Here is a 57671-nt window from a genome sequence, read left to right as displayed (position 1 = left end):
TACAGCCACTTTCTTCGGATTTTATCAACTATCACTCGCATTTGGCTTTATCATCGGTAATTATACCGGTACATCTTTTACAGCCAACTTAAGCGGAATGTATACACCATGGCTTATTTTCGGTGGAATAGGACTTATTGGTTTTATTTCATTACATATTTTAAATATGAAAAAGGATTTCCTAAAGAAGATATATGCCTACTGTAAAAATACTAATTTACGGCAATAAGTAAACTTTCATTCTCCCTTAAATTGGATATACATCCTGTTTCATTTTACATATTATGGTGCAATTAAGAGGGTACTAACTAAACATTTACGCTCCACACTAGTAATCTAGCAATACCAAAATCAAAAATCACATGGAATTGAGGGATGTTATGAAACAGAAATTAGCTGTTCTTCTATTCACTGGAATCATATTATCAGGATGTTCAACTATAACAGAGAATTCTTTAGAAAGCGGGAAAGGCAGTATGGAATTATTAACACCAACGATTACAGCAAAAGATAATGAATTAGAAATTAAAACTAAAGGCATTGATGAAAATAAAGTAACTTTTATTTATGTTGCTAATAAAAAAGTGTTGGAACAAAAACTAAAAAATGGTGAATCCTACAAACTTAACATTAAAGATATCGAACACGCTCATAGGACGGACTACAAACCAAAAGTTCAACTTTTACAAACGAAAGACGATGATGATGATGGAGAAATAGTAACCTTCAAACAAGTTAGATATACAGTTAAAAACTGATTTTAAAGTTGTTTCATTATAAATGTAACAAAAGAAAATATACTTTTAACAGTAGATAAATGTAGGGGGTGCTAACATGAAAAAACGATGGATTTCTTGGTGGATTGGTAACATATTTTGGATTATCGTTTTTGGAATATGGGCCGCTATTATTTGGCTACGAAATGTTGATGGTGCTGGTGTTATTCAAACACCTGAAATTAAATCAATATCACTTATCGTTTTATTAATCACGTTTATCATACCGGTATTTTTTCAAATTATATGGCTAATCATTAATTTGAGAATGAGTAAAAAACATAATTATACGATTTAGTTTTTTTGAATTAACAGATGAATATTTTTCATAAAAAAAGAGAGGAATCTACATCAAAATAGATTCCTCTCTTTTACATTTAGACTTATACTGCGCTTTTAATGCAGCACTACTCCTCTTTTTTTACGATGCATGTTCATCTTTCTTCTTCATTAACGCTCTTTTCTTCATCGCCTTCGTTAAATATCCACCTTTAAACGAGCGAATTTCATACGAAGACATAAACGCTTTCGGTGCAATTTCATTAATGATTTCTAAAAGCTCTTTCTCTCTAGAACGCTTTGCGACGATATCTAAGCGATAACGTATAGAATTAATACCTTCGCCTTCAAATACTGTAACGCCAAATCCAGAGTGACGTAACTCATCTACTAATTCATTACAACGGTCTAGTAAACTAACTTGATACGTAATATAACCAATTGCTAATTTATTCTCTATATAACCGCCTAATAACAGTCCCGCACTAAAGCCAATGACATAGGCAACGATGTTCATCCAATTTGATAAATCTTGAAACACAATACCTAAACTGACAATGTAAATAGCTCCTTCTAACAATCCAACACCAGCAGCGGATCTTGTTTGATTCTTTACAAGCAAAATCGTACGGATTGTTAAAATTGGAACGTAAATAATTTGAAGCACAAAAATAAGTAGCGCTTGTAACATTGGTATCCACCTCTTTCAAAAAGTCTTTTGTCATAATAACATACATAACCTTTAGAAATCGATGGGTTTTTTAAAATTTTTTTATTATTTTTCATACTATTGAAAAACGCAAAAAAGAAGCGTATTATATTTGTCGTTAATTTGATTACTTGTATAATATCGCTAAACTAAAAAAGGAACCCGATTAGGTCCCTTTCATCATAGCTCTATGTTTTTCGAAGCATGTTACCTTTGTTTCTCTTCTTCTTTCACTAATTGCATATTTGCATAAGCTAAATTTGCAATCATTAAAAAGTGACCACCTAAAATCCCTGTACCGAATGCCCACATTTCCATTTCATGCTCAATTTCATACATGATGATAGCTCCTAAAATAGCAGCTGCAAATCGGTTTAAAACTCCTAATCCAGGAGCCTTTTCCTTCATTACGATACTTTTCCCGAGTTTCTCCACTCTGCGAGCTAATAACCAAAGACAATAGGCGCTTACTGCTAATCCAATACCGAACCCTGTCACTTGTTTTCCAAACGGAGTAATCGTCCACATAAGTAGTAAACCACTAAAGATCACATACAATTGTAATCGATATACACGTAAGGCTTCTTGAATCAAAATATCCGCTCCTAAGTTCTCATTTTTTGTACTTTAGAAGAAAAGCAGCAACTTACACAGTTGCTGCTTTCTCTTCTTGTTCTTGTTCCATCTTACGAATTTCAACACGTTTAATTTGGTAAGCGTCTTTTTCTAACACTTTAAATTCATAACCTTCTGCCTCAACGTGTTGTCCTTCTTCGATTTCATGATTTTGCATCATAATCCATCCACCGATTGTATCCACATCATCTTCTTCGATGTGTAATCCAAATAAATCTTTCACTTCTGAGATAAGCACTTTTCCATCAACAATGATATGTTGCTCGTTCACATGTTGAATTGGCGGTGCTTCATCTTCATCATATTCGTCACGAATTTCGCCGACGATTTCCTCCAAGATATCTTCAAGCGTTACAATTCCGGCTGTTCCTCCGTACTCATCATATAAAACAGCCATCGGAATTCGCTTCTTCTGCATTTGAAGTAATAAATCGTGAATTGGAGTCGTTTCCATCACTTCAATAATCGGACGCATATACGAGCGAATAGATGATAAATCTTTTTGATCCTCGGTCATATATCGAATAAAGAAATCTTTTACGTTGACCATACCGATAATATCATCTTTATCTTCTCCAAAAATCGGATAACGTGTGTATCGCTCATTTTGGATTACTTTCATGTGTTCTTCTACTGAATCTTCCAGGTAGAAACCAACGATTTCTGTTCGCGGTACCATAATCTCTTTTGCAATACGATTATCAAATTCAAAAATGTTATTTACATACTTGTATTCAGCTTGATTAATTTCGCCACTTTCATAGCTATCTGAAAGGATAAGACGTAATTCTTCTTCTGTATGAGCTACTTCATGTTCTGAAGCTGGCTTTAAACCAAATAAACCAGTTATCACACGAGCTGAACCGTTCAATACCCAAATAAACGGATACATTACTTTATAGAACATCATTAATGGGCCTGCCAATAATAACGTTACCCTTTCAGCCTTTTGAATTGCCATCGTTTTTGGAGCTAATTCTCCTACTACAACGTGTAAATACGTCATAATCATAAAAGCAAGACCAAATGTTAATACTGATGAAATAGAAGGATTTAAGTTCCATTTCTCAAATAACGGGTGTAATAACTTTTCAATTGTCGGTTCACCTAACCAACCTAATCCCATAGCTGTAACTGTAATACCTAATTGACAAGCAGATAAATATTCATCTAAATTTGTTGTTACCTTTTTCGCTGCTAAAGCACCGCGTTTTCCTTCCGCAACAAGCTGATCGATACGGCTTGAACGTATCTTTACAATCGCAAACTCTGCTGCTACGAAAAATCCAGTAAATGCGATTAAAATCGCAACCATGACTAAATTAAATATTTCCAATGAATCCCCTTAGTTAAAAAACTAAGGTGTCCACCTCCTGTATACTATAATGTTTTCTTATTTGTTTGTTAGAAAACATAGCCCGATACAAAAATTAAAGAGGTCGGATTTCACTTATTCTATAATAATAGAGCAAGTGTCTGTATTAAAGCTGTCGTTTGACCTGATAAAGATTTCGATATTTTTTCACGTTGTGAATCAGTCAATTCATCTAAAAGCGGTTTTAACTCAGTAAGCTCCACTTCTAATCGATGAATATGGTCTGTCACTTCATTCACTTGTTTCGAAACGTGTTCATTGATACCGAGCAGCTTCTTCTTCTCCTCGATTTTCTCTTTAATCTCACAAAGCGGCATATGCATTTCTTTGCACTTCTCAATAAATTGTAATGTCTCAAATGCTGTTTCGTCGTAATAGCGATAATTAGATTGAGATCGCTCCGCTTTTAAGATACCTAGATTCGTATAATAATCAATCGTTCGTTTCGACACGTGAGCCATGAGAGCCAACTGTCCGATTCGATACACCTTCCCAACGATCTTCCCCCCTTGTTTATATTACTTACATCATACAACACATAAACTGTACAGTCAAACGTGACGGTTTATTATTCACAATTTATACAAAATTTCAATCTCATCCTATGATTATTCAATACGAGTAATCTACACTTATGCAATAAAATCACTAAACTATTACCTAATCACTACATTGTCTGCCCTTTTTAACCTTTCTTATTTAAAAGCATATCCTACTAATAACGATTGCTTGTATAGGAGGGAATTAACATGAAAAAGACAATCATTTCTCATTTTTATAATGAAGAATACCTACTTCCATGGTGGCTTATGCATCACACGAAAATATTCGATCACGGCATTTTAATTAATAGAGGGTCTACAGATCGTTCCGTAGAGATTTGTAAACTATTAGCACCCCACTGGGAAGTACGAAATTCAAGATTTCTTGAGTTTGATCCAACTAATACTGATATTGAAGTGATGGAAATTGAAAGAGAAGTTTCAGGTTGGAAAATCGTTTTAAATACTACTGAATTCTTTTGTTGTAATAATACTGAAGAATTTTTTTCATCTCTTCATACACTAGGCCAAAACATGTATGCGATTAGAATGATTTTAATGATAGATAATCATAATTATAATTATTCAAAGCCTAGATATTCTATCCCCTTAGTAGAACAGCGATACCACGGTGTCTTCCCTTATAACCCAAATCTCGGATGTGCTTGGAGATTTATTCACAATCATCTAGACGGTGCATATTTACCTGGTAGACATCATTCGCGGCACGGATATATAATTTATGACTATCCTTCATTTATTTTAAAATTCTATTTTAGCCCTTGGAATGAACAATCAAAAGCAAGAAAATTACAAATTACACCTACCCTTTCAAAAAGGGGTATTCAAATGGGGCTTCAAACACATTACGGTCAATCTCCTGAAGTACTGGACATACGTTTTTTAGAGCTTAGTAACCTAACACAAGACCTCCGTCATAACCCTGAATATCAAGAATTATTCCCAAAATTCAAACCGTAATATTTTCTGCATCGTCATCACCTCAAACATTTTCATTCGCTTAATCAAAAACAATCTCATTTGCATAAAACATGAATACTGTATAAATAATAAATTTTTATTTTAGGAGGAAAAAATGAAAGCTGTTATTCTTGCTGGTGGGTACGGTACAAGAATTGGGGAAGAAACACATTTAAAACCGAAACCTATGATTGAAATTGGAACAAAGCCCATTCTATGGCACATTATGAGTTTGTATAGTCATTACGGGATTACTGAGTTTATTATTTGCTTAGGCTATAAAGGATATGCAATTAAAGAGTTCTTTCTAAATTACAACTTACACATGTCTGATTTCACAATACAGTTAAACGATAATACAATTACTAGCCATTCTCATCGTGTAGAACCATGGAAAGTTACACTAATCGATACTGGTGTAAATACCGAAACGGGTGGCCGAGTGAAAAAGATTCAAAATTATGTCGGAGACGAACCTTTCTGCCTCACTTATGGTGATGGATTAAGTAATGTAAATATAAAAGAACTTATTACATTCCATAAAAAACATGGGAAAATGGCTACTGTTACTGCCGTACAACCTCCTGGTAGATTTGGTTCTCTCATATTAGATAAACAGTCTGTAACATCTTTTCAAGAAAAACCATTAGGTGATGGCGGATGGGTTAACGGTGGATTTTTCGTTTTAAATCCTGAAGTTTTCAATTACATTAGTGGAGATAAGTCTGTTTTTGAAACAGACACTTTAGTTCAGTTAGTAAACAAAAATGAATTGGCCGCATATCAACATTCTGGTTTTTGGCATCCGATGGATACATTGCGCGATAAAAATAAATTAGTCGAGCTATGGGAAAGTAATAACGCTCCATGGAAGGTTTGGTAATATGGCTTCATCATCTTTTTGGAATAAGAAAAAAGTATTTATTACGGGACATACTGGATTTAAAGGCTCATGGCTCACCCTTTTCTTAACTTCTTTAGGTGCAGAAGTAGTAGGCTTTTCTTCTCATCCCCCATCCATTCCTAACCTTTTTGAACAAGGTAACGTAGCAAAAGAGTGCACGACAATGAAAGGCGATATTACAGATTACCATTCTTTATTTCATGCCATGAAGCAGCATAAACCCGACATAATATTTCATTTAGCAGCTCAGCCAATCGTAACCGCTTCATACAAAAATCCTATCGATACATTCAAAACGAATGTTTTAGGTACTGTCCACGTGCTAGAAGCAGCAAAGTCCTTCGAAAGCGTACGTGCCATTATTAATGTGACAAGCGATAAATGTTATGAGAATGACGGTAGTGGCGACCGAGCGTTCGTGGAAAATGACCGACTAGGAGGTTTCGACCCTTATAGCGCTAGTAAAGCTTGTGCTGAATTAGTTACAACATCTTATCACCAATCTTTTTTTCACACGAATACTACTTCGCTTGCTTCTGTAAGAGCAGGTAACGTTATTGGTGGTGGTGATTGGGCAGAAGATCGATTATTCCCTGATATCATTCGGGCATATTTGCACAATCATACTTTGTGTATTCGAAACAAATATGCCATCCGTCCGTGGCAACATGTTTTAGATCCTCTACATGGCTATATCCTTTTAGCTGAAAAACTTTGGAATGATGCTAAATATGCAGAAGCATGGAATTTCGGACCGATTAATGAATCTAGCAGAACCGTAAATGATGTCATTCAATCCGTAATGAAATTATGGAATAAACGACTCACAATCCATTCTCCCTCTACGAAAACTCCTTATGAATCACCAATTTTAACACTCAACAGTACAAAAGCAGTAAACAAACTCGACTGGACTCCTAAGTTATCAACAGATGATTCTATCGCTTGGACTGTTGATTGGTATAAAAAATATGCATCCGGTGAAAATATAGAATCTTTCACGCGACAACAAATCGATGCATTCAAAAATTTATAAGGGGGCTATAAAATGGAACAGAAAAAATGCCGTTTTTGCCACTCATTACTAACCAACACTTTTTTAAATTTAGGCATTTCCCCTCTTGCTAATTCATTTGTAGCTCCTGAAAGCTCATATAAAATGGAACCTTTTTATCCGCTGCACACATTTGTTTGTAACTCTTGTTTACTCGTACAGCTAGATGAATTTGAATCCCCACAAAATATTTTTCATAACTATTTATACTTCAGCTCTTACTCCTCAAGTTGGCTACTACACGCTAAACAATATGTAGAAATGGCGATTAAGCGTTTCAACTTAACGAAACATTCAAAAGTGATTGAAATCGCAAGTAACGATGGGTACTTATTACAATACTTTCAAAAAGAAAATATCGAGACGTTGGGAATTGAACCAGCAAAAAACGTAGCAGACATCGCTATCAAAAAAGGAATTCCTACTCATGTGAATTTTTTCAGTAATGACTTAGCAAAAAAATTACCACAAGCTGATTTAATCGTCGCAAATAACGTATTAGCACACGTTCCAAACTTGCATGATTTTGTTGCCGGTTTAAAAACGTTATTAAAACAAGATGGCACGATAACAATTGAATTCCCACACTTATTAAACCTCATATCCTTTAAACAGTTCGATACTATCTACCATGAGCACTTTTCCTACTTCTCACTTATAAGCCTTCAAAAAGTTTTAAGTTATCATCATTTACAAATTGTTGATGTAGAAGAACTTTCAACGCATGGTGGTTCCTTACGGATTTTTGTAAACCATCTAAGTGCCCAATCAACTATCCATTCCAATGTTACAAAATTAATTCAAAAAGAAGTCGACCACGGGTTAGATACTTTAGATTGCTATCTCCGTTTTTCTAAACGCATCGAACAATTGAAAATAAATATTTTAAAGTTTTTTATTGAAGCGAAAGCTTTAAACAAACAAATTATCGGTTACGGTGCTCCAGCTAAAGGAAACACCCTTTTGAATTATTGCGGGATAGGTAAAGAATTTCTAGCTTATACAGTAGATAAAAATCCTCACAAACAAAATCTCCTTTTACCAGGAACTCGTATTCCAATAAAATCTCCAGCAGAAATTAAACGTACAAAACCGGATTACATTTTCATACTTCCTTGGAATTTGAAAGACGAAATTATGAAAGAATGCTCTTTCATTCGTGAATGGGGCGGTAAATTTTTAGTGACGGTTCCAGAAGTTGAGGTGATCGAGCCATGAAGAAGGTTGTTGTAACAGGTGGTAGTGGCTGGATAGGTAAATATGTTGTACATTCACTTATACAAAAGGGATATGAAGTGCACGCCACGTATAATAAAAATAAATCCTCTCACCTCCCTTGCCATTGGCATAAAGTAAACTTGCTTCGCGATGACGTAGTAAAACAATTCATTTCCGACGTTCAGCCTAGCCATCTCATTCACCTTGCTTGGGAAGCAGTGCCACCAGCATGCTATGTATCTATTAATAATTACTATTGGCTAAAGTCTAGTATTTCATTGATTCAATACTTCACAACATACGGCGGAAAGCGTGTTGTCGTTGCAGGTACTGGCGCAGAATATGAATGGTTTAACGGCGTATTATTTGAAGATTCGCCGCTTCTTTCTTATAAAACCCCGTATTCATTATGTAAAAACACACTGCACTCCTGGTTAGAAACGTATGCACAACAAACAGGCCTCAGCATGTGTTGGAGCCGCATTTTTCATATGTATGGACCTTACGAACAAGGTAATCGGCTCGTTTCTAACATTATCACTTCCTTATTAAAAAATGAGGAAGCACTATGTACACATGGAAAACAATCGAGAGATTTCCTCCATGTGAGTGACGTCGCTGACGCTCTCGTAACAATATTAGAACATGGCGTTACAGGCACCATCAATATCGCTTCAGGTCAATCTGTACAAATTAAAGAACTAGCTTCTATCATCGCTAAAAAAATAGGAAAAGAACATTTAATTAAACTAGACGCGATTCCTTTCTCTAAGGATGAACCTTTATTTGTCGGCGTTAGTGTAGAACGTTTAAAAACTGAAGTAAACTGGAAACCAACATACGATTTAAATACAGGAATAGAAGAAACAATTTTATGGTGGAAATCATTTATACAAAAACATAACGATATGCATCACTAAAACGTAAATCCTTTGTTCCTCTCGCTAATTCCTTATACCATTCTTCTAATCTTTCCGGCGTAATAATATGGTGCGTCCCCATTCCCCCATGCTTACTAGCTTCAGAAAGAGTCGGACCAATTTGTAACTTTCTCTTTCTCATCACATCGTTCCACGGACTAAATCCAAACCATAATATACAAGCAAGGGGCGGATAAATCATAGATTCATGCGCGGATAGATGTCTTCCAACCGTATAACTTCCATGTTCATGATTATGAATAAATCTACCTCTTCTCCATGACGGCCAATCTTCTGGTAAATAACCATGAAATCGCTGTTTCATTAAAGGTATTCCAAAGTTAAGGTCCGGATAGTTGTAGTTAGGATCATCAACCATAATAAGCCCGTCCAGCCAATACATCCTCCCTCCCAATTCATTTAGTGATTTCCAAAACTGATTTTTATCTTGCATGCAAAGAAACTCAGTCGTATTTAAAACCATTTTCCATCCTTGTACTTCTTGTTCTATCCTCATCACTTCATGATCTGTCGCATATGCATCAAACTTTGGATTTACAGAATCTCGCACTTCCCAATGCGGTGCGAATTTTTTACAAATCTCAACGGAACGATCTGTTGAACCTTTATTAATTAAAATACCATGATCAAACAGTTTCGTGTGATGCATAAGCCACCATGGTAGTAAATACTCTTCGTTATAAAAATGAGAAATAACGGTTCTAGTTATTACAATCTCCTCCTCTTTCTCTATTAATCTACTTTTTACTCTACAACCAATATACTCACAAACAAAAAATATGTGTCCTAATTATTAAACAAATAGTATTACTAATATTTTTGTAAGTTTTCCTTTGGTGTCCAGCCCTTCTCATCATCTGTTTCTTCTCACCAAACCCATCCTTTCCAGTTATACTTCTCTTCGTGATAAAACATCCAGTTTTCCCAGTCTTCTGGACCAACGTAACTCTCTATCATTTTCACTACACCCCTCTCTTCTAAGCGAATTGGATTAGGATAATTGCTAACATGTGATTTTATAACGATATATTTCATAAGAACCTCCAATAAACTGAAAATTAAGTTATAATATCATTATAAAATTATGAAGGAGGAATGCACTCATGTACTACAACACTTCATTCGAAAACGATCAACCTGTAGGCCGTCTATAAACTAAGACGGGCATTCATTTAGCACATACACTATGCCTCGTCTTAGGGAGCTCATATTACCCTAAAAATAGACGGAGGTATTTCAAATGAAACAAACAATTTTAGGAGCTATATACTTATCACTAGCAGCAAGTATATGGGGCGGTATGTATGTTGTTAGCAAATACGTACTCGATTTTATCCCACCACTAACACTCGTTTGGCTACGCTTTATTATCGCTTTTGTTGTTTTATATGGCATTTTGAAACTAGCTGAGAAAAAGCAAAAGAAAAAAGTAACCATTCGCAAAAAAGATTGGCTCCTATTCGCTTGGATTGGATTTATCGGCTATTTCATTTCGATCACATGCCAATTTATCGGAACAAAATTATCCGACGCTCATACAGGCTCGTTAGTTACATCAGCTACACCTGCATTTATGGTTATATTTGCAGCGCTCATTTTGAAAGAAAAACTAACTGCTCGTAGACTTTTATCTACTATAATAGCGACAATCGGTGTCATTATCGTAATCGGATGGGATATTGAAATTGGCTCCTATTTTATCGGAACAATCATTTTAGTTGGAGCCGCTATTACGTGGGCTTTACTATCTATTTATGTAAAAATCGCTTCAATCCAATTTTCATCCTTAGTTATTACAACGTACGCAATTTTCTTTTCACTCTTTTTTATTACACCTTTTATGATATGGGAGCTACAAGCGGCCTCTATCGGAACAGTAAATACGTACGTAATATTAGGCGTATTATACTTAGGAATCGTCTCAACAGCAGGTGCCTTTTTCCTTTGGAATAAAGGATTAGAATTACTGGATGCAAGCATAGGTTCCTTATTTTTCTTCTTCCAACCTATCGTTGGATCGTTACTTGGTTGGTTGCTCTTAAATGAAACATTAAATAGTAACTTTTTTATTGGTGGTATTCTTATTATATGTAGCGTTTTAATTACTACTTTTGAAAAGAAATAAAAAGCAGGCAGAGATTCTTAGTCTCTGCCTGTTCGCATTATTGGATCTTGGTCGTGAAAACCAATACAAATCGGTATATTATTTTGCACTTCACTACGTACACTTATAAAACTACACAGCGTTTTAGCAATTAAATATAAAGTGATACCGATTGCTTTTTCACTTGTGTCAAAGCCATTTTCATTATACATATCCGCTAATTCTACAGACTCCGGTCCCTCAACATCATATGTCCATTCAGAAGCCCAATCATCATCCTCTTCTTCAAGTGGAGCATACTCCTCACAAATATAAAACTGACTAGTCCACTCGTTATCAAGGTCATACTCAAAATAAATCGCTTTTGCTTCTTCATTAGTAGCCATTTCTACAGCTGCATCCAAACCTACTCGAATACTTACCTTATATGACTCTACATCAATTACTTTAATTCGTTCTGCATATTCTGTAGACGCCAACATGCAACAAATATCATAATACTTCGCTTCTATTTGCTCTACTGCTAACGAAAAGACATCCTCTTGCATCTCTTCTAAATACTGAAATATATCCACACTAAATACTCCTCACTCTTTACGCACTCCAATGCGATGGACGAGACAATAATTTCGGTAATTTCGTATGTTTGTCCCCTCTAGCAGCATTAACTTGAACTTGCGTCAGAAAAATACTATTAGTAAAATCAGCCCCGCGAATATCTGCATCTCGCAAATCTGCTCCAATGAGATCTGCTCCTCTTAAATCTGCACCATTTAAGTTAGCCGCAATTAAGTAAGCTCCTCTTAAATTTGCACCTTGTAAATTTTTCTTTTTCAGATTCGCTCCCATAAGGTCTGCTCCGCGGTGAATGATTCGTTTCTTACGCGCAGTATTCATTTCCTTCCATACTAATTCGCTCGTTTCTAAAAGAAGAATGTTCACCTCTGCCCTATGCATTGGAACATTTATTTTCATTAACTCATCTGGATTTAAATTCGAAAGTCGCTCTGTCTCCTCAATTGCGGTCTCCAGCTCTTTATGAATTGGCTGTGTTGCCTTTAAAAGAATCGCTTCATTCAAATACCAAAGCATTTCATGAAGTTGATGCATAACCGGAAAAGCATCGTACATTTTTCTTGCATGCTTTGCATCTTTCCTCCAATCAATCCCTTTAAACGTACCCTGAGAAATCTTCTGCCCAGCACCGAAACATTCAAATACTGTACAACCTTTATAACCTTTTCCTCTAAGATTTTTATGTATACTACATTTAAAATCTGATTGTAAGTTGGAACATGGTTTACCACCATCTTTATTCACTGCAAAATCTACCGATGCTGCAAACGGTAATGCAACGCAACATAGACCGAAGCATGTTTCGCAGTTTGCTTTTAAATGATCGTTATGATTAGTCAAAATCTATACCCCCTGTTGTCTTTTGACTATTTCATAATATTCCAACTGTAATAAATAATCAATTTTAAAATAAACTAGCATCTTTCATTTCAATTCATAACTTTATCATTCGATTTCCTTTCAATTGAAAAGGACTATTTCTATTCAATGAATTATAATTAAATTATAAATTTTCAAACTAAAAGGAGACTTATTATGGCACTAGAAATGAAAACAAACTGTCAAATTTGCGATCAATCGCTCGAACAAGATTCTGAAGCATACATTTGTGTATATGAATGTACATTTTGCGCACCATGTACAGAAGAAAGACATAACGTTTGTCCAAACTGCGGCGGCGAATTAGTACGTAGACCGAAAAAGAAATAATAAAAAGCAAAGCGATATCGCTTTGCTTTTTATTATTTTCTAAGTTTATGAAATTATATCGAACACAACTTAAACATTTACAAACTTCACACAAACAGGCTCTGGCACAGCAACATCAGATTGTAAAAGTGTTAACTTACCTGTAGATTCATCTCTTGAAAATAACACAAGATTATGTGACTTTTCATTTGTAGCAACAAGGAACTTTTCAGTAGGATCTAATACAAAGTCTCTTGGCCAATTTCCTTCTGTAGATGTGTGTTCAACAAATGTAAGCTGACCTGAATTTTGATCTACGCTATAAACAGCGATACTATTATGACCACGATTACCTGCATATACAAAACGGCCGTCAGAAGAAATATGAATCGCACTTCCTTGATTATTTTCATCAAACTCTTCTGGAACAGTAGAAATATACTGTAATTCTGTAAAGGATCCTTCTGCAGGATTATATGTTAACACAATAACCTCTGAACTAAGCTCCGTCATCACATACGCATACTTTCCATTCGGATGAAAAGTAATATGTCTTGGACCACTTCCTGGATTTACAGATAAACGATTCACTTCTGTTAATGTACTATCTTTTACTTCATACGTAATTATTTTATCTATCCCTAAATCAACGCCCACTACATATTTTTCATCAGGAGTGTACCCCGCGTAATGTGCATGTGGTTTTTCTTGTCTTTCTTTATTCGGACCTGAACCTTCATGTGCCATAATAGATGAAGCAGGATTTACAGTTCCATTTTCTTCATTTATTTCAAAAGACTCAATCGTTCCTTTATGGTAATTCGCTGTAACTACTGTATGATTTCCACTATCAACACTAATATGACAAGGAGAAGCACCTTCTACTACTTGTCTATTTTTCGCTTTTAGTTCTCCAGTATGACTATCAATGGAATACGCAGCTACACCGCCAGATTCGCCTTCCTTAACAACAGAATAGAGATATTCATTCTTTCGGTTAATCGTTACATATGTAGGGTTATCAAGCTTAGCGGCAAGTGTTACATTACTAATTTTTTTTGCTTCTGTGTCTAAAGTAAACTTATATATTCCTTCGCTATTTTCTTTCGTGTAAGTTCCAACATATCCAATAAACTCTTTGTTATCCTTCATTTTCATAACCCTCTCTCCCTATATTTTTCGTTCATCATGCTTCTTAAAATATTTTATGTTGAAAGAGTATCCTAAAAAATCGGAGTACCTCTTTATACGTTACCATATTTTCTTGGTAAATAGCTTTTAAACCCACTTTTTTTGATACGCTGCTATACTTTCATATTCTTCTTCCAATTGACGGGACAGACGGATATAGATTGGCGTTAAATCTTTATATTTTTCCACACTTTCCATGTTTGGCTCATGATGGAAATCTGCACCTACCATTTCAGAAACTACAGATAATGTATCTATTTCACCTAAACTATATAAACCGAGGATGGCAGCTCCTAAGCAAGAGCTTTCGAAACTTTCCGGAACATATACGTCTTGATGGAAGATGTCCGCCATCATCTGTCTCCAAAGTTCCGACCTTGCAAAGCCGCCTGTCGCTTGAATTTTTTTCGGTTCGCCAATTAACTCTTTTAAAGCGAGAAGAACCGTATATAAATTATAAATTACTCCTTCTAAAACAGCACGGATAAGATGTTCTTTCTTATGATGCAATCCGAGTCCAAAGAAAGATCCTCGTGCATTTGCATTCCATAAAGGAGCTCTTTCCCCTGCTAAATACGGGTGAAACAATAAACCGTCAGATCCAGGATTCACTTTTGCTGCTATTTCAGTAAGTACTTCATATGGATCTTTCCCTAAACGCTTTGCAAGCTCAATCTCTGAAGTACCCAATTGGTCACGAGCCCATCTGAAAATCATACCGCCATTATTAACTGGTCCACCGATTACCCAATGGTCTTCAGTTAACGCATAACAAAAAATTCTACCTTTTGGATCTGTTACAGGACGATTTGTTACAGCACGTATCGCACCGCTTGTACCAATTGTAACAGCCACAACGCCAGGATCTATTGCATTTACACCTAAATTAGATAGTACTCCATCACTCGCTCCTACTACAAAAGGCGTAGAAACAAGTACATTCATCTCTTTGGCAAGCTCTTCATCTAATCCTGTTAAACTGTGCGTTGTTGGAACAAGTTTAGAAAGCTTTTCATCTGTAATTCCCGCAACATGTAAAGCCTCTTCATCCCATTTTAAAGATTTCAAATTAAACATCCCTGTTGCTGACGCTATAGAATAATCAATTACATACTCTTTATATAACTTGTAAAAAACATATTCTTTAATAGAAATGAATTTATAACTTTTTGCGAATAACTCTGCCTGCTCATTCTGTAGCCAAACTAATTTCGAAAGTGGTGACATCGGATGAATTGGTGTCCCAGTACGAAGGTAAATTTCATGACCATTCATATCATTCTTTATTTTCTCCGCCCAGCTTGCACTTCTATTATCTGCCCAAGTGATACATCTCGTTAACGGCTCTCCCTTTTCATCTACGGCAATGATACTATGCATTGCCGAACTAAAAGAGACACAAAGAATATCACTTGGCTGTACACTACTTGATCGTACAGTTTCTTTAATCGTATTTATTACTGCACGAAAAATTTCTTCTGGGTCTTGTTCCGCTGTTTCAGGCGTAGGAGAATATAAAGGATATTCAATTCCATGACTAGCAATAACAGATCCATCAGTAGAAAATAGAACTGATTTTGTACTAGTTGTTCCAATGTCTACACCAATCATATATTTTGAGCTCACCATTTCTTCCTCCTAACAAAAAATTGTTACAGTATCCCACCATAAAAATACATTCCTTTTATCTATTGATAACGTTGTATGCCACAATTATCTAAATAGAAACATCTTTATCTTAAACAAACATATCGAGTAGTAAAACTCCTCCAAAAGCGATAAATGAAAGTAACGTTTCTAATACTGTCCATGTTTTAAATGTTTCTTTCACTGTTAACCCTAGGTATTCTTTTACCATCCAAAAACCAGCATCGTTTACGTGTGACAACATTAATGCTCCTGCACCTGTTGCAATAACGAGTAACTCTAAGTTCACACCTGTTGTATTTTCAACGATTGGCGAAACGATACCCGCTGCTGTTGTTAAAGCGACTGTCGCTGACCCTGTAGCAATTCGAATTAATCCTGCTACTATAAATGCTAATACAATTGGGGATAGAGCTAAATGCTCAGACATTTGAGCAATAGCATTGCCTACACCACTATCGATAAGAATTTGCTTAAATCCCCCGCCGGCACCAATAATCGCAACAATTGAACCGATTGGTAATAAGCTATCTTCTGTTATCTTCTTAATAGCTTTTTTATCGATACCTTGACGAAATCCAAGAAAATAGAACGCCGCAAAACATGCAATCAATAGTGCAATGATAGGACTACCGATTAATGTGACAATCTTCATCAAAGTATTAGAAAGAGGCACATAAGGAGCTGCTGCAGCTAAAACCATTAACATAACAGGTAACAAAATAACTAAAAATGAAACTCCTATTCCTGGTAATTTCGTTGATTTTGTATTTACACGAATCAATTCTGGCTCATTTTCAGGAATTACACGTTTGTGAATCCATTTCGCAAATATAGGACCTGCAATAATCGCTGCAAAAAATGTAATAATGAGTGAATACAATAGTACCTTCCCAAGATTCGCTTTATAAATACCAATTGCTACAATTGCCCCTGGATGCGGAGGAACAAGGCCGTGTACGACAGATAGCCCAGCAATTGCTGGTAATGCTATCAATAAAATATTTTGTTTCGTTGTTTTATGAATTGAAATTACTAACGGCAGTAATATTAAAATGCCTACTTCAAAAAACACCGGAATTCCAATAATAAAACCTGCAATTAACATAGCCCATGGTAAGTTTTTTATCCCAAAGGATTTAATAAAGAACTCTGCCACTTGCATTCCAGCACCTGACTCTGCCATCATTTTCCCTAAAATTGTACCTAATACTAAAATACCTACTAAATGCCCGAGAACACTTCCGACTCCCGTTTCATAAGCACTCACTATTTTATCCATTGGCATTCCAGACATAATTGCTAAAAACAAACTTGCAACCGTTAAACTAATAAACGCATGCCATCTCCACCACGATACCCCTAAAATAACAATTACAATTGATAATAATGTAATAATTAAAAGGTACATATTCATACTCAATCCCCCTTTATGTAAACCCTTTCATAATTACTATATAATTAAAAGAACCTATATAGTTCTTACTTGAGTAAAAGATACCTTTACATATTGCTATACGTTTAAAAGCATCTTCACATCATAATGATTTATATAAAAAGAATCTCCCTTATTAGAGATACACTATAACTCATCTCTCTAATAAGGGGATTTCTCTTTCATAATTATAATGTTATTGTGATAAACGCTTCGCGCGATCAATTTTTCCTTTTTTAAAAGTGAATGACACTTTCATCTCTGCTTTTTTCACGTAGTAAGACTACAAACTCGGGATCCAGTTTAAACGATGAAGTTACTTAGGATTTGTCCTCTCATGAAAAGCAATTTTCGGAAAGCACCTTCACTTTCATGTATTATAATTTAGGAGCTTTCGCCCAATCCGCAGCAAATTTCTCAATACCTTGGTCTGTTAATGGGTGCATAGCAAGTTGCTCGATTACTTTATAAGGGATTGTTGCAATGTGAGCACCTGCCATCGCTACACGAGTTACATGATCTGGATGTCTGACAGAAGCCGCAATAATTTGTGTATCTAATTGATGAACATCGAATAATTCAGCAATTTTAGCAACTAATAGTACACCATCTTCAGAAATATCATCTAAGCGTCCTAAAAATGGAGAAACATACGTTGCACCTGCTCGAGCAGCTAAAAGTGCTTGGTTCACAGTGAAAATAAGTGTAACGTTCGTTTTCACACCTTTTTCAGTAAGATAGCGACAAGCTTCTAATCCTGCTAGCGTCATTGGAAGTTTTATCGTGACGTTTTTATCGCCACCGTTAATTTTAATTAATTCTTCTGCTTGAGCAATCATTTCTTCAGCTGTAACAGCATCTGGCGTTACTTCTGCCGAAACAGACTCAACTTTAGGTACTGCCTGACAAATTTCTGCGATACGGTCTTCAAACTTAACGCCCTCTTTTGCTACTAAAGAAGGATTCGTTGTAACACCAGCTAAAACTCCAAGTTTATATGCTTTTTTTATGTCCTCAAGATTTGCAGTATCAATAAAAAATTTCATGATCAATTCCCTCCAGTTTTTAAACGTTGATGATTTACATGTTTAATATGCTTATCCCGTAAAAGCCCGATTGGTATGGAATAAAGCCCCTACTTATTAAAGTTTCACTTTATTTCTTTTCTACTGCATGTCCGCCAAATTCATTGCGCAGAGCTGCTACAACTTTTCCTGTAAATGTATCATTGTCTAATGAGCGGTAGCGCATTAATAGAGACATTGCGATAACAGGAGTTGCTGTTTGAAGGTCTAATGCTGTTTCTACTGTCCATTTTCCTTCACCAGAAGAATGCATAACACCCTTAATTTCATCCAGTTTTGCATCTTTAGAAAATGCATTTTCTGTTAATTCCATTAACCAAGAACGAATGACTGAACCGTTGTTCCATACTCTTGATACTTTTTCATAATCGTAGTCAAATTCACTTTTCTCTAGAATCTCAAATCCTTCACCAATAGCAGCCATCATACCGTATTCAATTCCGTTGTGAACCATTTTTAAGAAGTGACCACTACCAGCTTTTCCTGCATATAAGAATCCATTTTCTACAGCAGTATCGCGGAAGATAGGTTCAACGATGTCCCAAGCTTCTTGATCTCCTCCGATCATGTAACAAGCACCATTACGAGCGCCTTCCATTCCGCCAGAAGTCCCTGCATCCATAAAGTGAATGCCATCTTTCTTTAATTGCTCATATCGGCGGATAGACTCTTTATAATGTGAATTACCAGCTTCAATTAAAATATCTCCTTTTGATAAAAGTGGTGTAACCTCATCAATAACAGAATCAACAACAGCGTGTGGTACCATTACCCAAAGAATTCTTGGTGATTGTAATGACTGAACAAGTTCATTTAAGCTAGATACACCTGTAGCCCCGTATTCTTTCATTTCTTCTACTGCACTTGAATTTAAATCAAATGCTGCTACTTCATGTTTATGATCCATTAAATTTTTCCCTAAGTTTAATCCCATTTTACCTAAACCAATTAATCCTACTTGCATAATATAATTCCTCCTCAGATCATCTTTTATTAAAAATTCATATCACTACAATCTGGAATACCTTTCAGCACTAATAAGTTGGTATGTACAGAAAGGTATTCACAGTCATAGCTTAAGAATTCAATACATTTTTTGTAATTTGAACAACATTTTCTGTCGTAAATCCAAATAGATTCATGACTTCAGCTCCAGTTCCTGAAGCTCCAAATGTTTCAATCGATAATATTTTTCCTTCTTGTCCTACATAACGTTCCCAACCTAGAGATACACCCATTTCAAGAGATACTCGTTTCGTTATAGAAGACGGAAGAACGGATTCTTTATATTCGTTCGATTGGCGATCGAATAGCTCCCAGCTTGGCATTGCAACGATGCGAACAGAAACTTGTTCTTCTTCTAATTTTGCTTTCGCACTAGCAGCTAAGGATACTTCAGAACCTGTCGCAATTAAAATTACATCCGGATTTTCATTTGTTTGTGTTAATACGTAAGCTCCTTTAGAGAGATTCTCTATGTTCGCTTTCGTTTCATTAAACACCGGTAAATTTTGACGGCTCAGTACTAAAACGACTGGACCATCCGTTTGCTGTAAAGCATACGCCCAAGCACTCGCTGTTTCATTTGCATCTGATGGGCGGATAACTGTTAAACCAGGAATTGCCCGAAGAGCTGCCAATTGTTCAATTGGTTCATGCGTTGGACCATCTTCTCCTACAGCGATCGAATCATGTGTAAATACGTAAGTAACAGGTAACTTTTGCAATGCAGCAAGTCGAATTGATGGACGAAGATAATCATTAAATACAAAGAATGTACTTACGAACGGTTTTACTCCTCCATGAAGAGCCAGTCCATTCGCTGCCGCGCCCATTGCATGTTCACGTACACCAAAGTATATATTTCGGCCAGCATACGATTCTATCGCATACACTGCTTCACCTTTTATATCTGTCATCGTAGAATGCGAAAGATCTGCACTTCCACCGAAAATAGAAGGAATCGATTTCACATAATGATTAATAGCTTCCCCACTTGCAACACGAGTAGAAATCGTTTTTTCAATATCAAAGGATAGAATGTCTTTCGCTTCAATTAAAACATCACCTGTAATCGCTTTTTCTAATTCATCTGCTAGTGCAGGGTTCGACTCTCTGTATAAGTTGAACTGCTCATTCCATTCGTTCTCTTTTTCAGTACCTCTTTGTTTCAGTTCATTAAAATGAGCTTTTACTTCTTCAGGTACAAAGAAATCTTCCTCATAATCCCAACCATACACTTGTTTTGTCGCTGTTGCCTCTTCTACTCCAAGCGGATTACCATGTGCTTTGTTCGTTCCAGCAACTTTTGGACTTCCATAACCTATAATAGTTCTAATTTCTATAAGAGTAGGTTGATCCGTATTTTCTTTCGCTGATTGAATAGCTTTTGTAATAGCATCGACATCGTTTCCATCTTCAACTCTTACATATTGCCAATGTACAGATTCTGCCCTTTTCTGAATATCTTCAGAGAAAGCAATGCCTAATTCACCATCAAGTGAAATTTCATTTGAATCATACAGTACAATTAACTTGCCAAGTTTCATATGTCCTGCCATTGACATCGCTTCATAAGCGACACCCTCCATTAAGTCACCATCTCCGACTAAAGCGTACGTATTGTGATCTATAATAGAGTGACCATCCTTATTGAACTTCGCTGCTAAATGCGCTTCTGCCATTGCCATTCCGACAGCATTGGCAATCCCTTGTCCTAACGGGCCTGTCGTCGCTTCGACTCCAGAAGTATGACCAAACTCAGGATGTCCTGGTGTTTTACTATTTAACTTTCTGAAGTTTTTCAAGTCATCAATTGAAACATCATATCCAGCTAAATGAAGCAGGCTATATAACAGACTAGATCCATGTCCCGCCGATAAAACGAAACGATCACGGTTAAACCATTCTGGGTGATTAGGATTGTAATTTAAATGATTCGCCCATAATGCATAAGCCATTGGTGCTGCTCCCATCGGAAGACCTGGATGACCTGAGTTTGCCGCATTAATAGCATCAATTGATAACGTACGAAGTGTATTCACTGCTAATTGATTTATGTTTTGTGTCATAGTAATCGTCCCCCTAAATGCTTTCATGAAAGAAAGTACTTATTTTTCCGTCTCTTGATCTAACCACCATTTAAATCCACTTTCTTGCAACAGTTCATTAGACGCTTCTGGACCATATGAACCAGACTCATATTCATGAAGCGGTAATAAGTTTTCCTCGAACGCTTCAAGAATTGGTTGTACCCATTCCCATGACAATTCAACTTCTCTCCAATGTGCAAAGAATGTAGCGTCTCCACTCACAGCATCATGAATGAGTCTTTCATACGCTTCAGGTACTCCCACATCCGCTTGCTCACAAGTAAAGTTAATACGCATCGGTTCAATTTCTCCATTTTTCAATGGATTTTTACTATTTAACTGTAATGAAACGTTCTCACCTGGGCTAATTTCAATTATTAATAAGTTAGGTTCTGCATTTGGATTATTATCTTGATATTGCTGTTTTAACGTATTTTTAAATTCGATTACAATACGAGTAGACTTTTCTTTCATTCGTTTTCCTGTTCGTATATAAAATGGAACGCCAGTCCAAAACGGATTATCGATCCACAAGCGAGCAGCAATAAATGTGTCTATGTTAGAAGAAGGATTTACTCCTGGTTCCTCTTTATATGCTACAACTTGCCCGCCTTTTATCTCTCCTGAAGAGTATTGACCGCGAACGATATGGTTTTGAACGTCTTCTTTTTTCACTTTACGAAGCGTCTCCATTACTTTTCGTTTTTCCTCTCGAATTTCACACGCATTAACCTTTTCCGGCAGATTCATAGCAGTCATCATTAATATTTGTAACATATGATTTTGAACCATATCTCGAATGGCTCCTGCGTGATCATAATATCCAGCTCTTTCTTCAACCCCAACCGTTTCACTAGCTGTAATTTGTACATTCGCTATATGTTCTTTATTCCAAATCGACTGGAGAACAGGATTTGCAAATTCTAGCGCTTCAAGGTTTTGAATCATCGGTTTACCTAAATAATGATCGATACGGTATATCTCGTCTTCTTCAAACGTGCGACTAAGCTTATCATTCAGCTCACGAGCAGATGTAAGGTCGTGCCCAAACGGTTTCTCAATCATCAGGCGTTTCCATCCATCCGTTTTATCAAGTCCGCTTTCCTTAATATTTAAAGCAATCGTCTCGAAAAATTCAGGAGCAACTGAAAGATAGAACATTCTATTACCTTTTATATGTAGTTCTTCTTCCCTTTCACGAACGACTTGTAATAATCTCTCATAGTCTTCCGGCTTACTCACATCTAATGGACAATAGCGAAAATTATCTAAAAAACCTTCCAGTTCCGGAGTACCTTCTTCCCTCTGACGAGAAAACGTCTCTATTGATTCTTTTATTCTTTCTTGAAAATCTTCATGAGATACTTGACGTCTTCCAAGCCCGATAACAGATATCTGCTTTGGAAGCTTTTGATCTCTATATAAGTTATATAGCGCGGGGTAAATTTTGCGTTTCGCTAAGTCCCCTGTCGCTCCAAATAAAACAAAGGTCATTGATTCCAAGTTCAGTCCCCCTCTTGTTGTATAATCCTCGTCAATATACTAAAAATGAATTGTACAGAAGCTCATACTCTTATACTTCCTGTTTTTATAAAAAACAAAGAGTTATCTAATTCCAATTCTTTTTATACCTTTCGCTCTCTCATTGTCCCCAATATTAATAGTGGCAATTCAAAGCATTTCTACTGCAACTTACTTATTTATAGAACTTAACGAAATATTTTATATTTAATTACTTTTAGTAATTAAATAATCCTATGTCTAGTATATTAACCACATAAATTATTATCGTCAATAAAAATGTCTTGAATTAAATACTATTTATTTTGTAATACTTTTCTAAGTGTATTCCTAGTTACCATTCATTTTCAAAGATAATGATTGATATAATAAATATCAGTTTCATCAAAATCTTCAATTAATTTTCGGTTAAACTCGCGAGCAGACGTTACATTATAATCAAAAGGCTTCTCTATAATAAGACGGTTTAATCCTTTTGTAGTCCACAATCCACTCTCTTTAATATTTAAAGCAATCACATCAAATACTTCTGGTACAACAGATAGATAAAACATACGGTTTTCAGAAATATTTAATTCTGTTTCACGCTTTTTTACAAGGCTCAGTAAATCTTGATAGCCCACTATATTCGCTGTATCTAATTGACAATAACGAAATGTGCTAATAAATTCTTCTACTCCTGATTCGTCATCAGAAGATATTCTAGAAAATGTAGCAAGGGATTGTTCTACCTTTGTTTGAAATTCCACATCTGACATTGCCCTTCTGCCAATACCGATAATCGAAATAGATTGTGGTATATTTTGATTACTAAATAGTTTATATAAAGCAGGGTAAATTTTGCGTTTCGCTAAATCCCCTGTCGCTCCGAATAAAAGAAATGTCATTGAATCCATTTGTTCTCTCCCTTTTAAAACAATTGCTAGAATAGAATATATAAGCTCATTCGCTACTTAGCAAAATATTGTCTCTAAAACCTCATACTTTACTAATGTTTCTTCAATACAATTTTGCCAAGAGCACGTTCTGACTCACTTATGTGGTGTGCTTTTTTTACGCCTTCTACATGTAAACGCAACACATGTGTTACAACAGGTTTAATCTTCCCGCCCTCAATTAATTCTGTAATAAGAGAAAGTTCATATCCATTAGGTTCAGTAAATATATGGTCACTCTGAATATTTTTCTCTCTTGCTATTTCAGTTTGCGGAATTTCCATACCTTTCGGACCATAGATAGACGCTAACTTTCCATTTGGTGCAAGTACTTTATAACTATCCTTTAGTACATCCTCGCCTAACACATCAAATACAATATTGTAATTATGCAAAAGCAAAGAAAAATCTTCTGTTTTGTAATCAATGACAGTATCAGCGCCTAAATCCTTTACAAACTGTATGTTTTTCGTACTAGTCGTAGTTGCAACATGTGCACCGAAGCTTTTTGCTAGCTGAATAGCAAACGTACCAATCCCGCCAGATCCAGCATGAATTAAAACCTTATTACCCTTTTGAACATTAGCGAATTTCACTAAACTTTGCCAACTTGTCAAACCTACTAGAGGGATTGATGCTGCTTCCTCAAAAGATAGATTTCTCGGTTTTTTCGCTACATACTTCTCATCTACAGCCACGTACTCTGCATACGTACCATTTCGTTCAATATCTGGACGACTATATACTTCATCCCCCACTTTAAATGCTGTTACGTTTTTTCCTATAGCAGCAACTACACCTGCAACATCCCATCCTAAAACGAGCGGGAAGTCATAAGAAATTACGTCTTGAAGTAAACCCTCACGTATTTTCCAATCCACAGGATTTACACCAGCTGCATATACTTCAATCAGTATATCGTTGTCTCCCAATAGCGGTTTCTGCATTTCAATCTCTTGTAGTACACTTTTATCTCCATATTGCATAAGTCCTATTGCTTTCATTCTTTACACTCCTTTACAATGCTGGGAAATGAGGTAGTACTTCTTCTCCTAGCTCATCCAATACTTCGTCAGCTGGACGTTGACCATCAAATAGAGCAAGGAATAAATGATTCACACCAATACTTTTATATATATCAAGTAATTCAATTAGTGCCTTACGCCCTGTACGGTAACCTAAACGGATCGGTGTAGGACGTTCATTTGGATCTTCAGATAAATCTAAATGCATCGGTTGTATAAATGGTTTGAATACATCTGGATGATAATCCTCTACTAGTTCTCTCCATTGTCCAATTGCTCCCGCTTGATGTACTGGACTACGTGGATAATACATCCATCCATCTCCATGTTCAGCGAACCAGTCCATATTTTGCTGACTAAAACCTGTAATAAAGGTTGGAATATGCTTAGACGGTTTTGGAACTAAATTCGCACCATGAACTTCTCCTAGTGTCGACTGGATAGACGGGAAGTTTTTATACAAAATTTCTTCCAAGTAAGCAAACGCTTCTCTAAACTTTTCACCTCGTGTTTCATGACTAACACCTAACGCCTTGAAATCAGCACGTCTGTCACCGGATGAAACGCCAAGCATAATTCTTTCTGGAAATAGTTGATCCAATGTAGCAATTTCTTTCGCCACACGCAATGGATGACGAAGTGACAATACAGTTGCCGACGTTCCAAATGCGATTTTCTCTGTTTTGCTTGCTAAATATGTCAAATAAATCATCATATCGTAAATTTGACCTGTTGCAGGATCACCAAAGTCAGGGTCTTGCAGCAATACATCGCGAAGCCATACACCTGTAAAACCGTATTGTTCCGCTTTTTGTACTAACTCTACTTGTTTTTCCATCGTTGGAGCATGAAACTGATAATTTTCAATCGGAATGTGAACTCCTAATGTAAGTTGATCTTTCGCAAACATACGATTATATCCAAAATGATTCGCAAACTTTTCCATGTGTTTCACTCACTTTCCTTCATTCATATAAATCTATACTTTTCTTTACTCTTAATATTTCTTTTGAAATTTCATAGACAATGCTGTAACACCACATTGTTGCCGATTGTAATTGTAATAACTTTCTTTGTGCTACGAGTGTTATTATAAATCGGCCATAACATGAATAACAGTACGTACTTTAAAGTGATGTAGGCACTTTTAAGTACCTATACTAAGTGAGTAATAATAAATCATGCTGCAAAAATAACATCTACCCTTTCTTCAAAAAGCTTTACAGTAGTTTTTAGAAGTACGTTACATTATTTCATTTCATGCACTTTCCTCTTCTTTATATAAAATTCTCACTAACCAAATTCAAAATATTATACTTATTTTTCGCACTTTGCTATGCTATAACCACAAACAGGAGGTATAAACTATGAAAGCACAAATTATCCATTCTTTTGGGGATTCATCTGTATTTCAATTAGAAGAAGTTTCAAAACCAAAACTTTTACCAGGTCATGTTCTAATCGATGTAAAAGCAACAAGTGTAAATCCAATCGATACCAAAATGCGTAGTGGCGCTGTTTCAGCAGTCGCTCCTGAGTTTCCAGCTATATTACACGGCGATGTAGCTGGTATTGTTATTGAAGTAGGAGAAGGTGTTTCGAAATTCAAATCAGGGGATGAAGTATACGGATGTGCCGGAGGTTTTAAAGAAACTGGAGGTGCACTTGCAGAATTTATGCTTGCTGATGCGCGATTAATTGCTCACAAACCTAAAAATTTAACAATGGAAGAAGCAGCTGCTCTACCATTAGTTGCAATTACAGCTTGGGAATCTTTATTTGATCGTGCAAATATTAAACCTGGTCAAAATGTTCTCATTCATGGAGCTACTGGTGGCGTAGGACACGTAGCCATTCAACTAGCTAAATGGGCAGGCGCTAAAGTTTTTACAACCGCTTCTCAGCAAAGCAAAATAGACATAGCCCATCGTCTAGGAGCCGACATAGCTATTAATTATAAAGAAGAATCTGTTCAAGAATATGTACAAAAACATACGAACGGAAACGGATTTGAAGTTATATTTGATACAGTAGGCGGCAAGAATCTTGATCATTCTTTTGAAGCTGCTGCGGTCAATGGAACCGTCGTAACAATCGCTGCTCGTTCAACCCATGACCTCTCTCCTTTACACGCAAAAGGACTCTCTCTGCACGTTACTTTTATGGCGTTAAAAATATTACATACAGATAAACGTGACGCTTGCGGGGAAATTTTAACTAAACTAACGCAAATAGTAGAAGAAGGACACCTTCGACCATTGCTAGATTCTAAACCTTTTACGTTTGATGAAGTTGCACAAGCACATGAATATTTGGAGTCAAATAAAGCAATTGGGAAAATAGTGTTGAAAAACGTTTGGTAACTTTCACTAAATAATACAAATAACAGCGGGATTGCTTCGCCTTATCTTTGTCTTAAGAGGCGTGCCACAACCTTAAAAGCTTTCCATCCTTTACAACAAGTAAAAAATAACAGCCGAATTTTTCTTATAGTAGAAAATTCGGCTGTTTGCATGTCGCAATTTACTTTTTGTATATTTCCATTAATAGATAAAATACAACTCATTTGCCTTACCATCTTTACCTTCAACAGAATATTATGTTGTTTTTAATTTTTTAAAACACACTACGTACTAATCCCCCGTCTATTCGCAACGCGGAACCATTAATTGCTGAAGAAAGTGGGCTGCTTAAGAAAGTGACAAGATTGGCAATTTCTTCTGGTCGAATAAGTCTTTGAATAATAGAGGTTGGTCGATTCTCTTTCATAAATCGCTTCTCAGCTTCTTCTATTGTCAATTGCTCATTAGGATAAAGACTATTTAACATAGTCTCCACTCCTTCCGTTAAAGTCGAACCAGGCATTATAGTATTAACAGTCACATTCGTTCCTGTCGTCAGCTCAGCTAAACTGCGAGAAAGTGAGAGTTGCATCGTTTTAGTCGCACTATAGTGAGCCATTTCTTGAGATGGCATAATAGCTGCTTCGCTAGCAATAAAGATGACTCTTCCTTCTTTTCTTTCAATCATTTGTTTTAAATACGAGCGAGTAAGTCGAACACCACTCATAATATTGACTTCAAACAATTTAAACCAATCTTCATCAGGAATATCAAAATATTCTACAGGTTCAAAAATTCCTAAGTTATTAATAAGAATGTCTACTTCAGGGTACTTTTCAATCACATTTTGGCACCCTTTTTCTGTTCCTAAATCAGCTACTACGGGTTGAAGGATAGCATCCGGATACTGCGCTTGAATTTCATTTATCGTTTGATTAACATTTTCTTCACGGCGTCCATTAATAAGTACAGTAGCTCCTTCCGCTACTAATGAAGTGGCAATTGCTTTTCCAATCCCTGCCGTAGATCCAGTAACCAGTGCTGTTTTTCCTTTTAATTGCATATGCATATAGATTCCTCCAAATTCATGTGCTAAATGATTGACTTACGTTGGAATAAATAATTACGTTTATATTGTGGTTCACTTCTCTTATCTTTAACAGAAAATAAGCAGATCCACCCTTTTTTCGAAAGAGTATAAAGTGAAACTTTAATCAGTGGGGGTCTTACCGCCCGGCAAATAGCGGGATAAACGAAAATTATGTAGCTATTGGACTCTGTACTGAATTAAAAATCGAAATTATCATCATTTAGATCTACTCGATAATTCTGATTCTAATCATTGTAATGTTAAAAAATCACATCAACAACAGAGTAACGCTAAAACCAACTAATAAATACCATTATGATATATATTAACGATAAAGAAAATTACGCACTTTAAAGTTCCATAGGAACAAAAAAGTAACCCATAAACCATAATTTCTAACCCTTTACATTTACTAACGTAGTATCCTTTTCTATCATAGAAAAGGTTGTAAAATCACACATTCTTACATACAGTTATAAGATTATTTTTATTCTAATTAACTAAAAACCATATAACACATTTGTAAAATAAAATTCTAAAAAAACCTTGCAGAAAAATTCTACAAGGTTTTTGCCTATACACACAAATTAATCACTATATTAAAATAAAAGGGTTTATAATTCATCAAAATAATATTAAATATAAGCTGCTTTAAAGGCTTGTTGGACAGCTTGTACTTCTAATGAGTCTTTACCATATAAGTTCGTTGCTACACGAATACAAGCTTCTTTTAATTCTTTAAAGTTAGAAGTCATATTTAATTCATCCGTATTTGCATAATAGAAAATATCAAACATTTTATCTTCTCCAATGCCATGTACGTTTACTCCATTATGGTTTCCACCACTAGCAATCAAGTAAGCTACTTTATTAATAATGCTAGAGTTCGTGTGTACACCACCATGATCGTGGTCAGCATCAATAGGTAAGTTATTATAATGTCTATAGTCCTCCGGATATCTAGAAGAGATAGATGATGGGTTTTTCATATCTCTAAAAATACGACCTGATTGTTCTCCCATTGTCCAATTGAACTTTCCGTTATTGGCATACTTTTCAACTGCTACTCCTAAAATATCAGATAGAGCCTCATTAATTGCACCAGCTTCTCCTGCATACTCAAGTCCAGACTCATTTCTTGTAACCGCGTGTGTAAATTCATGTCCTGCCACATCAAATGCTCTAACAATTGGATCTCCGTATACTAGCATAGCTCCATTACTAAATGCATTGAACCACTGCTTAGGATTTCCTTTATTCGTACCATTTGTGTTCCAACCATGAACGACAGAAATTACTTTTTGCCCATTATTATCAAAGCTGTTACGGCCATATTTTTCTTGATAAAAATCATATACTTTTGTTGCTAAATAATGGGCACTAACTGCTTTAGGATCTGTAAAATTTGTAGAATTACTTGTTACTAAATCATCGAGATACCCCCATACATTTCTTCTATAATTATTATAATCTTTATAATTAGCAGTATATGTTTCAATTCCCTTACCACGAGAATAATCTGCAAGCATGTACGTTCCATCACTTCGCTGTGTAATTCCAAACGTACGATTAATGCCTAAGTCATCTTTTCCTGTACCTGTTAATTTTGAAGGATCTTGTGATTTATTTGCTGTCGCAGATTGGACAATACTACTATCTACTTGTATACCCAATTTTTGAACGAGTTCTTTTAATAGATTACCACCAAAAGCATCAATTAATACTGTACCAGATACATATTCAGGTGTAGATGCACTAAAAGTAATTTGATATGCGTTTGTAGCTTTATTTGTATTTTCATCTACATATACCACTTGTTTAATTTCTGGTTCTTCAATAAATGTGAGATCATTTCCATAGATGTTGAAAAGCTGTTTCTTTGCATCCTCTTCTGATAAAGTAATAGGTTGTTTCAAATCTTCCTGTTGTTGTAGATCTTGGGCACTATCCCCCGAAACGCTCGTAAGTACACCATCATCATTAATATGTGCTGTTAGTTGATATCCGTATACATCACGTCCTTCATACGTTTGTTGAAGACGTACCAATGTAGTACCATCATAAGATTTACGACTTTGCGTAACATTATAATTAACTTTGGATTCCGTATTAACTTGCTTTGCTGATAATGCTTGTTCTGTTTTTCCTTTTAGTGCATCCTTTGCTACATTTTCTGCCGAATTTTGAGAAGGTGCTGTTAAATTACCTGTTCGGAACGTATCTTCCTTTGTTTCCACTTTTAAATCTTCTGTTTCCGCATGCACTCCTCCATAGGGCATAATCGCCGATAACACGACTCCTGTAGTTAAACCTACCTTTACGAAATTATTCATATTCTTACTCCTTTATAATCTTATTATTAAGTTAAACGAATGTTTTTTCGAAATTGGAAACATAGATATTTCAAGCTATCTATGTTTATCTACTATGAATTGTGATTCCTCATAATATAGATAGATTGCGTCGTTACTTTTAGATTCATTTCATTTCTCAAAAATTACTCATTATATAAGCTATCTTTATATTTATTTATATACGTTATTTTTTGTGGTTCTGATAACATATTTATCGCCATCCACACATTCTTTTTCATTTCTAATTTTTGCATTGGTATCTCTTTTAAAACTGGATTACCTATAATTTCTTCCATTTCTTCATCAATTCTTTGCATAAGATTTTCTTCTGGATTATTTTTCAAATAAGTATTTTTCAATCCCCATTTTGTCATTATAAATTCATTCGTTTTATTCATAGGATTAATAATAGTAGCTCTACTAGTTAATCGTTTTTTTATTTCATCATGATAGATTTTAATTCTATATCCTTCTTTTAGTGAAATGCTATCGTTTACTATCGTTACATTTGTTCCTTCCATTTCCTTCGTATAAATTTTTTCTCCCTTATCATTAAACACCTCTATTGATGCGTATTTTTCATCTGTATAATAGCTATGAGGAGTTTTAGTAGTAACCGTAAAAACAGCTTGCTTTTGCTCTAAGTCTGTATTTAATTCGGCAAACTGGTCATCTCCTAATCCTAGGAATTGAATTGTTTGATTTACCAACTTACTCACTTTCATTTCGTTAACATCAATCGTTAGACTATTATCTTTTTCTTTTACATAGGCATAATACGAACTAAAATGGTACATACTATCCGTTTTCCCACCTGAAATTTCAACTGTATAAACTCCATTTGGTACGTCTTGTAAATTGATATCTGTTGTTTCAATTGTTTTCTCTTGAACAACTGTATTCCCTTCTTTTAATTTAATTTTTCCTCCTTTCAATGTATCTATTTCATTTGTATTTAAATGGATATGCAAATTCCCTTTTAGCCCAAGTGAAGCAATTTGCTGATTTGTAACTATTTCAAAGTTGGAGTTTATCGTAATATCAGAATCAACTAGAGCTCTCGCTTTAGCTAATTGTGATTCAGGCACTATATAGGCTAAAGACGTAACAGCCGGATAACCTTTCGCCCTATTTATCTCTACTTGTTTATTATTAAGCTTAAAGCCCCATCTTTCAAACACGGGTGTAAAATCAACTTGTCCATTCTCACTATAATACTGATTCATTAAATCCGGTAAAGAATGATCATCCTTTTTGAAAGCAGCATTGCTAGCTAGTTTTCGATAACCTTGATACATTTTTGCAAAAGCTTCATCACCAGCTTTTTGTTTCGCCATCGTTAAAAGAATAAGTTTTTGTCGTAAATCTAAATCATCATAATTTTTATTTTCTTTCATTAAAGCATTATATAAATTCCGTTCTACTTGTTCCTTTTTCCCGAAATTAAACAACCAACCAACTTGATCTGCTTTTTTTCCATATTTACTATATTGATATTGAACACCGAATAGATTATTAGAAACTTCTCCTGTAAATATTCCTTGATTATCAAAACCAGCTTGGTATCCGTGAGCGATTTCATGTAAAGTTCCCCAACTCAGTTTATCTAACCACATTTTTGTACTATCTGAACTATTCGCTGTCCAATTTGTGCCATAATAGGCACCGCCAGCACCAGATATATCTGCTTTTAAAAAATAACGATTTTGACTTTTTTTATTTTCAACCGCTGAACCATCTAAACCAATAATTGAATCATACATCGCAAAAATATCTTCATAATACGCAATTAACTCATCCAATGATTGAAAATCTTTTAAAGACCTTACTATTTCTTTATCTTTTTTAGGTATAAATAATTGAAAACTCTCCCCTTGAAGTAACGCATACTCTCCATCAAATTGATCCCATGTACTAAAAAATTGAGATACACTTCCTTGTTGTTTATAAATGGGAAGAGGTTTAGTAGCACTTTCATTCCCTACTTGGTACTCAAGTACAGCATGCTCTTCACCATACGGAGTATCTATGAAAGGAACTAAAGGCGTATCACCTTGAATGGTAATCCATTCATTTCCTACTTGTATGGATTTTTCATTTTTAGAGTCATTAGACAATAAACGTAATGTTAATTTGTCTTTAAAATTAGGATTCGTTTGTCTTACCTTTAATGGTGTATTTCTCTGCAAAATAAATCCTAAATCTTGTCGATCGTGATATTTACCCTTACTTATGCCCGCCTGAAATATCCAAGTAGGCTCTTCTAAACTTGTAATTTCTTTTACATTTGTTCGTTCATCAGCATGTAAATGTATATTTCCTATGTGGAAAAACATTGTATACATGATGCCTATAACAAGTAATCTTTTCATTTGCATATCTCCTTTTCTATTTTTTATATACAAAATACAATAAAACCCTCCTTCTTCACTTATAACTGTCGTCAGTAAGTTACTTATCAGTGTAATTATTATAGTTACATTAACTCGTGATTATCAATCATTAAATGTATGTAATTTTGCATATACGAATACTTAATGACAATTCCCAAAGTATCCTATAATTATCAATATTTTTTCAGACATTATTCAAAAAAAAACACGAAGACTCTTAAGTCTTCATGTTTTTTTATACATGTTATTAAACTTGTGATTGAATTAATTACTTAAATCTTTTTAATCGCGAAAAATCAATTATTTTTAGGCTGATAGCCATACGTAAACTTTTATGATTTACTCATCCTTTTTGTTCTGTAATATTAAATTTTGAAACCAGTTCCGTTAATTCTTCCACCTTTTCTTTCATTTTGTTGGATTGGATTGATATTTGTTCAATTGATACGGCCTGTGATTGAATTGAATTTACTGTTTGAAGCGTCTCCTTTTTCACATCCGTTGCAGTTTCAGAAACTAGCGAAAGAGAAGCATTTACTTCTTCTGTACCAGCAGACATCTCTTCTGTCGCTGCGGATACTTCTTGAATTTGACTTGTAATCTTATCAATATCTCTCATAATAGACAAGAAGGTTTGATTCGCTTTGTAAGCAGCTTCTTTTCCTTCTACTGCCTTTTGTTGTCCTTTTTGCATGACATTAACTGTATCTTGGGTATCTTTTTGAATGGATTTTATTAAATGATTAACTTCTTTTGCAGATTCTTTAGATTGCTCAGCCAAGTCTCGAACTTCTGCGGCAACCACTGCAAATCCTTTCCCATTCTCTCCAGCACGTGCCGCTTCAATAGCGGCATTTAAGGCAAGAAGATTCGTTTGTTCGGCAATATTAGTAATTGCAGCGAGAGCTGTATCAATCTGTTGTGTACGTGTAACAAGTTTATTTATTACTTTTGATGTTTCCTCGACAACATCATGCACACTATTCATTTGAAGAATAGAGTGATTTATCACTTCACTACCGATATTTATTCGTTCTGTAGTCGTTACTGCTACCTCAGCGACTACTGCTGAAGATTCAGCTACAGTTTGCACCCCTGTTGTAATTTCTTCCATTGAGGATGAGCTCTCCTGAATACTAGTTACCTGTCCTTCTATTTTTGTTTTTACTTCTAAAACAGTCTGTACAACCTCATTTGAAATACTAGACGCTCGATTTGTATCTTGTAATACGCCCTCCGTAGTAGAAATAACCTCTTGTGTTGTCATCTTAACATTCGCAATTAATTGTTGAAGGTTATCTAACATACTATTAAAAGACTGAACAATATGCCCTAATTCATTATTTGCTTTATAAGGAGTACGTGTTGTTAAATCTCCAGCTGCTACTTTTTCCATATCATTTTGTAGTAACACAAGTGGTTTTCGGATAGTTAATTTAATAATATATCCAATTAATATAATTATCAAAATTGCTAAAAGCGAAATACTAATAAACATTATCATTGTATTTTGAGCACTATTATTATTTTCCTTCTGTAAAAGCTCTGCATTATTACTATTATATAAAATCAATTCACGAATTGATTTTATTGATTTTTGCATATTAGGTTCAATCTCTTTTAGGTAATATGCATATGCTTCCTCATTATTAGATTTCCCTAATTCTTGCGCTTTCTTCATTTGAGTTCTTAATTCATTAAATGTTTCATAAAACGTGTTATATAATTCTTTTTCTTTAGTAGAAATAACTTTAGCCTCAAACTGCTTTAAAAGATGATCATTTTCCTGACGAATTCCGTCCATTTCTCTTATTAATTCATTCATTCTTTTTTCATCTTTTGATACCATAATTTCCATAAAGTTCATATTAACATGATAAAAATTAGATTCTACAATACCAATCCACTCAATTGGTAGTAAATTATCCTCATACATATTAGAGGAAGTACTTTTCCCTCTTTCTAATCCCCAAAACCCTATTAGGGATAATACTATACATGCAATACTTGATATAGTTATTAATATGTTTAGTTTTGTACCAACCTTACTGTTTCTTAATAATTCCAATTCACTTTCTCCATTCTAATATATAGTTTAAGTAATGTATTTTATACTAAGAATCCAAAAATTACGATGTTTATTTTGTGATATGCAATTTTGCATATCATCCACTACTGATTCAAAATAACCTAACATTGTAATTTTGGTTTTCCAAAAATTCATGATTATGAACACACCCTATTAATTCTTAAACTTCTCATCCAAAATATCCAAAAATATTGTGGCACCAGGGGAACCCATCATTGATATATAAATTACACTGCTATACAAGACTAGCTTAAAAATATTTTTCTTATTGCTCATTTTTCTATTTCCTCTCTATTAGAAGTACTCCTAGCACATCGCACTAATAAAAACGATAGTATTAAAAAATAAGGAAAGACATAACACCTATGTCTTTCCTCTAAAATTGTAACACTCAATATACTCTTAGCTCTATTTGATTTGCCAGTTAAATCCTCACATTTCTTTCTTTATAATATCTCCTAACTCCGTCCAACTTGTAATCCGCGGGATATTGAGATGTTGATTGTAAGAAGTAGTTTTTGCATACACATTTATCGGTTTTCCTATTAACGTTTCTAAGACTGCCGGCTTATCATCAAAGAAATAGTTTAATTTTATTTCTTGTATGAAGTGTATTTTTTCTTCATCCCTCATTCCATAGAAAAAGCGATCTTCATATACCGGAAAACCTTTTTCTATTAACCATTTTTTTGTTTGCTCTCCATGTTCTTTAGGCCGTGCTGTTATATAGTATATTTCATGTCCCTGTTTTTCTAATTCTTGTAATGTCTCTACTGCATATGGAAACGGTGAACAAGAAGTATAATAAATCTCATCCAGCAAACTATTCCACATATGACTGCCTTCCTCCGAAGTCATGCCAAATGCTTCATGAATTTCAATTGTTTTTAAAGAATGAAATACATCCAATCCTACTTTTTTGTTTAATTTCTTATTATATAAATGAAAAGCATGCTGCCTTAAATCAATTAATGTATCATCGATATCAAATCCAAACTTCACTCTTCATCGCTCCTTTCTGCAATCCATTTATCGGAAAATATAAGTAGCTTTTATTCTCCTTATATTTTCCGATATTCTGGATAGCCAATAAATCTATAATCTTTTCCAACCTGGGTAAATGATATATCCTTAAATTCAATTGCATCTTGCATTTTTGTAATACCAGTCCCCCCTACAAAGCTAGGCGCCAATCTGCCCCCAATAATTTTTGGTGCGACATATAATATAAGTTTATTCATCAATTTATTTTCAATAAACGAAGCATTTACCTCTCCACCACCTTCAATAAGCAGGGAGGAAACTCCTTTTTGCCCTAAAACATCAAGTATTTCATGTAAGTTTATATGCTTTTCTCCGCTAGTAACAAATACTTTAACTCCTGCATTTTCTAATGCTTTCTTTTTTTTCGCTGCATGATTACTTGTTGTAAATATCCAGGTAGGAGCTTCTCCATCTGTAACAACGTTAGCTTCCATCGGTATGCGTAATGTCGAGTCCAATATTATTCGAATTGGATTTCGTCCATTTGGAATACGCGTTGTCAATGATGGATTATCCTTTTGAACAGTATTCGCTCCTACTAAAATAGCCGCATTTTCGTTTCGTATTTGGTGTACTTCTTGTCTTGCTTCTGTAGATGTAATCCACTTACTATCCGATGAAGACGTAGCGATTTTCCCATCTAATGTAACTCCTGATTTAATCGTTACAAATGGACGCTTTGTCAAAATATATTTATTAAAGACTTCATTCATTTTTTTAGATTCTTCTTCACACACTCCTACAAGTACTTCAATACCTGCATCTTGTAGAATTTTAATTCCACGTCCAGAAACAAGCGGGTTTGGATCAAGTGTAGCAACTACTACCTTCTTAATTCCTGCTTGTACAATTGCTTCAGCACAAGGCCCTGTTCTACCATAATGAGAACAAGGTTCAAGAGTTACATAGATTGTAGCACCACGTGCCTGTTCTCCAGCCATACGTATCGCATGTATTTCGGCATGTGGTTCTCCGGCCTTCATATGTGCTCCGACCCCTACAATTCGATTATCATTTACAATTACAGATCCAACCAATGGATTTGGAGTCGTTTGTCCCTTCATAGCCTTGGCATTTTCTAGTGCTAGCTTCATATACAATTCATGCTCAAGCATGTAAGTGTCCCCCTTCAAAATGTCCAGAACGCTGAATCTTCGTTTGCAAATATTTCTCATTAAACTCTGAGATATCACCCCATAACGGTTCACGACTCGTAACATTTAATCCAGCTTTTTGTAACGCTTCTAATTTTTTCGGATTATTTGTAATAAGTTTTACAGGTTTTGAGCGTAGCGCTTTTAATACTTCAATTGTATCATCATAGTTTCGAACATCATCTTCAAAGCCTAGGTTCAGATTAGCTTCTACTGTATCTAACCCATTTTCTTGCAAGAGGTACGTCATTGCTTTACTAAACAAACCAATTCCTCTTCCTTCATGATTCGCTAAGTAAAATAAAGCACCTGAACCATGTTCTGTAATCATTTGTAAAGACTGCTTTAATTGGAATCCACAGTCACAACGTTTACTACCAAAGATATCACCGGTGTGACAAATACTATGCATACGAATTAGGGCATCTTCAGAATTCTCAAAATCACCATATACAAGCACACTAGATTGCTGCATATCAGCTAAATTAATAGATGAGAGTTTTTCGATAATTCCTTCTACACTATTTGTAACCTCACTACATTGTAACCAAGAATACCATTGGAAAATTTTAGTCTCCCCATATAAATTAATTGGCAATTTGATAGGTCCTACTAAATAAATATCCTTTCCATCTTGATGTATAAATTGAATTTTATCTTCTAACATATGAATTGTATCTGTTGTAACCATTAGGTACCTCCTAGTATTGAGAATCTCTAAAAATTCTCTTCCATTGTTATATTTTTTATTGTTTAACTTACACAACGTAAGTGTTTTTACAGATGCTATTCTTTTTCTCTCAGCTTATATGCAATATGTATCATTACAAATTTGGCCATTTAAAGAAAAGAGTTTTAGTTACATAAAACAACTTAGTTACTTTATGTAAGTGAGTATACATTCGTAATTAATTTACGTCAAGTAATTAATTATAAAAACATTCGTTACTAATAGTAAGATGTTATATAATTTATTTTAGGAGGTGAAGGAAAATGAATGATTCTACATTATGCCCTCGCTTTGAAAAAGGAATGAAATTTTTTAGCCAACGATGGACAGCACTAATTATTTACCAACTTTTTTCTGGATCTCAGCGCTTTTGTACGCTTGAATCTTCTCTTCCTGTTAGCGGAAGATTACTTTCAGAAAGATTGAAAGAATTAGAACTAGAAGGAATTGTCGAACGTAAAGTCTTTCCTGAGACACCAGTTCGTATAGAATATTCTTTAACTCAAAAAGGATTTGCTTTAGAAGCTATTATTCGCGGAATAGAAGAATGGTCACAGGAATGGATAGAACTTGAGGAATAGTATAAAAGCTTTTTCGTATATAGTTTTAAGTAATCAAATTACAGATACCTATGATTAAAACGCTATTTTTTCAAGCATTTATGAAAACTTAGCGTTTTTTAATAAATAAAATGTAAGAAATAAAACAAGGTGATCAAAACGATCACCTTGTTCCTTTAAAAATTAAAATAGTGTTTCTAACGCCTTTTATTCATACATACTCGCTTAATAAAAAGAACGAATAAACTTTTTGTAACTAAACAGTTTTATTTTCACAATACAGTTAGCTTCCCCCGCTATTTACGGACAGTAAGACCGCTACTAATTAAAGTTTCACTTTATTACATTTGAATATTACTTATGAAATTTCACACGCTCTTCAAGTGGTTGGAATTCTTTTTCTCCTGGTGCAGCCGTTGGATTACCAAATGGCATTTGCGCAATCAGTTTCCAATTAGCAGGAACATTCCATTCTGTTTTTACTTCATCATCAATTAATGGATTATAATGTTGTAAAGATGCCCCTAATCCCTCTGCTTCTAAACCTGTCCACACGACTAATTGGTGCATACCTGATGCTTGGTGTGACCAAATTGGGAAGTTTTCAGCATATGCAGCAAATTTTTCTTGAAGCGATTTAACGATAGCCTCATCTTCAAAGAATAGTACTGTTCCATAACCAGCTTTAAAAGAATCCATTTTTTGTTGCGTTCCTGAGAAATCTCCATCTCCAACTACTTTTCTTAATGTTTCAGTTGTAATATCCCATAATTTATCATGAGCTTCACCAAATAATACAACTAATCGCGCAGTTTGAGAATTGAAAGCTGATGGAGTATATTTCACAGCAAACTCCACAATTTCTTTAATTTTTTCATCCGATACTTGTACCTCTTTGTTAATTCCATAGTAAGTACGTCTTTCTTTCAGTGCAGTATAGAAATCTTTTGTCATAATTCATTTCCTCCTAAGTTTTAATATTCTTCAAAATGATACATTGCGAAGAGAATATGAGTTGAAATGAGTTCATTTTTGAACCATCGAACACCATAACACCAATTGCTAGTCATTCTGAATCTAAACCACTGCTTCTTGCTTCAGTTTACCTAAAAAAACTCTTATAGCATCATTGATACAATCTAGTGATCATTCGGTATTATTTTACCCATTCTCTATTCATGTATCCTGCTTGTTTCATATTTACACAAATATGAAAATAACCTTAAATTGCTGGTCAAAAAAGCCAGGTAGTATGAATAACACATTACCTGGCTTTTTACATTTTTAATTTAAATTCAACTAAACATTACCAATGAATAGTAGTAAAAACTATACCCGTCACTTATTTAATAATTAACATCTCATAAGGATGTTGTTCCATAAATCTATTCTCCCAAGGAATCTCTAATGATGTCCAATTTGAACCACCGTCTACTGACTGATACACTCCTTTATTGCTAAACAGATAAAACGTTCCATCACTTGTTGCCTTTAATACTGGTATGATTGCCCCTTTAGGAGTTGGTAAACCTGCATTCATTTCTGCCCAAGGCTGATCTTTTTCTTTCTTATAAATAAATGATTCACAATTTCCATTATTGTAATCATGCGCTACGTGTGGATTTGAAGATGTCGCGATGATAATATTTTCTGGATCATTTGGGTTAACTGCCATTTGATATGCGTAATGATGCTTTAGCCCACTACACATATAGTTCCAAGTCTTACCTCCATCATTACTCTCCGCATACTCTTGACCTGGTTCTTTCAAGAATGAATCACCTAACACCCCGTATAAACGATTTGGGGCATTGCGATGTGATTTAAGAATGTGAATATCTTGAGGATAGTTCCCCTCTTTTTCCTCAGTCCATGTCTTACCTCCATCTACACTTTTAATTAATCCGCCTACCTCAATAGTCGTATAAATAGTTTCTGGATTATTAGCATCAATTTCAATATGTTTTACATGGTGTGTATATGTTCTTTGAGGAAAGAACCATGATGAATATGATGGCATTTGTCGATAATCTGTTAGCAGCTCAAAACTGTCTCCTCCATTTTTGGATACGAACATTGCACTCGGTTCAGTTCCTACATATACAATCCCGTTACCGTCATCCCCCTTCGCTGGAGATACAGAAACTGCTGTAATAGCTCTCATATGAATAGTATTAGCTGGGAACACTTCACCAAATGAAGGTAACGCACCAATTGCTTCCCACGAACTTCCTCCATCTTTACTTCTCCATAATCCCCTATCAAAAGTACCACAATACATTCTTTCTGGATCGTATGGATCTGAAGCTAACGCAACTGGATTCGCACCTACAAACTGCGATTGGACGCTCCATGTTGAGTCTTTTTTTTCTGCAATTACAAGTTCTCTATCAAACGCTAATATGAATTTTTCCATAACTAAAATCTCCTCGTTTCATAATATATCTTGTATTATTTGAATCTTTACCATTACAAGTTAAGAGGTGACATTTATGTGCTATAGCATATAAAAGGTAAATTTTCTAAGCAATATGTGATTAAAAACTTACATTATATAATTTGTTAACTTCACATCCGTATGATGAACAAGATGTCCTGTTAACTCATATAAGTCCATATGCCACCTCTAAATAAATCGCATTATACATGCTATAGCATATATAATATAGAATCCATTATTTTATGTCAAACTTTAATACTGTTAATCAGTTCTTTAGCTCGTCTAAAGTAATTTAAAAGTCATAATATAAACAGAAACATTTTATTGAATAGACAATAAAAAAAGAGTGCAATTTTTGCACTCTTTTTACTCATTTCTATTAGAAATCAAAGTTATCAGGATCTGGACCAACGCGGTGATTTTGATTTAATGCATCGATTTTTTCCATATCTTCTTTCGTTAATTCAAAGTTAAATACATCTGCATTTGCAATAATGCGGTGCTCTTTCGTTGATTTTGGAATTGTGATCACTTCATTTTGAAGGTCCCAACGTAAAATCACTTGTGCTGTTGTTTTACCATGTTTCTCAGCAATTGCCTGTAAGGTTTCATTATCTAATAATTGACCTTGCATAAGTGGTGACCATGCTTCCATTTGAATACCTTGTTCTTTACAGAAAGCTTGTAATTCTTTTTGTGTTAAACGAGGATGGTATTCTACTTGATTGATCATCGGCTTAATTTCTGCATCTTTTATTACATCTTGCAGATGGTGAATTTGGAAATTACTTACGCCAATTGCACGTACACGCTTTTCTTTATAAAGTGTTTCTAACGCTCTCCATGTATCTTTATATTTCCCTTCTACAGGCCAGTGAACAAGATATAAATCTAAATAATCTAGCTTTAATTTTTTTAAGCTCTCTTCGTATGCAGCAATCGTTTCTTCATATCCTTGATCTGCGTTCCATACTTTTGAAGTAATAAATAATTCTTCTCTTGAAATACCAGTTGTTTCAATACCGGCACGAATCCCCTCACCTACAGCTGCTTCATTTCCATAAATTGCAGCTGTATCGATGCTGCGGTATCCTGCTTTAATTGCTGATTTAATCGCTTCTACAAGTTCTGGTCCTTCTTCTACTTTAAATACACCTAAACCAAACCAAGGCATTTCCACACCATTACTTAATACTGTTTTACTTTGTAAATTTTTCATTTTATTTTCTCTCCTTTTATTTTACTTGATCTCTTTTTTCTAATGTCATGCTCCATGCTGTTAAAATAACAGCACCTACTACCATAATGCCGCCTACCCAAGCTGTATGAATTAACCCTAACGAGTTCGTTACAATACCACCTAAATAAGCACCAAGGGCAATCCCAGCATTAAACGCCGCAATATTAATTGCCGATGCAACATCGACAGCACTCGGTACAAATCGTTCAGCTAACATTACGACATATACTTGTAACCCTGGAACATTCATAAATGCGAATAGCCCCATTAAAATAATAGTGATTAACCCAGCTACCTTAAATGGTGCCGTAAATGTTAAAACAAATAATATAATCGCTTGAATAAAGAACATGTAGAATAGCGCTCGAATTGGATTATGATTCGATAATTTTCCGCCAATCACATTCCCTATCGCAATGGCGATTCCATACACTAATAAAATGATAGTAACCGTATTAGCTTTAAATCCTGTTACTTCTTGTAATAACGGAGATAAATACGTAAATGTTACGAATGTTCCCCCATATCCTAATGCAGTAATGATGAAAACTAGTAACAGTCTTCCGTTCGTAATCAATTTAAACTGATCGCGGAATGATACAGACGTACCTTTTTTCATATTAGATGGAATGAGAATACTATTTGCGATTAAGGCAATAATTCCAATTACTACAATTGCTAAAAATGATGTTCTCCAGCCAAATTGTTGACCAATAAATGTTCCAATTGGTGCCCCTGTAATAGTCGCAACTGTTACGCCGGTAAACATAATTGCAATCGCGCTAGCACGTTTATTTTCTGGTACAAGTGCCGCAGCAATTGTTGAACCAATTGACATAAACACACCATGCGAAAGTGCAGAAACAATTCGCGCAATAAGTAATACAGTGAAGCTTGTTGCTACCGCTGCGATTCCGTTACCAATAATGAAAATAATCATAATCCACATTAATAACGTTTTTCGTGACATATTAGCTGTTAATGACGTTAATACTGGAGCCCCAAACGCTACGCCTAACGCATATAAAGAAACTGTTAAACCAGCCGTTGTAACCGACACATGTAAATCTTCCGAAATAGATGGTAATAAACCAACACTAACAAATTCAGTTGTCCCAATCCCGAACGCACTAATTGCTAACGCTAACAACGCAAATATACTTCTTCGATTCGTCTGAACTTCTGAAGACGATGCTGTATATGAATTCAATTAAGTTCCCCCTCTTCCCTATAATTCCTATCATAATAGTGCGATAAAAAGGCCCTTTTATCTTCTAAAAAACATATTTAATCTCTACAAACGCTATTATGAATGGTTGCATTCTCTTTTTAGTACCGTAAAGCTTGTCTCTTTCCTACATGTACTATTTTGAAATATATTTAACATAATGAATAGTACGCACTTTAAAGTGCTGTAGGTACTAAAAAGTAACATAGTTAATTACTAGTACCATAAAGCTTGTTCCCTCTCACATGTGCTATTATGAATGATATTTAACATAATAAAAAGTACGTACTTTAAAGTACTATAGGTACTAAAAAGTAACATTTATATAACCTAACTTATTTTGCTCAAAAATTGAAATCTACATTCCATGAAAAAGACTTTCAAATGAAGAAATACACTTTTCCCGTAGAGGCAACTTTAGAGGACATTACTTAAACATATAAAGGATCATGTTCATTACCACAGACAAATAATAAAAAGGCAAAAACGAACAGAAATGTGTTCATTTTTGCCTTTTTTATTTAACGATTAAAATGTACGACTTCTGGAAAGGAAATCTGCATTAGCTCCTGTTACACCACTTTGTCCCCAGTTCCCTGGAATCATTTCGCGAATAAGAATTAGTACTTTATCCAAAGGTGCATGAGTATATTTAGATGTTACTTGTGTAAGTTCGTTTACCCACTTATCCTTTGTCTCTTGATCAAATGTATTCCATATATCAATCTTAATAATAGCCATTCCATTAACGTTACGACCTGGTGTATCGTAAGACTCTTTTGTCTCCCAATTGGACACCCTACTTTTCTCAGCAAAGGTAGCATCACTTGCTACAGCCCCAGCTTTCCCCCAGTTTTCTTTCTCAAGTTCCTTTATCAACACTTGAATTTTGTCAGGGACAATTTTTAATAGTTTTATTGTAAGTTCCGTTACACTATAAATAAATTCCTTCTTTTCTTCTGTTGACATGGTTGGCCAAGTATTTAGCTCGATTAATGGCATAGTATTGCCCCCTAAAATTAATTATCTATTGACTAGTTACAACTATTGGTTCAAATGATTTTTAACTGCTCTTACTACCAATTCGTGATCTTCTTCTGGTGGTAATCCTGAAACTGTTATCATTCCAATAACCCCTACGTTTTTTATCCTGATAGGAAAGCATCCACCAAACGCAGCATATTCCGAAGTATCTAAAAGATATTTTTCATTATATGAAATTCCAGTTATTTCACTTTGTATCTGCATATAATACGAGCTACGATCATGCAGGGAAACGACTCGTTTTTTACGCTCAATCCATTTCGTATTTTCCGCATTTGTCCCTGTCATCTTGAAATGAAATAATTGCACACCATTTTTCGTTATATCAACAGCAATCAATTTCCCCTCTCGCTTTGCTGTTTCAACGATAAATAAACCTAGTTGCAAGGCATCTTCATTTGTAAAAGAGGAAAATTGAAGCGTTTCCTCCTCTTTTAAAATTTGTTTACTTATTTCATTCAAATTTGAAGTACTCATATCTTTAACCTCCATAATTGTTTTATGCCACACCGACATTTTTTCGAAATTATTAGGCCATATAGTACAACCTTTCAATCAATCTGATTCCAAATAAACTGCTGTAACATCGTTGGTAACTAGTAGTACCGTAAAGCTTGTTTTCTTCTTACTGGTGCTATTATGAATGATATTCAAAGTTATAAAAAGTACTATTCTACTTATCCCTATCTTACAGAGACTATTATGAAATATATTTAACATCTTAAAAATGTATGTACTAAAGAATAATATTTTTAATCACTAACTTTTTTGATCAATCGTTATAATCCAATTTCATCAAAATTTTTATCAATTATTACACTATCCAACAATAGGAGGAAACAAAGATGGATGAAAATATATCCAAAAGCTGAAAAGCAGTTGAGTCCCTTGAGGGAATAGTTATAATTCACTACTTATAGAAATAGACATACAAAAACGCCATCCTTTCCTATAATTTTAAAGAAAGAATAGCGTATTCTTTTCAAAAATGAGTTCTTTTATTGAGAAACTTTGATTCTATATCATACATAAAAGGGCAACCAGTGCTAAAACAGCTGGAAGTCCTTGTTTCACAATAATTGATTTATTAGATGTGAAACCTCCGAAAATAGCTGCTACCACCACACAAATCACGAAAAATAATTGGACCATATAACCAATTGGATTGAGTCCAAGTACAAGTCCCCAAATGAGACCAGCCGCTAAAAATCCATTATATAAACCTTGGTTTGCAAACATAATGGCTACGTTTCGATCTCCTTCTAAATGCTTCGGTAATTTGAAAGCACGTTTCGCTACTTTTGAATCAATAAAAACCATTTCAAGGATCATGATAAACAAATGTTCTAATGCTACGATCCCGACTAAAATAGCTGCGATTATTTCCACACTATTCTGCCCCCCTACACTCTCTATTCTTTAATATTCTCTACATTTTTTTGCATCTGTAATAGAACATGAATAAGTATTTTGCGTTCTTCTCCACTGATATTTACGAACATTTCCTTCATAAAATGTTCCTTTTCTTTCTTGTCAAAATATTAATTGATATATCAATTATTGATACATCAATCAATATACATCTCTCTTTTTATTTTTGCAAGTTTTTTTGCTCAATTGGTTTTATTTTGTTCTAGCAACTTTAAACCAATTCAAAACATCAGTTCGCATTTCTAGAAATCATAATTACTTTAAGTTCATTCTGACAATCATATTTAACTAAATATATAAAAGAATTGAGCTATATCTCCATCAATTTATAAAAATTAATTTTTTCTAAAAACAGATACTTTACGTTTTTTATAGTAATAAAAATCATTTTTTTGTTTCAGAGGCAATCCATTTTATTAGCCTGATGGGCATAAGATAGCACCCATATGGAGAACCAATTATCTTTCAAGAAAACGGCTTGAAATCTGGATTTGGTACAGGAGTTGCCTACTTCCGTAATCCAGATGGTACTAATTTAGAGCTAATTGCTCCAAAAGGGCCATTTAGACGTGACTAATTAAAATATATTAATACTGAAAAACCACCTTTATGAGAGGTGGTTTTTGTTGCTAATGGTCAAGATTAATATTGAGGTCTGATTGACACCTATTCCGTTTCCATATCTTTCATCATACCATCGAAAGAATAGTCTTATAGCTATTTCAAATATTTCGGCTGTACTATATTGCTAGCAAGCTAAAATTTCATAGTACTCCCCAAAAAAATCTGCTGAATCATAACCAAAAGTTCATTTTATCATTTCAAGGTAATTCGAAATTCTTAAGTTGTTGGGCACGGGGTACAGCTGAAAAACAGTGTATATTCATTAACTTCAAACTAATTTTGATGTAACAAAATTGTATTTATACCTTTTTAACAAATTCAGATTTTAATTTCATAGCTCCAAAACCATCAATTTTACAATCAATATCATGATCTCCATCAACTAATCGGATACTCTTTACTTTTGTACCAATTTTTACAACTGATGAAGTTCCTTTTACTTTAAGATCTTTAATTACTGTTACAGAATCACCATCGTTTAAAATATTTCCATTTGCATCTTTAATTACCTTTGTATCTTCACTATTTTCAGCTTCTAATTCTAAAGTCCACTCATGAGCACATTCTGGACAAACAAAAAGATTCCCATCTTCGTAAGTGTATTCTGAATTACATTTTGGACAATTTGGTAAATTAGACATATTTTTATTTCCTCCACTCGTTTTCGTGTATTCTATTAAATAAATATTATTTTTAATTTCCCTTTTCCGTTTAAATATACGGAAAATATTCTCTTCTTACTGTTTGATACTTATTTGTTGAATGTATAAAAAAAACTACTTGTTCACACCTTGTAAAAAATCTTCTCCACATTCTCCAAAGCAAACTTTCTTCTTCTCTATTTTTTAATAAAATGATGAAAAAGTAGATTAAATCAAACAAACTTTGTACGTGAAGTGAAATTTTTAAAAATCTAATGCATTTACTTTATTCTTTATTGTATTGATTTCCTGCGATTGCTGAGAAAGCCCTGTACACTCATGAAAAGCAAAATGCTTACACCCTATACATTTTTTTGTATTCAGATGTCCTAAAGCACAATTAATTGCTTCCCCGGTATGATCAAAAAAGTTTTCTTTCCCAATCTCAGCGTACAATCCATTCTTATCTAGATTGGCTTTTAGCTCTGATTGAATTCCAGAAATAAGAAGTACGCCACCTTGTTTTTTGAAGTGCTGAACAATATTCCTAAAATAAGACTCTCCTGTGGTATCAATAAAAGGAACTTTTCCCATACGTAAAATTAAAACTTTAGGTTTATAATGAATAGTCGCTAAAATATTTTGTTCAAATGTTTGAGCAGCCCCAAAGAATAATGGGCCTTCTATTGTATAAATACTAATTTGTGGACAATCATGAGCTTTATTTACCACATGCGATAACAATTTTTCATTCTTTTTTGTATGATCAGGAAGCACTTTAGATATAACAAGCATATTACTCATACGTTTTGTAAACAAAATAACAGCTAAAATAAGACCGATCTCCACAGCTGTTGTTAAACTAGTAAATACAGTAAGTAAAAATGTTACTAGTAATACAAGGGAATCTCCTGTCTTCATTTTGAGTATGTGATAAAAATGTTTTTGTTCGCTCATATTCCAAGCTACCACCATTAAAATGGGAGCCATACTAGCAAGAGGAATATGTGAAGCATATGGAGCTAACAGTAAAAGTGTCAATAACACAAATCCCCCATGAATAATACCCGACATCGGAGATACAGCCCCACTCTTAATATTAGTCGCTGTACGAGCAATTGCTCCAGTCGCTGGAATCCCGCCAAATAACGGGGTAACAATATTTGCAATCCCCTGACCGACAAGCTCTTTGTTACTGTTGTGTTTACTATTTGTCATACCATCTGCCACGACAGCGGATAAAAGCGACTCAATTCCACCGAGCATCGCAATAACAAATGCAGGACCAATTAACTGTTTTATACGTTCTAATGTGATTTCTGGTATATCAAACTGAGGAAGTGTATTTGGAATCGTGCCATATGCTGTACCAATAGTAGGTACATGACCTGAGAAAAATACAGTTGCAATTACAGTTGAAATAACAACACCTACTAATGAACCAGGCACTTTTGGTAAAATCTTTGGTGTTATGAGTATAACAAAAAAGCAAATCAAAGCAGTTATAACACTATAAAAATTGGTAGTACTGATATGAGTGAAGAGTTCCTTCAAATTTGCTAGAAATTCCTCATGCTTTTTTATACCTGTTAAACCTAAAAAACTAGCAATTTGTCCCGTAAAGATAATAACAGCAATACCTGAAGTAAAACCAATTGTTACAGGACGTGGAATAAACTTAATTAAAGAGCCTAGTTTGAAGATTCCCATAAGACATAAAATAATTCCAGCTAACAAACCCGAGAGTAGTAAATTTTCGTATCCATAGGTAATTACAACTCCTAAAAGAATCGGAACAAAAGCACCTGTAGGTCCTCCAATTTGATACTTCGAACCACCAAACAGTGAAATGAGTATTCCAGCAATACAGGTTGTATAAATCCCATACTCTGGCTTAACACCAGAGGCTATAGCAAAAGACATAGCAAGTGGAATCGCAACAACTCCAACAATCATTCCTGAAAGAAGATCCTTTTGAAAATGTGCTAATGAATATCCTTCAAACCTTCCTGTAAATAACTTTCTCATTACAAACCCTTCTTTTCTATTTTTAATAGATCTGGATTACAAATGTATTTCTCGGTCCTTATACAGAAAATTGTCCTTTTCACAAAAATAAAAAACATCCTAATATTTACTATATGTTTTACTTAAATGACACTCCAATTCACCTATATCTCCACCTTGTTGTACATAGGATTTCAATCTTTCTGCTAGACGTTCTCCGGCTCGACTATCTAGCTTCTTTGTATCAATAAACGATCTAATCCTTACCTTATCTGGAGTAATATCTCTACGAAACATTTGTCCTGGAATTTCATTCCAAAAACGATTCCATTCATCCAGTAATCCTATTTGATCAAATAAAAAACCTTGAATTCCACATAACCAAGCTGTACAAGCAGTATTTCTTTTTTGACATCCAACTCCATCTTGTAAATGTTGGCATGAAAAACAACAAGAATTTCCACTTTTTATACAAACTTCACAAACGTAATGAGCTCCTAATGAGCGAAATGTTTCAATCCCATGTTGGATGATATCTTCTTTCTTAACCTCAATACTCAACCTATCCCTCCTTGGACATCATTTCACTTTCTGCTTCATCTAGCTCTTCTAACATTGAAATCGTATCGATTAAATGGTTGTTAAAAATCTTCCGTGCAACCACCAATAAATCCACAATAATAGGGTCTCGTAAAGAATATAAAACTCTTTTTCCATCTTTCCTACCAACAACAATATTTTTTGAACGTAGTACACTTAATTGCTGAGAAACAGCTGAACCTTCCTTATTTAGAATATCTTGAATTTCGTTTACGCTTTTTTCACCTTCTGACAATAATTCTAAGATACCTATTCGCAAAGGGTGTGCTAAGGCTTTAAAGAAATCTGCTTTAAATTGTTGCATTTCGTTTCCCATTGAAATCCCTCCGTTACTTTTCCTCAATTTCAAAAAGTATCATATACATCTTCAAATGTTTGAATATGTATATGATACTTTTAAAACCTCGAATTTTCAATACAAATTTTACAATATTAAATAAGCATCAAATAGAGAAATATACTATTCAAATTTAGGTTCACAATTTATTATCCAAAATAAAAGCGCCTAACATATTAGGGATATATAATACGTTAGGCGCTTGATATTTAAAATTTTTCGATTTAGGTCTTGATAATATTGGATGAGTATATGACCAAAACGCTAGATGACTAATATGAATAAACTTATTTGTAAAATTAATTGCTTAGAATATTTTAAGAGCAAGTTTTGAAAAAAACTATTCAAAACTTGCTCCTTATTTTCTCAGATCCAACTATTTTGATACTAAAACCAACAGTAGTGAATTAGAATAATGACTTAATACTTGCTAAAACTGTGAGTACACCTACAATAATAACAAATACGTTACTCATTTTCCCTTTGTATTTAGCTAGTACTGGTACTTTTTGAATCGCATACATCGGTAATAGACATAAGATAGCAGCAACTAAAGGACCGCTTAGAGAATCAATAAGTCCAAGAATACTTGGATTTGTATAAGCAACAAACCAGCATGATAATACAACAAAAGTAAGGATTATTGTCTTAATTGTTTTTTCTTCAATATCTTTTCCACGTGATTTACCGAACTTAATAATCATGTCACGCATTACTTCAAATGCTCCTATATAATGGCCAAGGAAAGACTTTGTAATAGCCACAAAAGCAATAATTGGAGCTGCAATAGTGATTACAGGCGAATTAAGCTCATTAGCAAGATATGAAAGGATTGATAAGTTTTGTTCTTTTGCCATTTTTATATCATCTGGAGTCAAGCTCAATGCGCTACTCCAAACGAAGAACATAACAACAGCGAATGTCATGATATAACAAACCTTTTGTATTTGCGCACATTTAGCATCAGTGGCTTCGATTCCATACGTAGCTCTCTGTTTCACAACAAATGATGAAATCATAGGTGAATGATTAAATGAGAATACGATAATTGGTAGAATCATCAATATCGTCCCAAAATAGCCTGTTCCTGTTGAAGCAGTTGAAACAGCTGAAAAACTAAGCATTGACGTATTCCACTGTGGAATTAAAGATATTGCGATAAAAAGTAGAGAAACTATGAAAGGATACACTAACATACTCATTACCTTTACAGTAATATCTTGACCAAAATTTAGTATAGCGATAAGACCAAGAACTAATACAAGTGATAAAATAGCCCTTGGAGGTTCTGCCATGTGCAATTGATGCACGATAAAACTACTTGCAGTATTTGTAAGCGCAACCGAATACATTAGTACGATTGTATAAATTGAACCGAAATATACGATGTTAAAAATGATACTCGCTTTATTTCCGAAATACTCTCTAATTGTACCTGTGATCCCCTCATCAGCAGAATTAGAAGCGTATATCATTTTAGCAAGTGCCCTATGTGAGTAGTACATAACTGGATATGCAAGCAATGTAATTAGTAGTAAAGATAATAAACCACCTGAACCTGCATTAATCGGTAAAAAGAGCACCCCTGCTCCAATTGCAGTTCCAAATAGACTGAGTGCCCATGTAGTATCCTGCTTATGCCACTTTTTCGGATCTGCATATTGCTCATTTTTTAGTGCGGTATTTTCAGCTTGAACTTCTATTTTCTTTGCAGTATTCCCGTTCATATAATAACTCCCCCTTGTATCTATTCCTACATCCCTCTTTGCATCTAACAAATATTCCCTTTTCGGAAAATGAATTCCTTACAAGTTGCCCCACATTGTATGTCCTTCATCATAATGAATCCAAATTGAAACATTCGCTAGTTAGCGTCCTAATATAATTGTTAGCGTTCACAAAAAAGTTTACTCAAAGTATCCGCTCTTTATATAAAGACCCCTTAAGAGAACAATATAGAATAGACTTCATAAATACGTTGCAACATTTCTAATAACAGTGTATTACTTTAATGGTTTCTCTTTTTTACTTTTAACAGTAATTTTAGCTAAACCGGCCTCTCTTCATTTGCGAGGCATTTCTTTCTCAATTCTATACATTACTTTCATAACTTCGGTAGCACTGATGATATTGCTTACACAAGCCACTGAAGCACATTACATACATTTCGCCTCTAATCACACACCTTTCTTACTAAGAATCGCATTTTTTATATTTTCTCCAGAGATAATAAAATTTCTCTCGACGCCCTCATTATAACGTGTATATTTATAAAATTAATATTTTTATATTTTCAGAAATATTAAAGCGGAATAATTTTATATGGATAATATTTTACAGTTAGCATGTAGCCATTGTTTTTATCGCGTAAAGCTGAATTAGTTAGTAAAAATATACAATTATATATTGTCCTTCTAGGTGACTCATTCTAAAAATACTTATATCCCCTTTTATCAAAAAAAATTATTTTAAACACAAAAGATATTCTAATAAATAATTAATGTAGACAAAAAGAAGAGATTCACAAAATACAAAAACCAATTTTTAGGATATATATTATCAACATTGAATTCATATACATTTTTTAAAAAATACACTGAGCAAAAAACAAAAAAACTGCCCCATATGGACAGCTCATTTACATAATTATCGTTATCAAGGATTCACAAACAAATCACTTCAATGTCATCTTAATTCTAGTTTGTTCGACTCTTCTTCAGAGATATCTCTATGTTTGTAATGAATCGTTTTTAGATCATTTCCTTTTATGCGAAAAGTAATTGTGTCCTCTCCATAAGGCGGATTGTGTGCACCCTCAAAAGTTTGAATTTGAACAGTTACATAAAAAGTATAATTTGTTGTATCTTTTCTTATTTCAAGTATTTTTTCAGAACCTCGATACCAAAGTTTTGGTTCCTTATAATAGTTTTCAACCTCTTTGCTTATCGGCTCCAATAAGAGCTCAATTACTACTTCTTTTAAAAGTTTTTTGGGTACAGGTATTCTGTTGATTTTCTTTCTTTTTACATCTATAATCCTCCAAAAATCCCCGCTCTTTTCAACGGTATAAAGAACATTCGTACCGTCCGCTTTCAAAAGATGAAAATAACCTTTATTTCCCTTAATATATAATCGTGGTTCATTAATCCACTCACCTTCTGTTTGCACTATCCCTAAAAACAACTGAGTAAGTGGCGTTATCTTATAATCTAATTGGTTAAAGTCTCCAAACGAATAAAGTTCATAACCGGTTAAATCTATGCCAAAATTTCTGTTTATATCATTTTCCTTTTCTACAATTGCTTGAGCAGAAATGCATGGTAATAAAAAACTAAACAGACATATGATGCTAACCATTGTTAATCTTATTTTCATAACATCAATCCTCTCTTTTATTAAGATGCAACAAAAGAGAGGATATTATTGATTAGGGCATAGGCTAAAAAATTAAACTCCCCCATTAACTAGCTCGTTTATCGAGTTTAATTTTGAAGAAAGCTCGATAAACCATTCTTCATCCCCTGTTAATAATGCAAGATCTATAAGATAAAGGATTTGTTCCTTATTTATTACCTTTGATTCAGGGAGTTTGTTAACGTGTTTACTAAAGAGTAAAATCGCTTCGTTTATTGTGTACTGGCCGTCACGTTTCACAATACTAACTGTAACTATATCCTCTACATCATCAAGTGATACAATATAACCAACTATTAATTCACCTTCATTTGATATTCCACGAACCCAATCTCCTACTTTTAAAACATGATTATTATTTGACATCATACCGTTTCACCTTCCTATAAATATTTTTTGTGACGATAAAAAAGATATAAAAACAAATTATACTGTAATATTTTTCATTACATTTAAGTATTAAGAACTCACGGCTATATAATAATTAAGCCGCTTAACGCTCTTGATTGATAAGGTCAACAACTTCTTTCATTGTATAATTCTTTAAGTATTCACCTAGATGCTCTTCAGCACCTAAGAAAATAGCGAAAAGAACTTTTCGCATGTTCGAACCTACAACACACTGATTGTTTGATTCTGGACACTTCGGCTGCAAAGCACCTTCAGAGGTTATCTGATAAATATGCCAAAGATTAATTTCATCTAAATCGCGAGCGAAAATAAAACCGCCACCAGTCCCCTCTTTCGATTGTATAAACTTATGTTTTTTTAACAAACTTAGTACTTTGCGAATGCGTACTGGATGAACACCTGCACTTTCTGAAATAGCATTACTTGTTGACATCCGGTCTGGCTGTAAAGCTAAATAAGTTAAACTGTGAATGGCCAAGGTAAAGTCGCTGTTCATGATTTTCCTCCTACGATTAAAAATATTGTTTCTCATATATTAACATACTGTAGCCATAAATATTACAGATTGGTTAGAACGTTAAAACATATAGAATACTTCTTACCATAAAAAAATTAATTCCTTTATATTCTATCCGGTCTCACCTATATCCGATAACTTCATTTAGCTTTTTAAGTTGAAAATAAAATTAAACACTCCACTGTTTCTTCACTTGTTCTTCTGCCAGTTGTTTAATTTTTGTCCAAATCGTATCTTTACTCACAATAACATTTGTTTGATAATTTCTATCATTATAATTAACTGTAACACATACTTCAATCATCTTCTGCTTCCTCCTTTCAAGAAAATTTCTTATTTATATTTAATACCTGAAAAATTTTGAATTTAGTTATAATCTCTAGCATATAACTTCATTTGTTTAAATAATTAAGTTTAAAAACCCCACTGTTTCTTCACTTGTTCTTCTGCCAACTGTTCAATTTTTGTCCAAATCGTATCTTTGTTCACAATGACATTTGTTTGATAGTTTCTGTCTTTATAATTAACTGTAACGCATACTTCTATCACCTTCAGTTTCCTCCTTTCAAAAAATTTCTCTTTCATACTATTACTTATTAATTAGCCAACTTTTGCAGTTCAATGTTTAAAAATGTTCGGACTCTACGTGGTAAAAATTTGCGAATTTCTTCTTCGTTAAAACCAATTTGCAATCTTTTTTCATCCAACATAATCGGGCGACGCAACATTAGTGGATGCTCAATTATTAATGTATAAAATTCATTTAGCGAGAGCTCATCAATATTTATATTTAAGTCCTGAAAAGTTTTGGATCTAGTTGAAATAATTTCAGTAGCCCCCTCTTCAGTTAAACGAAGAATCGATTTAAGCTCATCAACTGTCATAGAATTTGATACGATGTTTTTTTCAATATAATCAATTTGATGCTCTTCAAGCCATGCTTTCGCTTTTCGGCATGAAGCACAGCTTGCTGTTGTATATAGAATTACCATATTTAACTCACTCCTTTAATGTTATTAAACGTACATTTTAAATATCGCTTATTGAAATGTATTAAAAAAAATTACAGTTTAGAATCAAATTCACATAATGTTAATTATTCAGCAATGTTTCATTTATCTCTATTATTCATGCTACATTTTACAGACGTTAACAACTCACTTTTAAAAATCTTACTGTAATTTTAAACTTTACAGTTCAATTAATCAACTGTTAAGTCTTGGATTAATTTTAATAACACAACAAATTATTCTCATGTAAAATTCCCCATAGCATGATGGCTCCTTCAAAGCACATTTCACGCATTTCTTGCTTACAAGTGCTATTATGGATTATATTCATCCTAATAAAAAGTACGTACTTTAAAGTGTTATAGGTACTAAAAAGTAACATATGCATTTTCAAGTGCCATTCTGCTTATTTCTCTCTTACATCGGTTATTATGACCGATATTTAGCACAATAAATAGTACGCACTTTAAAGTGTTATAGGTACTAAAAAGAAATAATTTTAGTATTGCAACGGATGTAGGCTCACAACTGTAATCTAAATTCATCAAAGGAGTTTTTTTATGAAGACATACAATATTCCTGTAGAAGCGACTTTAGAAGTTATTGGCGGAAAGTGGAAAGTTGTTATCCTTTGTCATTTAAAAAAAGGAACAAAAAGAACGAGTGAATTAAAACGTTTAATGCCTGGTATTACGCAAAAAATGTTAACCCAACAATTACGGGAACTAGAAGAAGATGGTGTAATCCAAAGGAAAGTATATGACCAAGTACCACCAAAAGTAGAGTACTCTTTAACGGATTACGGTTCGTCTTTAGGAGCTATACTCGATTCCCTCTGTTCCTGGGGAGAAGTTCATCTTGAAAAAACCGGGAACACATCCATGCTGATTACAGCAGATGAATAATAACTGTAGAAGACATAAAATAGGTTGAGACAATACTTGCCTCAACCAGTTTTTATGTCTCTTTATAATTTTTTGCCGTAATGACTGTTTCAAACTCAAAGGTTTCCGGTAGATGATCTGCATAAGAATATTCAAAAGTTCGTCCATCCGTTAAGTAAGCTACTTGTTCAACTCGCATGAGGAAATCCTGATTTGTTAAGTTCATAAACTGCTTTTCCCTATCATCTGGGCGAATTCCTTTAACCCTGACAACAGATGTCCCTACTTCAAGACCAAGTTTATTTTGAATATGTGAGTATATCGACTCCTCTAAAACAGAAGCCTTAACACCTGGGATAACCGAAATTGGCATCCATGTATGCTCCATAATCGTCGGAATGCTGTGAATGATGCGGAGGCGAATGATTTTATAGACGAAATCACCGATTGAAACTCCCAATTTCTCAGCAACTACTTCATCAGCACCAACAATCGCAAACTCGATAATTTTACTTTCTACCTCACTGCCGTAAACAGCTTTCGTACCTGTTAAAGTTTGAATCATTCGTGCCTTTTCCTGCTGACGCCAATCTTGCACCACTGTTCCACTTCCGCGCCGGCGGATGATGTAGCCGTCTCTTACTAACAGATCCAGCGCTTTTTTAATAGTAAGTGCTGAAACATCAAATTCTTCAGCAAGGACGGGGCTACTCGGAATTTTTTCATTGATTTTATATTCACCGTCTAAAATTTGCTGTTTAATCTTTTGATAAATGCCGAGGTATTTTACTTGTGTTGATCCGCTTGCCATTTCCATACCTCCTCGTATATTAATATTTAAGCCCTATTACTGGCTTAGATTTTCTTCTTAAT

Annotated in this window: 57 protein-coding genes and 1 pseudogene (1 of these 58 running past the window's edge); 14 read left to right on the top strand and 44 right to left on the bottom strand. The window is 34.4% G+C overall.

Annotated elements, in window-relative coordinates; translation table 11 throughout:
* The 3 genes from CQ064_RS19090 to CQ064_RS19080 form a co-directional block, all read left to right on the top strand.
* Positions 1 to 229, top strand: partial view of an MDR family MFS transporter gene (locus CQ064_RS19090; protein ID WP_000834875.1) — the final stretch only. The gene continues 971 nt to the left of window position 1, outside the view; only the last 229 of its 1200 coding nucleotides appear in the window; the start codon falls outside the window, past its left edge; the stop codon is at positions 227 to 229.
* Between the two features lie 133 nt (positions 230 to 362).
* Positions 363 to 758 carry a hypothetical protein gene (locus tag CQ064_RS19085; RefSeq protein WP_003271015.1) on the top strand — a complete coding sequence of 132 codons (396 nt, stop codon included), beginning with the start codon at positions 363 to 365 and terminating at the stop codon, positions 756 to 758.
* Between the two features lie 76 nt (positions 759 to 834).
* Complete coding sequence (locus CQ064_RS19080; protein WP_000747685.1) at positions 835 to 1074, top strand: DUF3923 family protein; 240 nt, start codon at positions 835 to 837, stop codon at positions 1072 to 1074.
* A gap of 123 nt (positions 1075 to 1197) precedes the next feature.
* Here CQ064_RS19080 and CQ064_RS19075 read toward each other — a convergent pair whose 3' ends face one another.
* From CQ064_RS19075 to CQ064_RS19060, 4 genes are all read right to left on the bottom strand, one after another.
* Positions 1198 to 1746 (bottom strand): DUF2179 domain-containing protein, encoded by a 549-nt coding sequence (locus CQ064_RS19075; RefSeq protein WP_000938438.1) that lies wholly within the window; start codon positions 1744 to 1746, stop codon positions 1198 to 1200.
* 225 nt (positions 1747 to 1971) lie between these two features.
* Positions 1972 to 2358: an ATP synthase subunit I gene (locus CQ064_RS19070; RefSeq protein ID WP_000613874.1), complete on the bottom strand. Its 387-nt coding sequence runs from the start codon at positions 2356 to 2358 to the stop codon at positions 1972 to 1974.
* A gap of 52 nt (positions 2359 to 2410) precedes the next feature.
* Entirely contained in the window at positions 2411 to 3736 is a 1326-nt protein-coding gene (locus CQ064_RS19065; protein WP_000402259.1) for a hemolysin family protein, read from the bottom strand.
* A 119-nt stretch (positions 3737 to 3855) separates the two neighbouring features.
* Positions 3856 to 4263, bottom strand: a complete 408-nt coding sequence (locus CQ064_RS19060) for a MerR family transcriptional regulator (protein ID WP_000285639.1) — start codon at positions 4261 to 4263, stop codon at positions 3856 to 3858.
* 261 nt (positions 4264 to 4524) lie between these two features.
* Between CQ064_RS19060 and CQ064_RS19055 the strand changes: the two genes are divergently transcribed.
* From CQ064_RS19055 to CQ064_RS19035, 5 genes are all read left to right on the top strand, one after another.
* Positions 4525 to 5298 carry a glycosyltransferase family 2 protein gene (locus CQ064_RS19055; RefSeq protein WP_000750972.1) on the top strand — a complete coding sequence of 258 codons (774 nt, stop codon included), beginning with the start codon at positions 4525 to 4527 and terminating at the stop codon, positions 5296 to 5298.
* A 115-nt stretch (positions 5299 to 5413) separates the two neighbouring features.
* Positions 5414 to 6181, top strand: a complete 768-nt coding sequence (gene rfbF, locus CQ064_RS19050; protein ID WP_000648807.1) for a glucose-1-phosphate cytidylyltransferase — start codon at positions 5414 to 5416, stop codon at positions 6179 to 6181.
* A gap of 1 nt (position 6182) precedes the next feature.
* Entirely contained in the window at positions 6183 to 7238 is a 1056-nt protein-coding gene (gene rfbG, locus CQ064_RS19045; protein ID WP_000168684.1) for a CDP-glucose 4,6-dehydratase, read from the top strand.
* A 12-nt stretch (positions 7239 to 7250) separates the two neighbouring features.
* Positions 7251 to 8474 (top strand): class I SAM-dependent methyltransferase, encoded by a 1224-nt coding sequence (locus tag CQ064_RS19040; RefSeq protein ID WP_000435785.1) that lies wholly within the window; start codon positions 7251 to 7253, stop codon positions 8472 to 8474.
* Positions 8471 to 9394, top strand: a complete 924-nt coding sequence (locus CQ064_RS19035) for an NAD-dependent epimerase/dehydratase family protein (RefSeq protein WP_000758373.1) — start codon at positions 8471 to 8473, stop codon at positions 9392 to 9394. The genes CQ064_RS19040 and CQ064_RS19035 overlap by 4 nt, the downstream gene beginning before the upstream one ends.
* Here CQ064_RS19035 and CQ064_RS19030 read toward each other — a convergent pair.
* Positions 9363 to 10175, bottom strand: a complete 813-nt coding sequence (locus CQ064_RS19030; protein ID WP_078400293.1) for a glycosyltransferase family 2 protein — start codon at positions 10173 to 10175, stop codon at positions 9363 to 9365. The genes CQ064_RS19035 and CQ064_RS19030 overlap by 32 nt on opposite strands.
* Before the next feature lie 107 nt (positions 10176 to 10282).
* Positions 10283 to 10450: an SH3 domain-containing protein gene (locus CQ064_RS33655; RefSeq protein ID WP_000875292.1), complete on the bottom strand. Its 168-nt coding sequence runs from the start codon at positions 10448 to 10450 to the stop codon at positions 10283 to 10285.
* 205 nt (positions 10451 to 10655) lie between these two features.
* Between CQ064_RS33655 and CQ064_RS19025 the strand changes: the two genes are divergently transcribed.
* Positions 10656 to 11540, top strand: coding sequence for a DMT family transporter (locus CQ064_RS19025; RefSeq protein ID WP_000814762.1), 885 nt, complete (start codon positions 10656 to 10658; stop codon positions 11538 to 11540).
* A 17-nt stretch (positions 11541 to 11557) separates the two neighbouring features.
* Here CQ064_RS19025 and CQ064_RS19020 read toward each other — a convergent pair whose 3' ends face one another.
* Both CQ064_RS19020 and CQ064_RS19015 read right to left on the bottom strand, forming a co-directional pair.
* The gene (locus CQ064_RS19020; RefSeq protein ID WP_000350943.1) at positions 11558 to 12094 is read right to left on the bottom strand and encodes a hypothetical protein; all 537 of its coding nucleotides are present in this window, start codon (positions 12092 to 12094) and stop codon (positions 11558 to 11560) included.
* Positions 12095 to 12113: 19 nt separating this feature from the next.
* Entirely contained in the window at positions 12114 to 12935 is an 822-nt protein-coding gene (locus tag CQ064_RS19015; RefSeq protein ID WP_000181453.1) for a pentapeptide repeat-containing protein, read from the bottom strand.
* A 195-nt stretch (positions 12936 to 13130) separates the two neighbouring features.
* Here CQ064_RS19015 and CQ064_RS19010 point away from each other — a divergent pair, with 195 nt between their 5' ends.
* On the top strand, positions 13131 to 13304 hold the full coding sequence (locus CQ064_RS19010) for a DUF1272 domain-containing protein (protein ID WP_001162788.1): 174 nt from the start codon (positions 13131 to 13133) through the stop codon (positions 13302 to 13304).
* 69 nt (positions 13305 to 13373) lie between these two features.
* Here the strand turns inward: CQ064_RS19010 and CQ064_RS19005 are convergent, their stop codons facing one another.
* The 10 genes from CQ064_RS19005 to CQ064_RS18960 all read right to left on the bottom strand — a co-directional run bounded on the left by CQ064_RS19005 (position 13374) and on the right by CQ064_RS18960 (position 26160).
* Positions 13374 to 14441 (bottom strand): lactonase family protein, encoded by a 1068-nt coding sequence (locus CQ064_RS19005; RefSeq protein WP_000782228.1) that lies wholly within the window; start codon positions 14439 to 14441, stop codon positions 13374 to 13376.
* A gap of 120 nt (positions 14442 to 14561) precedes the next feature.
* The gene (gene gntK / locus CQ064_RS19000) at positions 14562 to 16103 is read right to left on the bottom strand and encodes a gluconokinase (protein WP_000254953.1); all 1542 of its coding nucleotides are present in this window, start codon (positions 16101 to 16103) and stop codon (positions 14562 to 14564) included.
* Between the two features lie 109 nt (positions 16104 to 16212).
* Positions 16213 to 17538, bottom strand: a complete 1326-nt coding sequence (gntP, locus tag CQ064_RS18995) for a gluconate permease GntP (RefSeq protein ID WP_001057600.1) — start codon at positions 17536 to 17538, stop codon at positions 16213 to 16215.
* A gap of 395 nt (positions 17539 to 17933) precedes the next feature.
* Complete coding sequence (fsa, locus tag CQ064_RS18990) at positions 17934 to 18602, bottom strand: fructose-6-phosphate aldolase (protein ID WP_000667692.1); 669 nt, start codon at positions 18600 to 18602, stop codon at positions 17934 to 17936.
* 109 nt (positions 18603 to 18711) lie between these two features.
* Positions 18712 to 19605 carry a phosphogluconate dehydrogenase (NAD(+)-dependent, decarboxylating) gene (gnd, locus tag CQ064_RS18985; RefSeq protein ID WP_001195916.1) on the bottom strand — a complete coding sequence of 298 codons (894 nt, stop codon included), beginning with the start codon at positions 19603 to 19605 and terminating at the stop codon, positions 18712 to 18714.
* A 112-nt stretch (positions 19606 to 19717) separates the two neighbouring features.
* Entirely contained in the window at positions 19718 to 21712 is a 1995-nt protein-coding gene (gene tkt / locus CQ064_RS18980) for a transketolase (protein ID WP_000193054.1), read from the bottom strand.
* 39 nt (positions 21713 to 21751) lie between these two features.
* Positions 21752 to 23236, bottom strand: a complete 1485-nt coding sequence (zwf, locus tag CQ064_RS18975; protein ID WP_000445356.1) for a glucose-6-phosphate dehydrogenase — start codon at positions 23234 to 23236, stop codon at positions 21752 to 21754.
* Between the two features lie 365 nt (positions 23237 to 23601).
* Entirely contained in the window at positions 23602 to 24150 is a 549-nt protein-coding gene (locus tag CQ064_RS18970; protein ID WP_000377932.1) for a glucose-6-phosphate dehydrogenase, read from the bottom strand.
* A gap of 92 nt (positions 24151 to 24242) precedes the next feature.
* Complete coding sequence (locus CQ064_RS18965) at positions 24243 to 25193, bottom strand: NADP-dependent oxidoreductase (protein WP_000643790.1); 951 nt, start codon at positions 25191 to 25193, stop codon at positions 24243 to 24245.
* A gap of 13 nt (positions 25194 to 25206) precedes the next feature.
* A complete protein-coding gene (locus CQ064_RS18960; protein ID WP_000410326.1) occupies positions 25207 to 26160 on the bottom strand; it encodes an LLM class oxidoreductase in 954 nt (317 codons plus the stop codon).
* A gap of 421 nt (positions 26161 to 26581) precedes the next feature.
* Between CQ064_RS18960 and CQ064_RS18955 the strand changes: the two genes are divergently transcribed.
* Positions 26582 to 27577 (top strand): zinc-dependent alcohol dehydrogenase family protein, encoded by a 996-nt coding sequence (locus CQ064_RS18955; protein ID WP_000647249.1) that lies wholly within the window; start codon positions 26582 to 26584, stop codon positions 27575 to 27577.
* Positions 27578 to 27830: 253 nt separating this feature from the next.
* Here CQ064_RS18955 and CQ064_RS18945 read toward each other — a convergent pair whose 3' ends face one another.
* From CQ064_RS18945 to CQ064_RS18915, 7 genes are all read right to left on the bottom strand, one after another.
* On the bottom strand, positions 27831 to 28625 hold the full coding sequence (locus CQ064_RS18945) for an SDR family NAD(P)-dependent oxidoreductase (RefSeq protein ID WP_000551091.1): 795 nt from the start codon (positions 28623 to 28625) through the stop codon (positions 27831 to 27833).
* Positions 28626 to 29281: 656 nt separating this feature from the next.
* Complete coding sequence (locus CQ064_RS18940; RefSeq protein WP_001058944.1) at positions 29282 to 30979, bottom strand: M4 family metallopeptidase; 1698 nt, start codon at positions 30977 to 30979, stop codon at positions 29282 to 29284.
* 164 nt (positions 30980 to 31143) lie between these two features.
* Entirely contained in the window at positions 31144 to 33372 is a 2229-nt protein-coding gene (locus CQ064_RS18935; RefSeq protein ID WP_014482088.1) for a putative mucin/carbohydrate-binding domain-containing protein, read from the bottom strand.
* A gap of 364 nt (positions 33373 to 33736) precedes the next feature.
* Positions 33737 to 35461, bottom strand: coding sequence for a methyl-accepting chemotaxis protein (locus tag CQ064_RS18930; RefSeq protein ID WP_000422012.1), 1725 nt, complete (start codon positions 35459 to 35461; stop codon positions 33737 to 33739).
* Positions 35462 to 35914: 453 nt separating this feature from the next.
* Positions 35915 to 36484, bottom strand: a complete 570-nt coding sequence (locus tag CQ064_RS18925) for a 5' nucleotidase, NT5C type (RefSeq protein ID WP_000668226.1) — start codon at positions 36482 to 36484, stop codon at positions 35915 to 35917.
* Between the two features lie 59 nt (positions 36485 to 36543).
* Positions 36544 to 37641, bottom strand: coding sequence for a bifunctional diaminohydroxyphosphoribosylaminopyrimidine deaminase/5-amino-6-(5-phosphoribosylamino)uracil reductase RibD (ribD, locus tag CQ064_RS18920; protein WP_000889426.1), 1098 nt, complete (start codon positions 37639 to 37641; stop codon positions 36544 to 36546).
* Entirely contained in the window at positions 37634 to 38371 is a 738-nt protein-coding gene (locus tag CQ064_RS18915) for a GTP cyclohydrolase II (RefSeq protein WP_000258857.1), read from the bottom strand. Before CQ064_RS18915 ends, ribD begins: the two co-directional genes overlap by 8 nt.
* 302 nt (positions 38372 to 38673) lie before the next feature.
* Here CQ064_RS18915 and CQ064_RS18910 point away from each other — a divergent pair, with 302 nt between their 5' ends.
* A complete protein-coding gene (locus CQ064_RS18910; protein ID WP_001000104.1) occupies positions 38674 to 38991 on the top strand; it encodes a winged helix-turn-helix transcriptional regulator in 318 nt (105 codons plus the stop codon).
* Positions 38992 to 39324: 333 nt separating this feature from the next.
* On the opposite strand, the gene CQ064_RS18905 is transcribed toward CQ064_RS18910, so the two are convergent.
* The 7 genes from CQ064_RS18905 to CQ064_RS18875 form a co-directional block, all read right to left on the bottom strand.
* The gene (locus CQ064_RS18905; RefSeq protein ID WP_000158940.1) at positions 39325 to 39924 is read right to left on the bottom strand and encodes a nitroreductase family protein; all 600 of its coding nucleotides are present in this window, start codon (positions 39922 to 39924) and stop codon (positions 39325 to 39327) included.
* Positions 39925 to 40312: 388 nt separating this feature from the next.
* Positions 40313 to 41386: a WD40/YVTN/BNR-like repeat-containing protein gene (locus tag CQ064_RS18900; protein ID WP_000410436.1), complete on the bottom strand. Its 1074-nt coding sequence runs from the start codon at positions 41384 to 41386 to the stop codon at positions 40313 to 40315.
* 403 nt (positions 41387 to 41789) lie between these two features.
* On the bottom strand, positions 41790 to 42629 hold the full coding sequence (locus CQ064_RS18895; protein WP_000793565.1) for an aldo/keto reductase: 840 nt from the start codon (positions 42627 to 42629) through the stop codon (positions 41790 to 41792).
* A gap of 16 nt (positions 42630 to 42645) precedes the next feature.
* Positions 42646 to 43860 carry an MFS transporter gene (locus tag CQ064_RS18890; RefSeq protein ID WP_001089900.1) on the bottom strand — a complete coding sequence of 405 codons (1215 nt, stop codon included), beginning with the start codon at positions 43858 to 43860 and terminating at the stop codon, positions 42646 to 42648.
* A gap of 546 nt (positions 43861 to 44406) precedes the next feature.
* The gene (locus CQ064_RS18885) at positions 44407 to 44880 is read right to left on the bottom strand and encodes a tautomerase family protein (protein WP_001128305.1); all 474 of its coding nucleotides are present in this window, start codon (positions 44878 to 44880) and stop codon (positions 44407 to 44409) included.
* 42 nt (positions 44881 to 44922) lie between these two features.
* Entirely contained in the window at positions 44923 to 45438 is a 516-nt protein-coding gene (locus tag CQ064_RS18880) for a heme-degrading domain-containing protein (RefSeq protein WP_105559683.1), read from the bottom strand.
* A gap of 501 nt (positions 45439 to 45939) precedes the next feature.
* The gene (locus tag CQ064_RS18875) at positions 45940 to 46311 is read right to left on the bottom strand and encodes a DUF1304 domain-containing protein (protein ID WP_000402492.1); all 372 of its coding nucleotides are present in this window, start codon (positions 46309 to 46311) and stop codon (positions 45940 to 45942) included.
* Positions 46312 to 46795: 484 nt separating this feature from the next.
* Between CQ064_RS18875 and CQ064_RS18865 the strand changes: the two are divergent.
* Positions 46796 to 46930, top strand: a pseudogene (locus CQ064_RS18865) (VOC family protein); the annotation flags it as partial.
* Between the two features lie 346 nt (positions 46931 to 47276).
* On the opposite strand, the gene CQ064_RS18860 reads toward CQ064_RS18865, so the two are convergent.
* The 11 genes from CQ064_RS18860 to spxA all read right to left on the bottom strand — a co-directional run bounded on the left by CQ064_RS18860 (position 47277) and on the right by spxA (position 55896).
* Entirely contained in the window at positions 47277 to 47618 is a 342-nt protein-coding gene (locus CQ064_RS18860) for a zinc ribbon domain-containing protein YjdM (protein ID WP_000067658.1), read from the bottom strand.
* A gap of 264 nt (positions 47619 to 47882) precedes the next feature.
* A complete protein-coding gene (locus tag CQ064_RS18855) occupies positions 47883 to 49646 on the bottom strand; it encodes a SulP family inorganic anion transporter (protein WP_001228490.1) in 1764 nt (587 codons plus the stop codon).
* 99 nt (positions 49647 to 49745) lie between these two features.
* Entirely contained in the window at positions 49746 to 50186 is a 441-nt protein-coding gene (locus CQ064_RS18850) for a hypothetical protein (RefSeq protein WP_000021459.1), read from the bottom strand.
* 1 nt (position 50187) lies between these two features.
* Entirely contained in the window at positions 50188 to 50541 is a 354-nt protein-coding gene (locus tag CQ064_RS18845; protein WP_000526188.1) for an ArsR/SmtB family transcription factor, read from the bottom strand.
* 428 nt (positions 50542 to 50969) lie between these two features.
* Positions 50970 to 52289, bottom strand: coding sequence for an aromatic amino acid transport family protein (locus CQ064_RS18840; RefSeq protein WP_001014163.1), 1320 nt, complete (start codon positions 52287 to 52289; stop codon positions 50970 to 50972).
* A 958-nt stretch (positions 52290 to 53247) separates the two neighbouring features.
* Positions 53248 to 53937 (bottom strand): DUF3888 domain-containing protein, encoded by a 690-nt coding sequence (locus CQ064_RS18835; protein WP_000702350.1) that lies wholly within the window; start codon positions 53935 to 53937, stop codon positions 53248 to 53250.
* Positions 53938 to 54009: 72 nt separating this feature from the next.
* The gene (locus tag CQ064_RS18830; protein WP_000987464.1) at positions 54010 to 54345 is read right to left on the bottom strand and encodes an IDEAL domain-containing protein; all 336 of its coding nucleotides are present in this window, start codon (positions 54343 to 54345) and stop codon (positions 54010 to 54012) included.
* 124 nt (positions 54346 to 54469) lie between these two features.
* On the bottom strand, positions 54470 to 54883 hold the full coding sequence (gene saiR, locus CQ064_RS18825) for an Rrf2-family transcriptional regulator SaiR (protein WP_001083465.1): 414 nt from the start codon (positions 54881 to 54883) through the stop codon (positions 54470 to 54472).
* Between the two features lie 190 nt (positions 54884 to 55073).
* Entirely contained in the window at positions 55074 to 55208 is a 135-nt protein-coding gene (locus tag CQ064_RS18820; RefSeq protein ID WP_000573532.1) for a BA3454 family stress response protein, read from the bottom strand.
* A 110-nt stretch (positions 55209 to 55318) separates the two neighbouring features.
* The gene (locus CQ064_RS18815; RefSeq protein WP_000573515.1) at positions 55319 to 55453 is read right to left on the bottom strand and encodes a BA3454 family stress response protein; all 135 of its coding nucleotides are present in this window, start codon (positions 55451 to 55453) and stop codon (positions 55319 to 55321) included.
* Positions 55454 to 55500: 47 nt separating this feature from the next.
* On the bottom strand, positions 55501 to 55896 hold the full coding sequence (gene spxA, locus CQ064_RS18810; RefSeq protein WP_000236188.1) for a transcriptional regulator SpxA: 396 nt from the start codon (positions 55894 to 55896) through the stop codon (positions 55501 to 55503).
* Positions 55897 to 56474: 578 nt separating this feature from the next.
* Between spxA and CQ064_RS18800 the strand changes: the two genes are divergently transcribed.
* Positions 56475 to 56819: a winged helix-turn-helix transcriptional regulator gene (locus tag CQ064_RS18800; RefSeq protein ID WP_000860831.1), complete on the top strand. Its 345-nt coding sequence runs from the start codon at positions 56475 to 56477 to the stop codon at positions 56817 to 56819.
* Positions 56820 to 56871: 52 nt separating this feature from the next.
* Here the strand turns inward: CQ064_RS18800 and CQ064_RS18795 are convergent, their stop codons facing one another.
* The gene (locus CQ064_RS18795; protein ID WP_000146276.1) at positions 56872 to 57609 is read right to left on the bottom strand and encodes a GntR family transcriptional regulator; all 738 of its coding nucleotides are present in this window, start codon (positions 57607 to 57609) and stop codon (positions 56872 to 56874) included.
* Positions 57610 to 57671: the final 62 nt, after the last annotated feature.

The organism is Bacillus sp. MYb78 (assembly GCF_002975115.1).
Lineage (GTDB): Bacteria > Bacillota > Bacilli > Bacillales > Bacillaceae_G > Bacillus_A > Bacillus_A cereus.
Note: the sequence above shows the minus strand (reverse complement) of the source record. Positions and strands in the feature narration are given on the sequence as shown.

What these genes read in the sequence shown, in the direction of transcription:
- rfbG (WP_000168684.1), top strand. Translation starts at nt 6,183, where the DNA reads ATGGCTTCATCATCTTTTTGGAATAAGAAAAAAGTATTTATTACGGGA.
- CQ064_RS18955 (WP_000647249.1), top strand. Translation starts at nt 26,582, where the DNA reads ATGAAAGCACAAATTATCCATTCTTTTGGGGATTCATCTGTATTTCAA.
- spxA (WP_000236188.1), bottom strand. Translation starts at nt 55,896, where the DNA reads ATGGTAATTCTATATACAACAGCAAGCTGTGCTTCATGCCGAAAAGCG.
- CQ064_RS19025 (WP_000814762.1), top strand. Translation starts at nt 10,656, where the DNA reads ATGAAACAAACAATTTTAGGAGCTATATACTTATCACTAGCAGCAAGT.
- CQ064_RS19085 (WP_003271015.1), top strand. Translation starts at nt 363, where the DNA reads ATGGAATTGAGGGATGTTATGAAACAGAAATTAGCTGTTCTTCTATTC.
- CQ064_RS19005 (WP_000782228.1), bottom strand. Translation starts at nt 14,441, where the DNA reads ATGAAAATGAAGGATAACAAAGAGTTTATTGGATATGTTGGAACTTAC.
- fsa (WP_000667692.1), bottom strand. Translation starts at nt 18,602, where the DNA reads ATGAAATTTTTTATTGATACTGCAAATCTTGAGGACATAAAAAAAGCA.
- CQ064_RS18900 (WP_000410436.1), bottom strand. Translation starts at nt 41,386, where the DNA reads ATGGAAAAATTCATATTAGCGTTTGATAGAGAACTTGTAATTGCAGAA.
- CQ064_RS18885 (WP_001128305.1), bottom strand. Translation starts at nt 44,880, where the DNA reads ATGCCATTAATCGAGCTAAATACTTGGCCAACCATGTCAACAGAAGAA.
- CQ064_RS19010 (WP_001162788.1), top strand. Translation starts at nt 13,131, where the DNA reads ATGGCACTAGAAATGAAAACAAACTGTCAAATTTGCGATCAATCGCTC.
- CQ064_RS18970 (WP_000377932.1), bottom strand. Translation starts at nt 24,150, where the DNA reads ATGGATTCAATGACATTTCTTTTATTCGGAGCGACAGGGGATTTAGCG.
- CQ064_RS18905 (WP_000158940.1), bottom strand. Translation starts at nt 39,924, where the DNA reads ATGACAAAAGATTTCTATACTGCACTGAAAGAAAGACGTACTTACTAT.
- CQ064_RS18965 (WP_000643790.1), bottom strand. Translation starts at nt 25,193, where the DNA reads ATGAAAGCAATAGGACTTATGCAATATGGAGATAAAAGTGTACTACAA.
- gntK (WP_000254953.1), bottom strand. Translation starts at nt 16,103, where the DNA reads ATGGTGAGCTCAAAATATATGATTGGTGTAGACATTGGAACAACTAGT.
- CQ064_RS18915 (WP_000258857.1), bottom strand. Translation starts at nt 38,371, where the DNA reads ATGGTTACAACAGATACAATTCATATGTTAGAAGATAAAATTCAATTT.
- CQ064_RS33655 (WP_000875292.1), bottom strand. Translation starts at nt 10,450, where the DNA reads ATGAAATATATCGTTATAAAATCACATGTTAGCAATTATCCTAATCCA.
- CQ064_RS19055 (WP_000750972.1), top strand. Translation starts at nt 4,525, where the DNA reads ATGAAAAAGACAATCATTTCTCATTTTTATAATGAAGAATACCTACTT.
- CQ064_RS19040 (WP_000435785.1), top strand. Translation starts at nt 7,251, where the DNA reads ATGGAACAGAAAAAATGCCGTTTTTGCCACTCATTACTAACCAACACT.
- CQ064_RS18895 (WP_000793565.1), bottom strand. Translation starts at nt 42,629, where the DNA reads ATGAAAAATTTACAAAGTAAAACAGTATTAAGTAATGGTGTGGAAATG.
- CQ064_RS18910 (WP_001000104.1), top strand. Translation starts at nt 38,674, where the DNA reads ATGAATGATTCTACATTATGCCCTCGCTTTGAAAAAGGAATGAAATTT.
- CQ064_RS18840 (WP_001014163.1), bottom strand. Translation starts at nt 52,289, where the DNA reads ATGAACGGGAATACTGCAAAGAAAATAGAAGTTCAAGCTGAAAATACC.
- CQ064_RS19035 (WP_000758373.1), top strand. Translation starts at nt 8,471, where the DNA reads ATGAAGAAGGTTGTTGTAACAGGTGGTAGTGGCTGGATAGGTAAATAT.
- CQ064_RS18800 (WP_000860831.1), top strand. Translation starts at nt 56,475, where the DNA reads ATGAAGACATACAATATTCCTGTAGAAGCGACTTTAGAAGTTATTGGC.
- saiR (WP_001083465.1), bottom strand. Translation starts at nt 54,883, where the DNA reads ATGAACAGCGACTTTACCTTGGCCATTCACAGTTTAACTTATTTAGCT.
- CQ064_RS18945 (WP_000551091.1), bottom strand. Translation starts at nt 28,625, where the DNA reads ATGCATATGCAATTAAAAGGAAAAACAGCACTGGTTACTGGATCTACG.
- CQ064_RS19075 (WP_000938438.1), bottom strand. Translation starts at nt 1,746, where the DNA reads ATGTTACAAGCGCTACTTATTTTTGTGCTTCAAATTATTTACGTTCCA.
- rfbF (WP_000648807.1), top strand. Translation starts at nt 5,414, where the DNA reads ATGAAAGCTGTTATTCTTGCTGGTGGGTACGGTACAAGAATTGGGGAA.
- CQ064_RS18835 (WP_000702350.1), bottom strand. Translation starts at nt 53,937, where the DNA reads ATGAAAATAAGATTAACAATGGTTAGCATCATATGTCTGTTTAGTTTT.
- CQ064_RS18935 (WP_014482088.1), bottom strand. Translation starts at nt 33,372, where the DNA reads ATGAAAAGATTACTTGTTATAGGCATCATGTATACAATGTTTTTCCAC.
- CQ064_RS18795 (WP_000146276.1), bottom strand. Translation starts at nt 57,609, where the DNA reads ATGGCAAGCGGATCAACACAAGTAAAATACCTCGGCATTTATCAAAAG.
- CQ064_RS18880 (WP_105559683.1), bottom strand. Translation starts at nt 45,438, where the DNA reads ATGTCGGTGTGGCATAAAACAATTATGGAGGTTAAAGATATGAGTACT.
- CQ064_RS18855 (WP_001228490.1), bottom strand. Translation starts at nt 49,646, where the DNA reads ATGAGAAAGTTATTTACAGGAAGGTTTGAAGGATATTCATTAGCACAT.
- CQ064_RS19080 (WP_000747685.1), top strand. Translation starts at nt 835, where the DNA reads ATGAAAAAACGATGGATTTCTTGGTGGATTGGTAACATATTTTGGATT.
- CQ064_RS18960 (WP_000410326.1), bottom strand. Translation starts at nt 26,160, where the DNA reads ATGGAAAAGTTTGCGAATCATTTTGGATATAATCGTATGTTTGCGAAA.
- tkt (WP_000193054.1), bottom strand. Translation starts at nt 21,712, where the DNA reads ATGACACAAAACATAAATCAATTAGCAGTGAATACACTTCGTACGTTA.
- gnd (WP_001195916.1), bottom strand. Translation starts at nt 19,605, where the DNA reads ATGCAAGTAGGATTAATTGGTTTAGGTAAAATGGGATTAAACTTAGGG.
- CQ064_RS18830 (WP_000987464.1), bottom strand. Translation starts at nt 54,345, where the DNA reads ATGATGTCAAATAATAATCATGTTTTAAAAGTAGGAGATTGGGTTCGT.
- CQ064_RS18940 (WP_001058944.1), bottom strand. Translation starts at nt 30,979, where the DNA reads ATGAATAATTTCGTAAAGGTAGGTTTAACTACAGGAGTCGTGTTATCG.
- ribD (WP_000889426.1), bottom strand. Translation starts at nt 37,641, where the DNA reads ATGCTTGAGCATGAATTGTATATGAAGCTAGCACTAGAAAATGCCAAG.
- CQ064_RS18845 (WP_000526188.1), bottom strand. Translation starts at nt 50,541, where the DNA reads ATGGGAAACGAAATGCAACAATTTAAAGCAGATTTCTTTAAAGCCTTA.
- gntP (WP_001057600.1), bottom strand. Translation starts at nt 17,538, where the DNA reads ATGAATATGTACCTTTTAATTATTACATTATTATCAATTGTAATTGTT.
- CQ064_RS18820 (WP_000573532.1), bottom strand. Translation starts at nt 55,208, where the DNA reads ATGATTGAAGTATGTGTTACAGTTAATTATAATGATAGAAATTATCAA.
- CQ064_RS18860 (WP_000067658.1), bottom strand. Translation starts at nt 47,618, where the DNA reads ATGTCTAATTTACCAAATTGTCCAAAATGTAATTCAGAATACACTTAC.